The organism is Occultella kanbiaonis, from assembly GCF_009708215.1.
In the GTDB taxonomy this organism is placed as follows: Bacteria; Actinomycetota; Actinomycetes; order Actinomycetales; family Beutenbergiaceae; genus Occultella; species Occultella kanbiaonis.
Window position 1 is genome coordinate 170,718 of the sequence record NZ_CP046175.1, and the last position, 57,671, is coordinate 228,388.

46 protein-coding genes (2 of these 46 cut by a window edge) are annotated in these 57,671 nt (G+C 70.5%); 30 read left to right on the forward strand and 16 right to left on the reverse strand.

Going from position 1 to position 57,671, the window contains the following annotated elements:
- Nucleotides 1-1,634, forward strand: partial view of an ABC transporter ATP-binding protein gene (locus GKS42_RS00795; protein WP_154792110.1) — the 3' portion only. It extends 286 nt beyond the left edge of the window; 1,634 of the gene's 1,920 nt are visible here — the last part of the coding sequence; its start codon lies off the left edge, out of view; it ends in the stop codon at nucleotides 1,632-1,634.
- Nucleotides 1,635-1,673: 39 nt separating this feature from the next.
- Here GKS42_RS00795 and GKS42_RS00800 read toward each other — a convergent pair whose 3' ends face one another.
- Nucleotides 1,674-3,839, reverse strand: coding sequence for an alpha/beta hydrolase family protein (locus GKS42_RS00800; protein WP_154792111.1), 2,166 nt, complete (start codon nucleotides 3,837-3,839; stop codon nucleotides 1,674-1,676).
- A 112-nt stretch (nucleotides 3,840-3,951) separates the two neighbouring features.
- Between GKS42_RS00800 and GKS42_RS00805 the strand changes: the two genes are divergently transcribed.
- The 7 genes from GKS42_RS00805 to GKS42_RS00835 all read left to right on the forward strand — a co-directional run bounded on the left by GKS42_RS00805 (nucleotide 3,952) and on the right by GKS42_RS00835 (nucleotide 13,207).
- Complete coding sequence (locus tag GKS42_RS00805; RefSeq protein ID WP_168217686.1) at nucleotides 3,952-5,430, forward strand: Gfo/Idh/MocA family protein; 1,479 nt, start codon at nucleotides 3,952-3,954, stop codon at nucleotides 5,428-5,430.
- Nucleotides 5,431-5,568: 138 nt separating this feature from the next.
- Complete coding sequence (gene lysS / locus GKS42_RS00810; protein ID WP_154792113.1) at nucleotides 5,569-7,323, forward strand: lysine--tRNA ligase; 1,755 nt, start codon at nucleotides 5,569-5,571, stop codon at nucleotides 7,321-7,323.
- A gap of 31 nt (nucleotides 7,324-7,354) precedes the next feature.
- On the forward strand, nucleotides 7,355-8,551 hold the full coding sequence (locus tag GKS42_RS00815; RefSeq protein ID WP_168217687.1) for an ROK family transcriptional regulator: 1,197 nt from the start codon (nucleotides 7,355-7,357) through the stop codon (nucleotides 8,549-8,551).
- Nucleotides 8,552-8,643: 92 nt separating this feature from the next.
- Nucleotides 8,644-9,885 carry a Gfo/Idh/MocA family protein gene (locus GKS42_RS00820; protein ID WP_154792115.1) on the forward strand — a complete coding sequence of 414 codons (1,242 nt, stop codon included), beginning with the start codon at nucleotides 8,644-8,646 and terminating at the stop codon, nucleotides 9,883-9,885.
- Nucleotides 9,886-9,940: 55 nt separating this feature from the next.
- Nucleotides 9,941-10,855 carry a carbohydrate ABC transporter permease gene (locus tag GKS42_RS00825; RefSeq protein ID WP_154792116.1) on the forward strand — a complete coding sequence of 305 codons (915 nt, stop codon included), beginning with the start codon at nucleotides 9,941-9,943 and terminating at the stop codon, nucleotides 10,853-10,855.
- Nucleotides 10,856-10,865: 10 nt separating this feature from the next.
- Nucleotides 10,866-11,819 (forward strand): carbohydrate ABC transporter permease, encoded by a 954-nt coding sequence (locus GKS42_RS00830; protein ID WP_154792117.1) that lies wholly within the window; start codon nucleotides 10,866-10,868, stop codon nucleotides 11,817-11,819.
- Between the two features lie 11 nt (nucleotides 11,820-11,830).
- On the forward strand, nucleotides 11,831-13,207 hold the full coding sequence (locus GKS42_RS00835) for an ABC transporter substrate-binding protein (RefSeq protein WP_154792118.1): 1,377 nt from the start codon (nucleotides 11,831-11,833) through the stop codon (nucleotides 13,205-13,207).
- A gap of 30 nt (nucleotides 13,208-13,237) precedes the next feature.
- Here GKS42_RS00835 and GKS42_RS00840 read toward each other — a convergent pair whose 3' ends face one another.
- Nucleotides 13,238-15,295 (reverse strand): elongation factor G, encoded by a 2,058-nt coding sequence (locus tag GKS42_RS00840; RefSeq protein WP_154792119.1) that lies wholly within the window; start codon nucleotides 15,293-15,295, stop codon nucleotides 13,238-13,240.
- Nucleotides 15,296-15,470: 175 nt separating this feature from the next.
- Here GKS42_RS00840 and GKS42_RS00845 point away from each other — a divergent pair, with 175 nt between their 5' ends.
- From GKS42_RS00845 to GKS42_RS00860, 4 genes are all read left to right on the forward strand, one after another.
- Nucleotides 15,471-16,352, forward strand: coding sequence for an Fpg/Nei family DNA glycosylase (locus GKS42_RS00845; RefSeq protein WP_154792120.1), 882 nt, complete (start codon nucleotides 15,471-15,473; stop codon nucleotides 16,350-16,352).
- Between the two features lie 151 nt (nucleotides 16,353-16,503).
- Entirely contained in the window at nucleotides 16,504-18,507 is a 2,004-nt protein-coding gene (locus GKS42_RS00850; protein WP_168217688.1) for a heparinase II/III domain-containing protein, read from the forward strand.
- Nucleotides 18,508-18,520: 13 nt separating this feature from the next.
- Nucleotides 18,521-19,066: a hypothetical protein gene (locus tag GKS42_RS00855; protein WP_154792122.1), complete on the forward strand. Its 546-nt coding sequence runs from the start codon at nucleotides 18,521-18,523 to the stop codon at nucleotides 19,064-19,066.
- The gene (locus GKS42_RS00860; RefSeq protein WP_154792123.1) at nucleotides 19,066-19,512 is read left to right on the forward strand and encodes a hypothetical protein; all 447 of its coding nucleotides are present in this window, start codon (nucleotides 19,066-19,068) and stop codon (nucleotides 19,510-19,512) included. The genes GKS42_RS00855 and GKS42_RS00860 overlap by 1 nt, the downstream gene beginning before the upstream one ends.
- Here the strand turns inward: GKS42_RS00860 and GKS42_RS00865 are convergent.
- Both GKS42_RS00865 and GKS42_RS00870 read right to left on the reverse strand, forming a co-directional pair.
- The gene (locus tag GKS42_RS00865) at nucleotides 19,505-20,287 is read right to left on the reverse strand and encodes a phosphotransferase (RefSeq protein ID WP_154792124.1); all 783 of its coding nucleotides are present in this window, start codon (nucleotides 20,285-20,287) and stop codon (nucleotides 19,505-19,507) included. The two genes, GKS42_RS00860 and GKS42_RS00865, sit on opposite strands and share 8 nt — an antisense overlap.
- A 64-nt stretch (nucleotides 20,288-20,351) precedes the next feature.
- On the reverse strand, nucleotides 20,352-22,301 hold the full coding sequence (locus tag GKS42_RS00870; protein WP_154792125.1) for a hypothetical protein: 1,950 nt from the start codon (nucleotides 22,299-22,301) through the stop codon (nucleotides 20,352-20,354).
- Between the two features lie 230 nt (nucleotides 22,302-22,531).
- Between GKS42_RS00870 and GKS42_RS00875 the strand changes: the two genes are divergently transcribed.
- On the forward strand, nucleotides 22,532-23,626 hold the full coding sequence (locus tag GKS42_RS00875; RefSeq protein ID WP_154792126.1) for a hypothetical protein: 1,095 nt from the start codon (nucleotides 22,532-22,534) through the stop codon (nucleotides 23,624-23,626).
- Here the strand turns inward: GKS42_RS00875 and GKS42_RS00880 are convergent.
- The 4 genes from GKS42_RS00880 to GKS42_RS00895 all read right to left on the reverse strand — a co-directional run bounded on the left by GKS42_RS00880 (nucleotide 23,608) and on the right by GKS42_RS00895 (nucleotide 26,697).
- Complete coding sequence (locus tag GKS42_RS00880; RefSeq protein ID WP_154792127.1) at nucleotides 23,608-24,405, reverse strand: YidC/Oxa1 family membrane protein insertase; 798 nt, start codon at nucleotides 24,403-24,405, stop codon at nucleotides 23,608-23,610. The two genes, GKS42_RS00875 and GKS42_RS00880, sit on opposite strands and share 19 nt — an antisense overlap.
- Nucleotides 24,406-24,528: 123 nt before the next feature.
- Complete coding sequence (locus GKS42_RS00885) at nucleotides 24,529-24,837, reverse strand: DUF6412 domain-containing protein (protein WP_154792128.1); 309 nt, start codon at nucleotides 24,835-24,837, stop codon at nucleotides 24,529-24,531.
- Nucleotides 24,838-24,905: 68 nt separating this feature from the next.
- Nucleotides 24,906-25,514: a histidine phosphatase family protein gene (locus tag GKS42_RS00890; RefSeq protein WP_154792129.1), complete on the reverse strand. Its 609-nt coding sequence runs from the start codon at nucleotides 25,512-25,514 to the stop codon at nucleotides 24,906-24,908.
- Nucleotides 25,477-26,697: a PEP/pyruvate-binding domain-containing protein gene (locus tag GKS42_RS00895; RefSeq protein WP_154792130.1), complete on the reverse strand. Its 1,221-nt coding sequence runs from the start codon at nucleotides 26,695-26,697 to the stop codon at nucleotides 25,477-25,479. The genes GKS42_RS00890 and GKS42_RS00895 overlap by 38 nt, the downstream gene beginning before the upstream one ends.
- Nucleotides 26,698-26,767: 70 nt before the next feature.
- Between GKS42_RS00895 and GKS42_RS00900 the strand changes: the two genes are divergently transcribed.
- Nucleotides 26,768-27,154 (forward strand): DNA-binding protein, encoded by a 387-nt coding sequence (locus GKS42_RS00900; RefSeq protein ID WP_154792131.1) that lies wholly within the window; start codon nucleotides 26,768-26,770, stop codon nucleotides 27,152-27,154.
- A 2-nt stretch (nucleotides 27,155-27,156) separates the two neighbouring features.
- Nucleotides 27,157-27,792 (forward strand): transcriptional regulator, encoded by a 636-nt coding sequence (locus GKS42_RS00905; RefSeq protein ID WP_154792132.1) that lies wholly within the window; start codon nucleotides 27,157-27,159, stop codon nucleotides 27,790-27,792.
- Here the strand turns inward: GKS42_RS00905 and GKS42_RS00910 are convergent.
- Both GKS42_RS00910 and GKS42_RS00915 read right to left on the reverse strand, forming a co-directional pair.
- Nucleotides 27,752-28,210 carry a ribonuclease FAU-1 family protein gene (locus tag GKS42_RS00910; RefSeq protein WP_154792133.1) on the reverse strand — a complete coding sequence of 153 codons (459 nt, stop codon included), beginning with the start codon at nucleotides 28,208-28,210 and terminating at the stop codon, nucleotides 27,752-27,754. The genes GKS42_RS00905 and GKS42_RS00910 overlap by 41 nt on opposite strands.
- A gap of 112 nt (nucleotides 28,211-28,322) precedes the next feature.
- Entirely contained in the window at nucleotides 28,323-28,961 is a 639-nt protein-coding gene (locus GKS42_RS00915) for a DUF402 domain-containing protein (RefSeq protein WP_154792134.1), read from the reverse strand.
- A 131-nt stretch (nucleotides 28,962-29,092) separates the two neighbouring features.
- Between GKS42_RS00915 and GKS42_RS00920 the strand changes: the two genes are divergently transcribed.
- The 4 genes from GKS42_RS00920 to GKS42_RS00935 all read left to right on the forward strand — a co-directional run bounded on the left by GKS42_RS00920 (nucleotide 29,093) and on the right by GKS42_RS00935 (nucleotide 32,796).
- Nucleotides 29,093-29,536, forward strand: coding sequence for a methylglyoxal synthase (locus GKS42_RS00920; protein ID WP_154792135.1), 444 nt, complete (start codon nucleotides 29,093-29,095; stop codon nucleotides 29,534-29,536).
- A 92-nt stretch (nucleotides 29,537-29,628) separates the two neighbouring features.
- Nucleotides 29,629-30,048, forward strand: a complete 420-nt coding sequence (locus GKS42_RS00925; protein WP_154792136.1) for a hypothetical protein — start codon at nucleotides 29,629-29,631, stop codon at nucleotides 30,046-30,048.
- Nucleotides 30,049-30,094: 46 nt separating this feature from the next.
- Nucleotides 30,095-30,886, forward strand: a complete 792-nt coding sequence (locus tag GKS42_RS00930; RefSeq protein WP_154792137.1) for a deoxyribonuclease IV — start codon at nucleotides 30,095-30,097, stop codon at nucleotides 30,884-30,886.
- 188 nt (nucleotides 30,887-31,074) lie between these two features.
- A complete protein-coding gene (locus GKS42_RS00935; RefSeq protein WP_154792138.1) occupies nucleotides 31,075-32,796 on the forward strand; it encodes a collagen-binding domain-containing protein in 1,722 nt (573 codons plus the stop codon).
- Between the two features lie 75 nt (nucleotides 32,797-32,871).
- On the opposite strand, the gene GKS42_RS00940 is transcribed toward GKS42_RS00935, so the two are convergent.
- Nucleotides 32,872-34,212, reverse strand: a complete 1,341-nt coding sequence (locus tag GKS42_RS00940; protein WP_154792139.1) for an ABC transporter substrate-binding protein — start codon at nucleotides 34,210-34,212, stop codon at nucleotides 32,872-32,874.
- Nucleotides 34,213-34,340: 128 nt separating this feature from the next.
- Between GKS42_RS00940 and GKS42_RS00945 the strand changes: the two genes are divergently transcribed.
- A complete protein-coding gene (locus tag GKS42_RS00945; RefSeq protein WP_154792140.1) occupies nucleotides 34,341-36,143 on the forward strand; it encodes a gamma-glutamyltransferase family protein in 1,803 nt (600 codons plus the stop codon).
- Nucleotides 36,144-36,221: 78 nt separating this feature from the next.
- Here the strand turns inward: GKS42_RS00945 and GKS42_RS00950 are convergent, their stop codons facing one another.
- On the reverse strand, nucleotides 36,222-37,169 hold the full coding sequence (locus GKS42_RS00950; RefSeq protein ID WP_154792141.1) for a helix-turn-helix transcriptional regulator: 948 nt from the start codon (nucleotides 37,167-37,169) through the stop codon (nucleotides 36,222-36,224).
- Between the two features lie 145 nt (nucleotides 37,170-37,314).
- Between GKS42_RS00950 and GKS42_RS00955 the strand changes: the two genes are divergently transcribed.
- Complete coding sequence (locus GKS42_RS00955) at nucleotides 37,315-37,758, forward strand: hypothetical protein (protein ID WP_154792142.1); 444 nt, start codon at nucleotides 37,315-37,317, stop codon at nucleotides 37,756-37,758.
- A gap of 25 nt (nucleotides 37,759-37,783) precedes the next feature.
- On the opposite strand, the gene GKS42_RS00960 is transcribed toward GKS42_RS00955, so the two are convergent.
- On the reverse strand, nucleotides 37,784-38,452 hold the full coding sequence (locus GKS42_RS00960) for a hemerythrin domain-containing protein (RefSeq protein WP_154792143.1): 669 nt from the start codon (nucleotides 38,450-38,452) through the stop codon (nucleotides 37,784-37,786).
- Nucleotides 38,453-38,702: 250 nt separating this feature from the next.
- On the opposite strand from GKS42_RS00960, the gene GKS42_RS00965 reads away from it, so the two are divergent.
- The 3 genes from GKS42_RS00965 (at nucleotide 38,703) to GKS42_RS00975 (ending at nucleotide 41,845) form a co-directional block, all read left to right on the forward strand.
- A complete protein-coding gene (locus tag GKS42_RS00965; protein WP_154792144.1) occupies nucleotides 38,703-39,683 on the forward strand; it encodes an ATP-binding cassette domain-containing protein in 981 nt (326 codons plus the stop codon).
- A complete protein-coding gene (locus GKS42_RS00970) occupies nucleotides 39,680-40,501 on the forward strand; it encodes an ABC transporter permease (RefSeq protein ID WP_154792145.1) in 822 nt (273 codons plus the stop codon). The genes GKS42_RS00965 and GKS42_RS00970 overlap by 4 nt, the downstream gene beginning before the upstream one ends.
- A gap of 126 nt (nucleotides 40,502-40,627) precedes the next feature.
- Nucleotides 40,628-41,845: a Gfo/Idh/MocA family protein gene (locus GKS42_RS00975; RefSeq protein ID WP_154792146.1), complete on the forward strand. Its 1,218-nt coding sequence runs from the start codon at nucleotides 40,628-40,630 to the stop codon at nucleotides 41,843-41,845.
- Between the two features lie 112 nt (nucleotides 41,846-41,957).
- Here GKS42_RS00975 and GKS42_RS00980 read toward each other — a convergent pair whose 3' ends face one another.
- The gene (locus GKS42_RS00980) at nucleotides 41,958-43,247 is read right to left on the reverse strand and encodes a hypothetical protein (protein WP_210769279.1); all 1,290 of its coding nucleotides are present in this window, start codon (nucleotides 43,245-43,247) and stop codon (nucleotides 41,958-41,960) included.
- Nucleotides 43,248-43,574: 327 nt separating this feature from the next.
- Between GKS42_RS00980 and GKS42_RS00985 the strand changes: the two genes are divergently transcribed.
- From GKS42_RS00985 to GKS42_RS01000, 4 genes are read left to right on the forward strand one after another with little or no spacing between them, the layout of a single operon-like run.
- Entirely contained in the window at nucleotides 43,575-47,582 is a 4,008-nt protein-coding gene (locus GKS42_RS00985; RefSeq protein WP_154792148.1) for a golvesin C-terminal-like domain-containing protein, read from the forward strand.
- On the forward strand, nucleotides 47,579-49,882 hold the full coding sequence (locus GKS42_RS00990) for an FAD-dependent oxidoreductase (RefSeq protein WP_232847866.1): 2,304 nt from the start codon (nucleotides 47,579-47,581) through the stop codon (nucleotides 49,880-49,882). The genes GKS42_RS00985 and GKS42_RS00990 overlap by 4 nt, the downstream gene beginning before the upstream one ends.
- A complete protein-coding gene (locus GKS42_RS00995) occupies nucleotides 49,879-51,945 on the forward strand; it encodes a beta-galactosidase (RefSeq protein WP_154792149.1) in 2,067 nt (688 codons plus the stop codon). Before GKS42_RS00990 ends, GKS42_RS00995 begins: the two co-directional genes overlap by 4 nt.
- 39 nt (nucleotides 51,946-51,984) lie before the next feature.
- Entirely contained in the window at nucleotides 51,985-52,695 is a 711-nt protein-coding gene (locus GKS42_RS01000; RefSeq protein WP_154792150.1) for an IclR family transcriptional regulator, read from the forward strand.
- Between the two features lie 15 nt (nucleotides 52,696-52,710).
- Here the strand turns inward: GKS42_RS01000 and GKS42_RS01005 are convergent, their stop codons facing one another.
- Both GKS42_RS01005 and GKS42_RS01010 read right to left on the reverse strand, forming a co-directional pair.
- Entirely contained in the window at nucleotides 52,711-54,597 is a 1,887-nt protein-coding gene (locus GKS42_RS01005) for a beta-N-acetylhexosaminidase (protein WP_154792151.1), read from the reverse strand.
- A 73-nt stretch (nucleotides 54,598-54,670) separates the two neighbouring features.
- Nucleotides 54,671-55,867 carry an ROK family protein gene (locus tag GKS42_RS01010; protein WP_154792152.1) on the reverse strand — a complete coding sequence of 399 codons (1,197 nt, stop codon included), beginning with the start codon at nucleotides 55,865-55,867 and terminating at the stop codon, nucleotides 54,671-54,673.
- A 170-nt stretch (nucleotides 55,868-56,037) separates the two neighbouring features.
- Between GKS42_RS01010 and GKS42_RS25895 the strand changes: the two genes are divergently transcribed.
- Both GKS42_RS25895 and GKS42_RS01015 read left to right on the forward strand, forming a co-directional pair.
- Nucleotides 56,038-57,186, forward strand: a complete 1,149-nt coding sequence (locus GKS42_RS25895) for a hypothetical protein (RefSeq protein WP_168217689.1) — start codon at nucleotides 56,038-56,040, stop codon at nucleotides 57,184-57,186.
- Nucleotides 57,187-57,218: 32 nt separating this feature from the next.
- Nucleotides 57,219-57,671: the 5' portion of an ABC transporter substrate-binding protein gene (locus GKS42_RS01015; RefSeq protein WP_168217690.1), read on the forward strand. The gene runs 1,011 nt beyond the window's last position; only the first 453 of its 1,464 coding nucleotides appear in the window; it begins with the start codon at nucleotides 57,219-57,221; the stop codon falls past the right edge of the window.

Genomic DNA, 57,671 nt, shown 5'->3' on the forward strand with positions numbered 1-57,671 from the left:
GCCTGATCGAGGGCGGACGGATCCTGTTCCGGGCGGAGCCGGACGGCCCCGTGCGGGACCTGGCCGCGCTGAAGTCGAAGGGGGACGCGATCCGCTCCATCCGGGGTCGTGAGATCGGCATCATCTTCCAGGAGCCGATGTCGGCGCTGAGCCCCGTGCACACGATCGGCAACCAGATCAGCGAGGTCCTCGAGCTGCACAGCGACCTCAGCCCGGCGCAGATCCGCGAACGGGTCATCGACGAGCTGAACAACGTGGGCATCCCGCGCGCGGACGAGCGCGTCGACGCCTTCACCTTCCAGCTCTCGGGAGGCATGCGCCAGCGCGCCATGATCGCGATGGCGCTGATCGCCCGGCCAGCGCTGCTGATCGCCGACGAGCCGACCACGGCCCTCGACGTCACCACGCAGGCACAGATCCTCGACCTGCTCGGCGAGCTCAAGTCCGAGCTGTCGATGACGATGATCTTCATCACCCACGACCTCGGCGTCGTCGCCGAGATCGCCGACGACGTGGTCGTGATGCGGCACGGCAAGGTGGTCGAGACCGGCCCGGTCGACCAGATCTTCCACGACCCGCAGCACGACTACACCAAGGAGCTCCTGGCCAGCCTCCCGCAGCGGTCCGCGCCGCTCGGTGAGCCCGAGGACGATGGCGAGGACCGCCCCCTGGCGACGCCGCCGCCCGAGCCGGCCACCGCCGTCGAGGTGGTCTCGGACCCGGCCCGGACGCTCCGTCACGAGGAGGCGTCGGCGCGCTCGCTGCTGCGGATCCGGGACCTGCGGATGGAGTTCGACGCGGTCTCGGGGACCATGTTCGGGCGCCGTCGCAAGGAGAAGATCATCGCCGTCAACGGCGTGGACCTGGATATCACCGAGGGGGCCACCCTCGGCCTGGTCGGCGAGTCCGGGTGCGGCAAGACCACCCTCGGCCGGTGCGTGATGCGTGCCTACGACCCCACCGGGGGTGAGCTGCTCTACGACGACGGGTCGGGCGCCGTCGACCTCGCGGGCCTGTCCCAGAAGCAACTGCTGCCGTATCGGCGGCAGGTGCGCATGGTGTTCCAGGACCCGTACGGATCGCTGAACCCGCGGATGACGGTGCGCCAGGTGATCGGCGAGCCGTTGCGGGTGGCCGGACTGGCGAAGGGCTCCGAGCTCGACGACCGGGTCGAGGCGATGCTGGAACGGGTCGGGCTGAAGCGCTCGATGGCCAGCCGGTACCCGCATGCGTTCTCCGGCGGTGAGCGCCAGCGCATCGGCATCGCCCGAGCGCTGATCACGTCCCCGAAGCTGGTCATCGCGGATGAGGCCGTCTCCGCCCTGGACGTCTCGGTCCGTACTCAGATCCTGGAGCTCCTCGCCGACCTCCAGGACGAGCTCGGCCTGACCTACCTGTTCATCTCCCACGACCTGTCCGTGGTGGAACGGATCTGCGACCGGGTCGCGGTGATGTACTACGGCAATCTCGTCGAGGAGGGGCCGGCGGACAGCCTGTTCGCGAACCCCCAGCACGGCTACACCCGAGCGCTGCTCTCCGCAGTTCCGGTCGCCGACCCCCGGCTGCGCGGTACCCGCGAGCGCATCGTCTACCGGCCGGAAGAGGACGAGTCCGAGGAGGAGTCGGCCGCCTGAACCGGCGCGTCCGGCCCCGGCGGCCGTCACCGCGCGCGGTCAGGCGGGGGCGGCGACGAGCCGGTCGCCGAGCGCCGCACGCAGGACCCGCAGCGGCGCGCGGCGCATCATTGCGGGCAGCACCCACTGCCAGCCGCCGCGGCCCTCGTCGTAGCGGCGGGTCCGCATGATCCGGTCCGGCTCGACGACCTCGTCGCGCACGTGCACGGTCCGGACCCGTTCGTCGACGGCGGCCGCGAGCACCGCGAGGAAGGCGCCGGCTCCCTCCCCGTGCAGGTGAACCGGGCTGTCGGTGGCAAGGCCCGGGTAGGTGCGAGCCAGGTGGGTGTCGGTCAGGAGCATGTCGACGGCGCGGGTGACGTCATGGACGCGGGCGGCGGTGAGGGAGTCGCCGAGCCAGAGCAGGTCGCAGAGGAGCTTGTAGGTCGAGCTCGCCTGGTCGGTGGCCGGCAGGCCGTCCTTGTCGCGTGGCGTCAGGGCGCCGTGCCCGCGCACGTCGAGCGCGAGGACGAGGTCGCGCGGGTCGGCGCGTCGAGCGAGCGGGTGGTCGTCGGTGAATGCCCTGGTGCCCTCCTCGAGCAGGAGCACGTGCACGGCCCGCGTGCCGCCGGTCGGGGTCTGGTCGGCGGGTAGCAGGACGCCGGCACCCCAGAGGTCGGTCTCCGCGCGCCAGAGCGCGTGGGCGGTCCCCGACGGTCCCGGCAGCCACCGCGCGTTGGGTGGGCCGGCCGGTCGGCGTCCGTCGGCGACCCGGTCCCGTAGCCAGGCCACCGCGGCCGCCGGGGTCGGTTCGGGTAGCGCGTCGTAGGTGGCCAGATTCAGGTCGTACAGGAACCGGGCGTCCGGGTGGTCGAGGGCGACCTGGCCCGATGGCGTGCAGGCCAACCGAGCAGGATCGAGCAGTTCTGGTTCGGCGGCGCCGTCGGACACGGCGGCCCGGTCGGGCGCGTCGGCGCGGTCGGACGTCGCGGCAGGGTCGGTCGTGGCGGCCGAGGTGGCACCGCCCGGCGTCGCAAGGGCGGCCCGGGCCGGCGGCGCCACCGGCGCCGTCGACCCCGGGGGCGCCGCTTCCGATCCCGGGTGTGCCGCCGATCCTGGCGGCGCCGCTCCGGCGAGCGCCCAGCCGAAGAACTCGACGGCGGCGCTCGCCAGCTCCGGCGCGTACCGGTGGGTGCTGTGCGCGCGTGCGAGCCGCAGTGCGTCAGGTGCGCCGAACGCGTCGTAGGCCCGCTGGGCGAGGGCGACCGAGTCCAACGTGCCCTCGATCGGGAAGAAGTCGAACTCGGCGGCGAGCACCGCCACGGGCCGTGGCGCCATGACTGCGAGGAGGTCCGCGTGGTCGACGCCGTTGCCGGTGCCGCCGAGCAGGACCTGCTCGGCGTCCTGGCGCTGTCCGGTCCACAGGTAGGACGACCGGCTGGTCAGGTAGGTGCCGACCGCGGCGGCGGCCAACCGTGGCTCGAGGGCCATCATGAGGGTGGACAGCATTCCGCCGCCGCTGTTGCCGGTGATACCGATCCGGGCAGGATCCACCTCGGGCAGGTGCGTGAGCAGGTCGATCGCCCGGCGCGCGTCGTGCACGAAGTAGCGAGCCGGGGACTCGCCGAGCCACCAGGACTGGATCCCGGCGTAGGTGTGTTCCGTGGTCCCGCCGGCGACGAGCGGGTGAGCGTCGGCGTCGAGGTAACCGAGCCGCTCCCCCTGTCCCCATGGGTCGATCGCGAGAACCACGAACCCGGCGTCGGCCAGCCGCCCGCATACGGCCTGGTACTCGGGATCGGCCTTGGCGAGGCCCGCGTGCCCGCAGACGAACAGCACCGCAGGACCCGTGCCGCCCGGCACCGACGAGCCACGGGCGGACCCGGTGACGACCGGCCGGTACAGGTTCGCCGTCACGGGCACGCCCGGAAGGGACTCAAGGATCAGCGTGTCGACGGTGTGCTGGGCGGTCTCGATGCGTTCTCCCCAGCTCACCGGCGGGCAGGTGCCGTAGCCGTCGGTGGCCACCTCCCCGCCGATCCCTGCCGCCACCGCGGCTCGGGTGGCCGCCTGGTGCGCGCGGACCAGCTCGGGGGAGTCCGCCGCGAGGAGGTCGGCCCGACCCCGGGCCAGTTCCGTCTCGGTGCGCGCGGCCACGTGCCGGAGCAGATCCATCGAGACGTCCACGTAGCCGTCGAGGTTGTCTCGGAAGCCGAGCGAGGGCAATGGCACTCCTTCGTGAGTGTCGCGGGCAGGGCCTCGCGACGGTATCGTGCTCTGGATGCATGCGGTTGCTGCAATTGCATCACGCAGCCTACGACGATGTCAGGGAGATGTCATGAGCACGCTCCGGGAGTACCCGAGCGATTCCGGTTCGAGCGGTCGGAACCCGAACGCCCGGCCCGCCGAACGAACCAGCACCGCGGACCCTGCGGGGCCCGACGCACCCAGGCGACGCTACGCCGTCGTCGGCCTGTCGAACCGTGGCGTGGCCAGCTTCGTGCGACCACTCCTGGGGGTCTCCGATGCCGGGGCCCCGGACGACGCCGCCGACAGCTCCGACAGGTCCACGCTCGGCTACGGCGCCAGCGCCGACGACTTCTCCGGTCACGGCGAACTCGTCGCGGTGCTGGACGTCGACCGGGCTCGTGCGGACGCGTTCGCGGCGACGATCCTGCCGCCCGGGCACCCCGAGGTGCCGATCTATGCGCCGGAGGAGTTCGAGGATCTCGTGCGCGAGGCGCGGCCGGACGTGGTCATCGTGACCTCTCCGGACCACAGCCACGCCCGGTACATCGAGGCCGCGCTGGCCGCGGGCGTCGACGTGGTCTCGGAGAAGCCCATGGTCGCCACCGCCGCCGACGCGGCCCGGGTGCTCCGGGCCGAGCAGGCGTCGGCGGCGGGCGTGCGCGTCACCCACAACCTGCGGTACACCTCGCGGCACCGGCAGATCAAGCGGATGGTCCTGGCCGGTGCGATCGGGCGGCCGCTGCACGTGAACATGGACTACCACGTGGACATCCGGCACGGCGCGAGCTACTTCCTGCGCTGGAACCGGGAACGGGCGAACTCCGGCGGCCTGACCATCCACAAGTCCACGCACCACCTGGACCTGATCTCCTGGTGGCTCGCGGACGCCCCGAGCACCGTGTACGCCGTCGGCGGCCGGGACTACTACGGCCCCGGCAGCCCGCACCGCCCGGCCGGTGCGAACACCGCACAGGTGCGCGAACGCGACCCGTACTACCAGGCCCAACGGGGCAGCGGCGCGTTCCACGACGGTGCCGACCAGGCCAGGCGTGGGCTGTTCGACCTGCCCTACGAGGTGCAGTACCCGGCCGGTTCGGACCTCTACCTCTACGACGAGGAGATCGACGTCGAGGACCACGTCGCCGCGCTCCTGACGTTCGCCTCCGGTGCCACCGCGGCCTACGCCGTCGACTTCTCCTCACCGTGGGAGGGCTATCGGGCCACCCTCACCGGCACCCACGGGACCATCGAGGTGTTCACCGGACGTACGCCCGACGGCGAGTCGTTGCCCGGGTCCGGGCAGGTCACCCACCGGCCGCTCTTCGGCCCGCCCGAGGTGATCGACATCGAGAGCGTGTCCGGGGGACACGACGGCGCGGACCCGCTGATGCGACGGGACCTGTTCGTCGGCCCGGACGAGGAGTCCGTGGCCCTCGGCCTCGGTGCGTCCGCGCACGAAGGTGCGCTCGCCGTTGCTGCGGGGGAGGCGATCTGGCGGTCGATCGAGGAGGGTCGGATCGTGTCGGTCGCCGAGCTGCTGGAGACCCGGAGTTCGGCACAGGGCTAGCTCCCGGCGACCGCTCGTCGGCGGCGCCCGCACCCGCTTCGGCTCGGGAGGCTCGGGAGCGGTAACGTTTGCCGCTCGGCGCCCCGGGGCGCCTCCCCATGATTCTCCAGCCACCTCGAGGCAGGCACGGTTCAGGAAATGGCACGACGAGGCAACAACTCCGCGCCTACGGACTGGGTGACCCGCGCGGCTGACGACGCGATCCGTCACGCCGGCGGCGACCCTCGCGATCCCGCCGTCAGCGCGACCCTCACGGCCGAGGGCAGGGTCGTCACGTGCGCGTCGGGCATCAGTCCGTCGGGACCGATCCACTTGGGTAACCTGCGCGAGGCCCTCACCGTGCACTTCGTGGTGGAGGAGCTCAAGCGCCGCGGTGTGCCCGCCCGACACGTGCACAGCTGGGACGACTTCGACCGGCTGCGCAAGGTGCCCGCCGGCGTCGACCCGAGCTGGGCGACCCACGTGGGCAGGCCGCTCTCGGCGGTGCCCGACCCGTGGGAGTGCCACGCGTCGTGGGCCGAGCACTTCAAGGCACCGCTGCGCGAGGCGCTCGCCGAGATGGGCGCCACGATGGAGGAGGTCGATCAGACCGAGCGATACCGAGCGGGTGACTACACCGAGCAGGTGTTGCACGCGCTCTCGCAGCGTGCGGCGATCGAGTCGGTGCTGGCGCGGCATCGCACCAAGAAGCTCGAGGCGCAGGACCTCCCCGACGAGGATGCCGCAGCCCTGGCCGACTCGGTCGCGGGCGACGATGAGGCCACCCAGGCCGGCGCCCTGGCGCGCTTCCCCTACAAGCCGTTCTGCCGCACCTGCGGTCGGGACACGGTGACCCTGACGTCCTATGACGAGATCACGACCGACCTCGCCTACACCTGCGACGTGTGCGGCTCCACGCACATCACCAACGTACGCACGCAGCACGAGGGCAAGCTCGTCTGGAAGGTCGACTGGCCGATGCGCTGGTCGGTCCAGGGCGTCAACTTCGAGCCCGGTGGAATGGACCACGCCTCCCCCGGCTCCTCCTACACCGTCGGCAAGGAGATCGTGAAGCTGTTCGGCGCACGCGCGCCCTCGTTCGTCGGCTACAGCTTCGTGGGCGTGGCCGGCATGGCGAAGATGTCATCGTCGAAGGGCGGCGTGCCGACCCCGTCCGACGCGCTGCGCGTGCTGGAGGCGCCGGTGCTGCGTTGGCTCTACGCCCGCCGCCAGCCCAAGCAGGCCTTCACCGTCGACCTCGGACCTGAGGTCGTGCGGCTCTATGACGAGTGGGACGCCCTCGGCCGCAGGGCCGGCGACCCCGACAAGCTGGACGCCCAAGTGTTGGCGTTCCAACGCGCCTCGGCCACCTCGAGCGCCGGTACCTTGCCAACACCACCCGTGGCCGTGCCGTTCCGTACCCTGTCATCGATCGCCGACGTCACCGCCGGCAGTGCCGCCCAGATCAGCCGCCTCGTCGGCGATCTCGGGCACGAGCATGCGTCGGTCAACGATCTCGAACCCCGGTTGACCCGGGCCATGACGTGGACGCAGGAGTTCGTGCCTCACGAAGACCGCACCACGGTGCGCGCCGCCCCGGACCGCGAGCTGCTGGCGTCGCTCGGTGAGCGTGAGCGCGAGTGGCTCCGGCTGTTCCTCCAGCACCTGCCGAGTGCCTGGAGCCACGGCGTGCCCGACCTCGGGCGCGTCACCACGGTGGTCTACGGCGTGCCGAAGCTCGCTCACCGGCTCGCGCTGGACGAGGCACCGACCGACGAGGTGAAGACCGACCAGAAGGAGTTCTTCCGGCTGCTCTATCGCCTCCTCGTCGACGCCGAGCGTGGACCCCGGCTGCCCACGCTCATCCTCGCGCTTGGCTTGGACACTGTGACGGGATTACTCGTAGTTCCTTGACAAGGTGAACGAACGGGGCCACGCTAGCCTCGTGCACCGCAGCACCGACGCCACCTTCCTCTCGAGCCTTCGGCCCACCACCCGGGCCGTGGTTCGTGAACTCCTGCGTGCCGGGCCGTTGTCCCGCGCGGACCTGGCCCGGCGCCTGGATCTCTCCCCGGCGAGCCTGACGAAGCTCACCAGACCACTGGTGAACTCCGGCCTGGTTCGTGAAGAATCCGCGCAATCCGCGCGCCCGGGACGTCCCGGGGCGCCACTCGCGATGGATGTCGGGCGGCACCGCTTCCTCGGCATGAAGATCACCGGCGACGAGTTGTTCGGGGTCTCGACGGACGCCGGTGGGGCCGTGCAGGAGGTCGCGCACCGTGACCTGCTCAGCACGGACATCACCACGGCGGCTGGGCAGATAGTTGAAATGATGAATGAACTCGATCCCGAGGGCATCGCTCAGGCGCTCGGTATCGGGCTCGCCGGTCGGATGCTGCACTTCGACGACACGGTCCGTGACAACGGCTATCTCGGCTGGGACGACGTCCCGCTCGCCCGCCTGATCAACGACGCCACCGGGGTCCCGACGGTGCTCAGCGGGGATGCCCGCGCGCTCACCGCGGGCGTCCAGTGGTCGGGCCCCGGTCGTGGCTACGACGACTTCGCCGTCGTGACCATCGGCGTCGGGATCGGCGTCGGCCTGGTCCTGGGTGGGCAGGTCCGCGCGGGCGGGCACGGCACCGCCGGACACGTGGGCCACACCCCGGTCACGGACTCCGGGCCGCTGTGCGAACTCGGCCATCGCGGCTGCGCCGCGAGCCTGCTGAACTCCGCGGCCATCAGCCACGCCATCGGCGTGCCACACGGACGTGCGGACCTGGACCTGGCCGGCGCGGTCGCGCTCGCGGAGGCCGGAGATCTCGCCGCCCTGCGCGCCCTGACCGACGCCGGGCGTGCGCTCGGCACCCTGATCGCCACGATCGTGAACCTCCTCGACCTGCCGGCCGTCATCCTCGCCGGGGACGGCCTCGGCATCATGCCCGTGGCACGCGCGGCGATGGCGGACGCGCTCTCGGAACACCTGGATCCCGGCACCCGCGCACCCCACATCGAGGAGTTCGACTCGACGTTCGACGAGTGGGCCCGCGGCGCCGCCGTCGTGGCCTGCCAGTGGGTGCTCGCCGCACCCGAGACCGTCGGCACCCACCGACCGACCCAGCGGACGCCGTCCGGTACCTGACCGACGCAAGCCCGACGATCCGAACCAAGGCCCACCGACCAGTCCATCGACGAACCCGACCACAGCACCGACCACCCCAACCAGGAGCACCAGTGACCGCTTTCGCCCCCGAACCGCACGCCCCCCTCGACCCCGCCGCCGGCACGTTCAGCATCGGCATCGTCGGCGCGGGACAGTTCTCCAAGAGTTTCGCCACACTCTGGGACCTGCACCCGAACGTCAGCCGGCTCGTCGTGACCGACCTCGTGCCCGAGCGCGCGGAGCAGCTCGCGGCGCGCTACGAGGGGGCCACCACGGTGGCCAGCTACGAGGAGATGCTGGCCAGCGACGTGGACGCCGTCGCCATCTTCACCCAGCGCTGGACCCACGCGCCGCTCGTGCTGGCGGCGCTCGCCGCGGGCAAGCACGTGTACTCAGCGGTGCCGATGGCCACCGAGATCACCGACATCGACGCGATCATCGCCGAGACCGACCGCACCGGACTCACCTACATGATGGGCGAGACGAGCTACTACAACCCGGCCACCGTGCACCTGCGCAATAAGATCGCCGAGGGGGCGCTCGGCCAGGTGTTCTATGCCGAGGGCGACTACGTGCACGACATGGACCTCGGGTTCTACGCGGCCTACCAGTACAGCGGCGGCGAGGACTGGAAGGCGACGGCGAGCTACCCGCCGATGCTGTACCCGACGCACGCCATCGGCGGTGTCCTCGGCGCCCTGCCCACGCAGGCCGTGAGCGTCAGCTGCCTCGGGGTGGAGGACCGCCGCGGCGACGGGGTCTTCGACCGCGAGGTCAGCCAGTTCGGCAACAGCTTCTCCAACGCCACGGCCCTCTTCGAACTCTCCGACGGCGGCACCATGCGCACGAACGAGATGCGCCGGGTCGGCTACCCCTCGCACATCCGGGAGTCCCGGTTCCGGTTCTTCGGCACCGAGGCGAGCTTCGAGCAGCTCGCCCACCAGAGCGTGTGGAACGACAAGTCCGACTCCACCGACATCTCCGAGAAGTTCGTGCCGTTGCGCTCGGACACCGACGTCGAGGAGCTGGCGGACGTCGACCCGGCCCTGCGGGAGGCGTTCACCTCCGGCTCCGCGCCGGTGCACGACCGGAGCCGGCTCCCGGCCGTCTACGCGGACGCCCCGAACGGCCACGAGGGCTCCCACCACTTCCTCGCCGACGACTTCGTCCGCGCCGTCGTCACCGGCGTCGCGCCCCCCGTGGACGCCCGCCGGGCGGCCATGTTCACCGCCCCCGGCATCGTCGCGCACGCCTCCGCGCTCGCCGGCGGCGAGCGCCTGCCGATCCCCGACTACGCCCACCCGAGCGCCTGACCCGAGTACCACCCGCCACAACCTGAAACGCCTGCAACGACGCAAGGAGCAGAACATGGCCCTGGCAACCACCCCCCGCGCCGGACGGGAGGGACGCCGTCGGCGCCGGGATGACACCCGGCTCGCGCTCGCGTTCATCCTGCCGGCCTCGATCGGCCTGGCCATGTTCTACTTCTGGCCGCTGCTGCGCGGCATCTACCTGAGCTTCACGTCGTGGGACCTGCTCAGCCCGGTCGAGTTCATCGGGCTGGAGAACTACCGCGAGATGATCGCCGACCCGGTGTTCTGGAACGCCGTGCGGGTGACCGTGCTGTACGTGATCATCAACATCGGCGTGCAGACCGTGGTGGCGCTGGTGCTGGCGGTCCTGATGCAGCGGCTCAGCCAGTCCACGCTGCTTCGAGGGCTGGTGCTGACCCCGTACCTCGTCTCGAACGTGGTCGCGGCACTGGTGTTCCTGTGGATCCTCGACTTCCAGCTCGGCATCGGCAACCAGGTCCTGGCGTGGATCGGGCTGGACCGGATCGGGTTCTTCACCAGCGAGGCCTGGGCGATCCCGACCATCGCGCTGGTGAACGTCTGGCGGCACATGGGCTATACGGCGCTGCTGATCTTCGCCGGGCTGCAGACGATCCCGCCGACGATGTACGAGGCCGGCCGGATCGACGGCGCGTCCGAGACCCGGATGTTCTTCGGGATCACGGTCCCGCTGCTGCGCCCGATCCTCGGCCTGGTCCTGATCGTCTCCGTGATCGGCTCGTTCCAGGTGTTCGACACCGTGGCCGTGACCACCGGCGGTGGTCCGGTGGACGCCAGCCGGGTCCTGCAGGTCTACATCTACGACAAGGCGTTCGGGCAGTTCGACTTCGGCTATGCGTCGGCGCTCAGCGTGGCGCTGCTGATCATCCTGATGGTCGTCACGTTCCTCCAGTACCGCATCACGCGTGCGGGCCAGACGGACCTGAACTGAGGAGGCGGCCATGACCGACATCGCAACGACCGAACTCGAGTCCGTCTCCCCACGTACCGCCGAGCGGACCCCCGCGCCGCGCCGCAGGCGCCGGCCGACGGTCGGCAAGGTGGTGGCCTGGGCGGTGATGATCGTCCTGCTGCTCATCACCCTGTTCCCCTTCTACTGGATGCTGCGCACCGCGCTGTCCAGCAACGGCGCCCTCTACTCGAACGCCACCTCGCTCCTGCCGGTGGACTTCAGCTGGGGCGGGTTCGAGCGGGTCTTCGGCCTGCAGACCACCGAGGAGGCCATCGCGCAGGGCGGCTCCGGGGCCTCCATCGACTTCTGGCTCTACCTGCGCAACTCGGTGATCGTCGCGACCGGGGTGACCGCCTGCCAGGTGTTCTTCTCGGCGATGGCCGCCTACGCGTTCTCGCGGCTGCGCTGGAAGGGCCGCAACGCCGTGTTCAGCGTGTTCCTGCTCTCCCTGATGGTCCCGGCCATCTTCACGCTGCTGCCGAACTTCGTGATGATCCGGGACCTGGGCCTGATCGACACCCTGCTGGGCATCATGCTGCCGGGCCTGTTCATGACCCCGTTCGCGATCTTCTTCCTGCGGCAGTTCTTCATGAACGTGCCCCTCGAGGTCGAGGAGGCGGCCCTGATCGACGGCGCCAGCAAGGTCCGGGTGTTCTTCGCGCTGATCATCCCGATGTCGGTCGGGCCGATCGCGACGATCTCGATCCTGACCTACATCGGCTCCTGGAACGACTACTTCTGGCCGTTGATGGTCTCCTACACCGACGAGTCCCGGGTGCTGACGGTGGCCCTGGGCAACTTCAAGTCACAGACGCCGCAGACCGGACCGGACTGGGCCGGCCTGATGGCCGCGACCCTGGTGGCGGCGCTACCGATGATCGCGCTGTTCCTCGCGTTCGCGAAACGGATCGTCAACTCCATCGGCTTCAGCGGGATCAAGTGAGGCGGTCAATGATGAACAGGACACATTCCCGACGGCGTGGGCTCGCATCGCGGGTCGCGCGGACCTCGGCGGCACTCGCCGCCGTGACGCTGGTGGCGGCCGGGTGCTCCGGTACCGCCGAGGGCGACGGCGGCACGGCCATCGACTACTGGCTCTGGGACGCCAACCAGCTGCCGGCCTATCAACGCTGCGCTGACGCGTTCGAGGAGCAGAACCCGGACCTGCAGATCCGGATCAGCCAGTACGGCTGGGACGACTACTGGAGCAAGCTCACCGCCGGCTTCGTGGCGGGGGCCGGTCCGGACGTGTTCACCGACCACCTGACCCGGTACCCGGAGTACGCCCAGCGCGGCCTGCTGGTGGACCTGTCCACCCTGGACGCGACGGCCGACATCGATCCGGGCGGGTTCCAGGAGGGCCTCGCCGACCTCTGGGTGGGTCAGGACGGCGGTCAGTACGGCGTGCCGAAGGACTTCGACACGGTCGCGCTGTTCTACGACCGCAACGTGATCGAGGAGGCCGGCCTGAGCCCGGCGGACCTCGAGTCGCTGGACTGGAACCCGGAGGACGGTGGCTCGTTCGAGGAGCTCCTCGCGCACCTGAGCGTGGACGAGAACGGGATCCGCGGCGACGAGGAGGGTTTCGATCCGGACAACGTCGCCGTCTACGGCTACGCCTCGAACGGCTCGGGCGGAACGGACGGGCAGACCGCGTGGTCCTGGCTCGCTGCCTCGACCGGGTGGGAGTTCACGAACGCCGACGTGTGGGGCACCGAGTACTACTACGACGACCCACGGTTCCAGGCCTCCGTGGCCTGGCTCTTCGGCCTGGTGGACAAGGGCTACATGGCGCCGTTCGAGGAGGTCGGCACCGCGCCGAACCCGCAGCAGGCACTCGGCTCCGGCCGGGCGGCGCTCTCGGTGAACGGATCCTGGATGCTCGGCACCTACGCCAACCTCGAGGGCGTCGACCTCGGCATCGCCTCCCTCCCGAGCGGTCCGATCGGGCACCCGGTCTCGATGTACAACGGCCTCGCCGATTCGATCAGCGCCCAGAGCCCGGACCCGGAGGAGGCAGCCCGCTGGGTCGCGTTCCTCGGATCGGACGACTGCCAGAACCTGGTCGGTGAGGCAGGCGTGGTCCTCCCGGCGCGGCCCGCCGGCACCGAGGCGGCGATCGAGGCGTTCGCCGACCGCGGCCTGGACGTGTCGCCGTTCACGGACCTCGTGGACAACGGGTACACGGTGTACTTCCCGGTCACCGACGCCTACGGGTCGATCTCGGCCCTCGGCGCCCCGATCATGGACGAGATCTACATCGGCAACCGCGACGTGGGCACCCTGACCGAGATGAACGACGAGGTGAACGCGATCCTCTCCGGGGGATGACGCCGGTCGTGACGACGGGTTGGCCCGCTGTCACCGGTCCGTGCCGCGGGCCGCGAGGCGGGCCGGCTGCACGTCGTAGTGGTCGTGGGTGCTCCGCACCGAGCCCCAGCCGCCGGTGAGGGAGCGGAGGTCGAGCACGTACCGGCCGAGCTCCGCGGCCGGGACCAGCGCCTCGATCACCTGGGTGCCGCCGTCCAGGGTGCGGGTGCCGCGGACCTGCGCACGGCGGGCGCCCAGATCGGCCAGCACGTCCCCGGTGCTCGAGTCCGGGACGCTCACCTGTACGGCGCTGATCGGTTCGAGGACGACCGTGCCCGCCTGGGCGACGGCCTCGCGGAGCGCGTGCCCGGCCGCGGCGCGGAACGCCATCTCCGAGGAGTCCACCGAGTGGTACCTGCCGTCCACGCACTCGGCCACCAGGTCCACCACCGGGTACCCGTGCGCGCCGCCGGCGGCCATGGCCTCGGTCAGGCCGCGCTGCACCGCCGGCACGTACTGGCGCGGCACCGCACCGCCGACCACCTTGCTCTCGAACGTCAGGCCGGTGCCGCGCGGCGCGGGGGTGAACCGCACCCGCACCACGGCGAACTGCCCGTGCCCACCCGACTGCTTCTTCACCCGACCCTCGACCTCGACCGGTGCCGCGAGGGTCTCGCGGAAGGCGACCCGGACCGGCTCGGTCACGGCGTGCACCGCGAACTTGCGCTCCAGCCGCTCGAGAGCGACGTCCAGGTGCATGTCCCCGGTGCCGCGCAGCAGCACCTGCCCGGTGTCGGCCACGTGCTCGGTGACCAGTGCCGGATCCTCCGTGCACAGCCGGCGCAGCGCCTCCGGCAGCCGGTCCTCCTCCGCCGGCGAGGCGGCGTGCACCGCGACGGCGAACCCCGGCTCCGGCCAGGCCGGTTCACCGAGCGTGACCGGCCGGCCCGGGCGGGCCAGCAGGGTACGGGTGGGGGAGTCGGACAGCTTCGCGACCGCGGCGATGTCACCGGCCGGCACCCGGATCGCCATCAGGTGGTCCACGCCGCGGATCCGGAACAGGCCGTGCAGCCGTTCGGCGGCGCCGGTATCGGTGTTGGTCAGGTGGTCCTCGGCCTGCACCGTGCCACTGAGCACCTTGATCAGCGAGACCTGCCCCACGAAAGGATCGGACAGGGTCCGGAACACATGCACGAGCGGCTCCCCGTCGGGATCGGCCGGCACGTCGGTCTCGCGGCCACCGACCAGTACCCGGGTCGGTCGTGGCGCCGGGCCGAGCAGGCAGACGTGATCGAGCAGTTCGGTGATGCCCACCCCGGTGATCGCTGAGCCGACGAGCACCGGGACCACGCTCCCGGCCGCGATCTCGGCGGCCAGGGTGGCACCGATCTCGGCCGGGGTGAGCGGGTCCCCGGCCAGGTAACGCTCCAACTGGTCGTCGTCACCGGTGACCACCTCCTCCACCAGGTCCTCGTGCAGCCGGTGCTGCTCGGCGGCCAGCTCCGACGGCGCAGCGACCGGGTGGCTGTGACCCTCGCCGTCGTAGTCGGCGTCGGTGTCGGTCAGCAGGTCCGCGATGCCGTGGAAGTCGGCCCGCTCGCCGAGCGGCAGTTCCAGCGGTCGGACGGTCGGCCCGAACCGGTCCTGGAGGTCGGTGAGCACCCGATGGAAGTCCGCGCCGGACTTGTCCTCCTTCGTCACGAAGACCAGTGCCGGCAGGTGCAGCGCCGTGCACCTGGCCCAGGCTCGCTGGGTGCCCGGCTCGACGCCGTTGGTGGCGGCGACCACCAGCACGGCGAGGTCGGCCACGGACAGTGCCACGTCCACCGCGTACCCGAAATCATCGTGACCGGGGGTGTCGATGACGTTCACCCGATGGCCGCGACCCGCCGTCGTCCAGTCCAGCGGGGCGAACGCGAGCGAGGTGGAGATGCCCCGGCTGGTGGCCTCGGGTTCGGTGTCGCACACGGTGGAACCGTCCTCGGTGCGGCCCATCCGGCCGATCACGCCGGCGCGCTGCAGCAGCGCCTCGACCAGGGTGGTCTTGCCGCTGCCGCTGTGGCCGATCACGGCAATGGTGCGGATGTCCTGCGTGCGCGGATCGTCCATGTCTGTCCGTTCGGCTCGGGACGCCGGGGCCTTCCGATGCTAGACCCGCACGGCGCCCGCCGGGAGGCGTGCGGGCCGTTCGCATCACCGGCGGGCGTCCACCGTCGTCGTCGCAGGTGCTGCGACCGGTGGCATACGGTTGAGCCCGGCGACGTCCGAGACCCCTGGGAGCATCGTGCCCGAAGGCCACACCATCCACGCGCTCGCGGGCCGGCTCAACCGTGCGTTCGCCGGTGGGTCCGTGCGGGTCACGAGCCCGCAGCGCCGGTTCGCGGGCGGCGCACAGATCCTCGACCGGCGGGTCCTGGTGGAAGCCGGCGCGTGGGGCAAGAACCTGTTCGTGGAGTTCGACGGCGACGCCTGGCTGCACGTGCACCTCGGCCTGATCGGGTTGTTCCCCGTGGTGCCGTTGCCGGAGGACCTCCGCCGCGCCGACCCCGAGGACATCCCGACCACCGGCGCCGTGCGGCTGCGGATCGTCGGCGACGGCCACGTCGCGGACCTGCGCGGGCCGATGACCTGCGCCCTGGTCACCGGCGACGAGATCGCCGCCTTCACCCGCCGACTCGGCCCGGACCCGCTGCGGCCGGACGCGGACCCGGACCTCGGGTGGGCGAAGCTGAGCCGCAGCACCCGGCCCATCGCCGAGCTCCTGATGGACCAGGCCGTGCTGGCCGGTGTCGGCAACGTGTACCGGTGCGAGGTGCTGTTCCGGCACCGGGTGGACCCGATGCGCCCGGGCAAGGAGATCCGCCGGTCCACCTGGCAGGCGATCTGGGACGACCTGGTGCTGATGCTGCCGCTCGGCGTGGTCTACCACCAGATCCTCACGATGGACGATCAGATCGAGGCCGCGCAGGCCGAGATCGCCGCCGGACAGGCGCCCCGACACACCGCGGACCTCACCGGCGAGCGCCTGGGCGACCACTTCGAGCGGCGGTTCTTCCTGTACAAGCGCACCGGCGAGCCCTGCCTGGTGTGCGGCTCCAAGGTCCGTTCGAAGCCGCTCGCCGGGCGCACCCTGTACTGGTGCGGCCGCTGCCAACGCCGCCGCTGACGAGGTCCGGGCAGAGATGCCTTGACGACCGCGACCACCCCCTCCCGCGACCGGCCGATGTGGCGGAACGTGCAAACGAGCGTCCACACGTGCATGGAGGCACGGGTCCGCAGGTCCGACAATGGCTGGGATCGGACCGAAGGGATCACAGATGTCGCAGGTGAGCGAGGACCGCGTGGCTCAGGCACGTCGCGAGGGTGTCCGAGCAGCGGTCCGTGACGACCCGTGGGCGCGCCGGGCCGCCGAGGAGATCCGCAGGCACGCGGAGGCCGCCGCAGCCCACCCGACACTGGCGGACCGGCCGGACCGGGAACGCTGGTGGCACGTGGCGTGGGATCGTCTCGCCGACGTCGCCTTCAGCCACCTGCTCGAACCAGAGGAGGCGCTCGCGCAGTGGCTGCGCGACCAGGTCGGCTGGATCGTGGCCGCCGACGCGGACGCCTGGATCGGTCCGGGCTTCCGCGAACGCGTGAGCCCGTCCCTCGGCCAGCTCGAGACGGCCCACGTGGCCCTCGCCCTGGCGACCGTCCTCGAGATCGCCCCGGACGCCGTCGGGAGTCTGCACGGGAGCGTCCTGGAAGCGCTCCGGACGAAGGCGCTGGGGCCGTCCGAGCGATGGCTGCGCCGGCGTGAGGAGGCCGCCGCAGGCGGCGGCCAACTGAACAACTGGTACGTGGTCCTGCTCGACGGGCAGGTCGCGGCCGCCCTGCACGCGGGAGAGGAGGCGCACCTCGAGGCACTTCCGGAGCGTCTGCGACGCGTGCACGATCTCTTCGAGACCGACAGCTACGGCGAGTCGCTGCAGTACTGGGGCTACGCCGCCCGCCACGCCGCGGAACTGCACGCCCGGCTGACGGGCCGGCTCGACTCGAACGGGGTGGACGCCATCGCCGGCGTTGGCCGTGCCGACCTGGACGCCCTGCTGCTCGTGCCGCTCGACCGGTGCCTGCCCTGGGTCGCCGCCTCGCTGACGGCGCACCCGGACCCGGCCGCGGGCCTGAGGCCCGGGGCGGTGAACCTCGGTGACTCCGCCCGTACCTGGCGCCCGCCCGCCGAGGTCCTGGCCGCGATCGCGAGACGGCAGCTGCCACACGCCGAGGTTGCGAGCTGGCTGTTGGAGGCCTGCTACCCGGCGCAGCCGGTCCCGATCGCCTCGGAGCTGAGCACCTTCGGCTTCTTCAACCGGGCCGGCTGGCGGGCGGTGGTCGACGCGCCCGAGCGCCGGCCGGCGAGACCTCCGGCCGAGGGTGCCCTGGCCGTCGCCTACCGGGCAGGGACCACGATCGTGCGCACCGACTGGAACCCGGTGCCCGAGACGCTGGTGGCCCTGCAGACCGGACACGACGCCCTGGGGGCTTCGTCCCACCGGCACGCCGACGTCGGCTCGTTCGTCCTGGTCCGCCGAGGCGTCAGCCTGTTGGCCGACCCCGGCCACTGCACCTACCGCCTGGACGCCCATCGAGCCGCGACGGCCGCAACCAGTCACTCGACGTGGACCTTCAGCGATCCCTCGGGGCCGATCGAACAGCACCTGGTCACGGCGGTGCCCGGCCGGCAGGAACCGGGACCCGTCGGACCGGACCGGCAGACCCCGCTCGGGCCGCTGCGCAGCGTCGGCGTCGACCTCGCGTCCACCTATGGCGCACCAGTGTCGACAGCGCGACGGACCTGGCACGTCCTGATGCCGCACGTCGTCGTCGTGGTCGACGAGATCGCCGCGGACCGCCCGCTCCAGGTGCGAACCCGGTTCGTCACCGACAACTCCGGTGACGACCTGGCCACGCATGTGGCGACCGGATCACGCGTCGTCATCCGTCGCGGCGGCCAGGCAGCGAAGATCCTCCGGGTCGACGCCCGTACCGACGGGGTCGAGGATGCGGCACCGGTGGTGCTGTCGACGAGCACCCTGCACGACGTGTACGACCCGCTGCCACTCGCCCCCGGCCAAGGACGCGAGGGCACCGGCGTGGTGCAGACGTTCAGTACCGCGCGAGCCGGACGGACCCATCGCGCGGTCTACGTGATCATCGCCGATGACGAACCCCGGATCCGGGGGTGGCACGCAGACCTGGAGGACGGCCGCGTGACCGTCAGCAGCCCCGAGCGCACGGTCGTGCAGATCCCGTTCGTGCCGGCCCGTCCCGCCGAGGGGTAGGTCCGGCGCCCAGATGCTCGACTTCACGGACTACGTGGCCGACCTGCGGGCCCTGGTGGACGAGCACCACCTCGGTGAGGGGCGGTACGCCCGATGGTCGACTCGCTGCGGTGGGGCGGAGCCGGCAGTGAACCCCTATGGCTGCGCCGACGCGGTCAACATCCTCTACACGCTCGGTGAACTGCCGTCCTCGGAGGCCGCCCGGCGTGAACACATGGCCGCGTTGCGCGACCTCCAGGACCCGGACAGCGGCTCCTTCGACGAGCCGACCCACCGGCGCGAGCACACCACGGCCCATGTCGTCGCGGCTCTTGAGCTCTTCGACGCCCGGCCCGCCCACCGCCTGCACTTCCTCGAGCCTCTCCTCGACCGGGATGCGCTCGAGCGCTATCTCGATGCCCTCGACTGGTCCCGCCCCTGGCCGGCGTCCCACGGCGGCGCGGGCGTGGCCGCCGCGCTCTTCCTCACCGGGCGGGTCTCGCACACGTGGCTGTCCTGGTACTTCGACTGGCTCGACGCGCACGTCGATCCCGGCACCGGACTCTGGCGACGGGCCTGATGCTCGAACTCGACGAGGACCCGGGCAGGTTCGCGAACCTCGGTGCGTCCTTCCACTATCACTTCAACTACCTCTCCTTCCGGCGCGCCATCCCGCACCCGGAACGAGTGGTCGACAGCTGCCTGCAGATCCTGCGCGAGGGCGCGGTGCGGATCGGACTCGACGACGTGACCTTCAAGGAGGTCGACTGGGCCTACTGCGCGCATCGGTCCCTGCGGCAGAGCGGCCACCGCCGCACGGAGGTGACGGCGGGCCTGCGTGAGCTCGCCGGCAGGCTGTACACGCGGCTCAACTCACCGGAGTACCGCGCCTCGCGAACCTACGACGACCTCCACCTGGCCTTCGGAGCGCTCTGCGCGGTCGCCGAGCTCCAACTCGCGCTTCCGGGCGAGATCCGCACGCCCCGACCGTTGCGGCTCGTGCTCGACCGGAGGCCGTTCATCTGAGACTCGGGCGACGACTCGATCCGGGTGAGGTCGGGCTGAGTGCCGCCGCCCAGACCTCCCGGTGCCGCGACACGTACCGGTTCACCTCGCGCCAATGGTCGCCGTGGCCCGAGCTGAACATGGAGCCCCAGGGCTGCAGGCCCGATCGATGGGACGTCTCGAGGAGGTCATACATCGCGGCGGTCCGGCGGGCCATGACGACGGGCAGGTGCCGGCGCAGGGCCTCATCGGCGGCGTAGCCGTCGATGAGTGCGCCGAGGCGCCGAGCCGCCTCGGCGGGTGCCTGGGTGGTGTCGGACAGGGTGAACGCCTGAGCGGTGTAGGCGAGGTCCCACAGCCGGGTGCTCGGTCCGGCGCCGTCCCAGTCGATGAACGTCCAGCGCTCGCCGATGAGCAGGTTCCACGGGGCCAGGTCGTTGTGGCAGATCAGGTCGTCGCCGGGGGCGGGTATCGCGACGTCCCAGCGGGCCTCGGGGCGGGGCCGGAACGTCGCGGCAGCGTCGTGGACGGCACGCACGAGGCGACCCACCCGTGCCAGCCCGGCGGGGGTGAGCGGGTCGCAGTCGAGGGCCAGGCGGCCGGGGACGAACTCGAGGATCTGCCGCCCGCGGTCGTCGCGGCCCAGGACCTCGGGCACGTCCACGCCGGCGCCACGCACGGCGTCCATGAAGGCATGCACGTGCGCGGTCGCGTCCGTCCAGGGCTTGCGCACGGTCGCGCCGACCCGCACCACCTCACTGACGTTGCCGCCCGCCAGGGTCTCCTCGTCAGCCATGGACCGAGGCTAGCTCGGCGCGGAGTCCGCCATCGGATCCACGGCCGACGTGGCTGACGACCTCCTACGGGCGGATCTGGAGCTTGTAGGTGAGGGACGCAGCCCCGCTCGAGATGTCGAGATCGGTGATGACCCTCCGTTGATCCCCGCCGAAGAGCGTGACGGCCGTCGGGGTGAGGCTCAGGTCGACGGCGCCGCCGTCGCCGATCATCAGGTCGAACGTGCTGTCGCCGCGCCGGATCCGCACGCCTCGGGCCACGGCCGAGCCTGCGCCGTCGACGAGCACCTCCGCGTCGCCCACGAGGAAGCTGACCGTGTCACTCGGCCCGACGACGAGCGGGACCCGCTCGGTGAAGGAGGTCTCGGCGGGTGCGTCGACGACGATCCGGACGCACTCGGGCAGACACCGGAACGTCCGGTGGATCCGGTCACCGGCGTCGGCGTAGGTGTAGGTGAACGGGAGGCTCTGGTGATAGCGCCCACCGGTCTGGACGGTGCTTGCCGACGCATCGGTGTAGCCGTCCGCGAGGATCGTGGTCCACGCGCTCCCGGTCCCCATCTGGGTGGCCACGAAGGCACCGGTGGCGTGGTGGTAGAAGAACGACGGGCCGCGGACCACCCGTGGCGAGAGGGCCCGACCATGATGCGTCGCGAAGTAGTACCCGACGCGCTTGGTGAACACGTAGTGCGCGTCGAACCGTTCGTCGGTCCGGGCCTCGACGAAGGAGTCGGAGCCCATGTACGGGAACGACGCGATCGCCGCCTCCCGCTCGGCCACGGTCGGGTAGACCGGCTCGTCCACGGTGAGGCGGAGGTTCTGCGGGGCCGTGCCACCGGCGCTGAGCCTGGTCACGTCGACCTCCCCGTCCGCCCAGGCCTGCTGCAGCTCGGCGAGGTGCTCGGCCGGCCAGTTGAGGGCACGGACCACGTGCGACTCGTTGAAGACGTTCAGGTGGTCGGGGTAGTTGCTCGTGTCGGCCTCACGCAGGGCGGCCAGGGACCGCATGGACGTGCGGCTGGAGATGCCGTTCACGGTCCAGCCGGCGCCGTCGGGCTCCCACAGGTAGTTGTACTGGCACCAGTCGAGGTGCTTCAGGGCGATCTGTCGGTACCGATCGTCGCCGGTGCGTTCGTAGGCGACGGCGAGGTCGCGAAGCGCGGTGTAGAGGGAGTAGTGGGCATCGAATGCGGCGTACTCGTACATGTAGCCGGCACCCTGGCTCTGACCGTTCGCCATCAGGAAGTCGAGCCGCTCGTGGTACGACGCCTCGATGTGCGCGGGCATCAGATGCAGGAACGCCGAGATCCCGGTCATCCCCCCGATGATCTGGTTCACGTACCGCATGCCCGCGTCCCAGACGTCCGCGACGGTCGGGTCGAGCAGGTACTCGGCGCCGAGCTGAAGCGAGGCCAGCACCTCCGCACGGACCTGTGGATCCCAGCCGACCTCCTCCATCTTGACCGCCGCCTCACCGAGGTAGATCAGGCCGAACCCGGTCGCCGCCCGGTTCTTGTCGGTGTAGCTGTAGGCGGGCCACCATCCCTCGGGTCCCTGGAGCTGGAGGTAGTAGCGCATCGCCGCGTACACGTGATCGCGCAGAACCGGGTCGAGGTAGTACGGGTTCCAGTCCGCCTCGTGTGTGTAGAAGAACGCAAGGGTGTAGACGGACTCCTGGTTCCGCGCGTTCCACGGGTCGGGGGCGTAGGCGGAGTAACCGCCGTTGAACCACCCCACCGTCTCGGGGTCGGTGTCCTCCATGTTGTTCGCGATGTCGGCGAGGCTGACGAAGTACTGGGTGATGCGCTGCTCCTGGGGCGTGAACAGCGAACGGTCGAGCGTGGCGATGTCGTACGGGTCCATGTCCGGGATGGGCAGCGTGAGCACGTCCCCGATGTCGGCTGCCGCGGGCCGGGCCTGAGCGGCGAGGGCGATGCCCGCGACGCCGGCTGCGCTCATGCGCAACAGGGTGCGGCGGGAGAACGGGAGGGTGACGGTGGATTCCTGGGGGTGCACGGTATCTCCTTCGATGACGTCACGGACGCCCTGCGGGCGCATCTCACCGGCGCACGGGGCGATGATCCGTGCGCTGCCGACGAGAGGACGCGATCTCTGATGTCGCGTTGCATCAACGTAGCGAGCGGCTGGGAACCCGCGCAAGGGCCCGAGTGGAAGAGACTGCCGGAGCACGAGGCAGGACGGGCGGCGGTACTCGAGCTGCACCGACTCGATGGCAGAGTTGGGGGATGGTCGAATCCGACGTCACCGCGACACTGCGCCTCGCCTCCGCCGCCCTCGGGTACCCACTGACCGACCCGTTGCCGCTCGGCGGGTCGACCCGGTCCCTGGTGCTGCGGGCGCAGACACCCGCGGGGACGAGCGTGGTCATCAAGCACTTCGAGCCCGACGGCGGCGGCGCGAACGGCGAGGACGGCGACGACGCGTGCCGACGGGAGGCGGCCGGGCTGACGCACCTTGACCACACCCCGGACCTGCTCGCCGCCGACCTGGACGCGCGACTGGTCGTGATGACGGACGCGGGCTCGGCGCCGACGCTCGCGGACCTGTTGCGCGGCTCCGACCCGGCGGCGGCCCGCGCGGCGGCGGCCCGCTGGGCCCACGCCCTCGGTGACCTGTGCGGCGGGTCGAGCTCCGCCGTCGAGGCCGTCATGTCGGCCATCGGCGAGGTCGCCGACCCAGGGATCGAGACGAGGATCCGGGCCGGGGTGGACGCGATCGCCCGGGTGAGCGGCGCCGTCGTCCCGGACGGCCTCGAGTCGGAACTCGCCGCGGTCCTCGGGCTGCTGAACGACCGCAGCGCGCTGGTGGCCTCCCCGGGTGACACGTGCCCGGACAACGCGTTGCTCGAGCCGGACGGGAGGGTGGTGTTCCTGGACCTCGAGGGCACGGACGTCCACCACCCGGCCCTCGACGCCGCCTACGCCCTGCTCCCGTTCGCGACCTGCTGGTGCGTCTACGAGCCGCCGCCCGGGTTCGTGGAGGACCTGCTCACCGAGTTCACGGCCGGGCTCGCGGGGCACCTGCCCGCAGTCGCCGCGGACCCGCGCTGGCCGGTTCAGGTCCGCACCGCGTGCCTGGGCTGGCTCCTGATGATGACGGGCATCCTGCTCAAGTACACCGCGGACCCCGAGCGCCGGATGGGCCCCAAGGACTCCCCGGCCCTGACCTTCCGGGAGCACGTGCTGGTCCGGTGGCGCTGGGGCGCGCGTCAGCTGGCCGCCGACTTCCCGGCCGCGACCACGTTCCTCACCGACGCGGTCGCGGGCGTCGAGCGGGACTGGGGCGCCCTGCGCCCGGCCGGCTACCCGGCGTTCGGCTGAACCTCCCCAGCCGCCGCGGCCGGGGCGGGTGGGTTCAGGAGGCGACGCAGGACCAGGCGCTCCACGAGCGTCCAGGTCGTGGTGACCATCAGGTACAGGGCGGCCGCGAGCGGCACGAACGCGGCGAACACCGCGGTCAGGAACGGCAGGAACCCGAGGATCCTGGTCAGCCCGGACAGGTCCGGAACCCCCGGCGCTCGCTCAGTCGCGGTCGGCATCGGCGGCGGCATCAGCAGTCTGCGTGAGGTCTGCGCGGCGGCGACGATGACCACGACGATCACGGCGTACAGCACCCAGGTCAGCGGGGTCGTCGTGCCCGCACCGATGGCGGTGATCAGGCTGGTGCCGAGCGGGTTGCCGAGCAGCTCGTTCTCGAGCAGGTGGTTCGGGGCGCCGCCGATCGTCGGGGTGATGAACAGCCCGTAGACGGCGAGCAGCACCGGCATCTGCAGCAGGACCGGGCCGAAGCCGGCGAACGGGCTGGAGTTCTCCGCCCGGTAGAGCTCCATCATCTTGCGCTGCAGGACCTCCGGCTGCTTCTTGTACCGCTTCTGCAGTTCGGCGAGCTTCGGCGCGATCCGGCGCCGGGTCCGCTCCGCGCGGGCCTGGGACACCCCGACGGGGATGAGAACGGCGCGCACTCCCAGGGTGAAGACCACGATCGCGAGAGCAGCGGCACTCCCGGCGGCGATCGGTTCGAGCAGGTCCGTCAGCGTGGTGACGACGGAGTTGGCAACGGAGATGAGCGCCCTGATCGGCGCGAATTCGTACAGGTTCATGGGTTGGTCCTTGCGTCATACGGGCGGGTGGGGGCCGTATGGTCGCGCGGGCATGACGCCGCCATGCCAATGCCCGACGGCGTTGGCCGGGCTTGCCGCCGGTCGTGGCGGTGGGGCTGGGCGTCAGTGCGTGGCGACCGCGAGGACGCGGCCCGGTGCCCGGGGGCGCGGCTTGCCGGGGGTGTCCGGCGCGCTCTGCGGGCGCGGTTCGGGTGCGCGAGCGTGCTCGAGGCGCATCCGTGGACCGGTCAGGCCGCCGAAGGTGGCGGCCGCCGCGACGTGGTTGAGCGTCGCGGCGAGCAGTGCCACCGCGGCCAGGCCGACGGCCCCGGCGACGGCGAGGGTGCCGATACCCTGCGCGGACACGTCGAAGCCGAGCACCACGATCAGGAATCGGGCGAGGTGCTCGAGATGCTCGAAGATCTGCGGCATTGTGCTCTCGGTGGTCGGCGGTTCTGGTCGAGGCTAACACCGCCGGACGGCGGCACGGCTCCTCGGAGTCACGGGCGGATCGTCCGCGGGAACCCCGTCCAGCGGAGCTCGGCGGGCAGATGGCTCATGTCGTTGAACATCGTGAGGGTGGGCGGGAGGCCGGTTCGGTACTCGAGCACGGTCAGCGCCGTGTTGGCGCTGTCCAGGCCGAGCCAGCGCGCCGGTGGGGCCTCGAGTGCGTCACGAACGAGCCAGGCGATCGGATAGCTGTGCGTGATGAGCACCTCGTGGAGATCGGCAGCGCCGGCACTGTCGGCCGCGGCGGCGAACCGCGCGGTCAGGCTCCGAGCGACCCGGTGGCCGGCGGCTGCCTCGTCGGTGTCGTAGCCGTCGAAGAACGGCACCCAGGCGGGCGGCGTCTCCTCGGGGCCCGGAACGTAGGGCACGTGGTCGATGAGCTCGGCGGCCGCGTGGACGGGTGTTCCCTCCGGTAGGTGCCCGGCCAGTTCGTGCGCGCTCGCCTCGGCGCGCGGGAGCGGAGAGTGCCAGACGGCGTCGATCGGCAGGGGAGCGAGGCGGCGGCCGAGGAGCCGCGCCTGTTCCCGGCCCGTGTCGGTGAGTTCGCCGAAGGGGTCGGCGTCACCGTGGCGTGCGAGGTACAGGAACCTGGTGGCCATGATCGGCCTCCGATGCGGGTCGTGGTGGGGTGACGGTTCCCTCGGTGCCGTTGATGCTGACGAGGTCGCCGTCACGGATGGCGGTGGTGGCGTCGGGCACACCGAGGACGGCGGGGATGCCCTGCTCGCGGGCGACGATCGCCGCGTGGGACAGGACGCCCCCGGTCTCGGTGACGACGCCGGCGGCCACGCGCAGCAGCGCCGTCCAGGCCGGGTCGGTGCAGGGGCAGATCACGATGTCCCCGGGCCGGACCCGCCCGAAGTCGGACGGTCCCTGCAGGACGCGCGCGAGCCCGGTCGCGGTGCCGTGGGAGCCGGGCGCGCCGAACAGTGTGGTGGTGCCGCCCGCGGCGGGACCCGTCGGCAGCGCGGGAGCCTGCGCCGTGATCGGCCGGGCCTGCAGGATCCAGAGCCCACCGTCGACGAGGGCCCACTCGACGTCCTGGGGTCGGTCGAGCTCTGCGGCGATCCGGTGACCGAGAGCGGTGAGGGCGCGGGCGGTCGCGTCGTCGAGCGCCGGCCGGGTCCGCTGGGACTCCGGCACCTCGCTGGCCGTGGGACCGGTGCCATCGCGACCCCGATCCAGACGCGTGGCCTTGCGCCCGATGGTGCGCCGGATGCTTCCGTCCACGGCGATCTCGTAGGTGTCGGGGGTGACCGTGCCGCCGACCACGCTCGGACCGAGGCCCCAGGATGCCTCGACGCGGGTGCTCGCGCCGGGGTGGGCCGGCGTGAACATCACGCCCGAGGCGTCCGCATCGACCATGCGCTGGACGAGCACGGCCATCGACTCACTTGCCGGCGACGCCGCGCGGCTGCTCCGGTACTCCAGGGCGCGATCGGAGTGCAGCGACGCCCAGCAGGTTCGCACGGCCGCCACCACCGCGGGCGTGCCCCGTGCGCCCAGCACGCTCTCGTACATGCCGGCCGCTGAGGCGTCCGGCCGGTCCTCGGCATCGGCCGAGGAGCGCACCGCCACCGCCGGGTCGCCGAGCCGGGCCAGGTGCCGGGCGACCGCGTCCCGGAGCGCGTCGGAGCCGGCCGACCCGGTCCCGGCGCCGTGCACGGCGAACGGCACGACGAAGCCGTCGGGCACCGGCAGCCCGGCCCGCAGCAACGTGCCCAGCGCCGCCGCCTTGCCACCACAGGCCGCTGCGGTCGCGTCCCAGAGATCCGTGAGCATCCGCTACCCATCAATGAATAGTTGACAACACTCTGTTGACAACAATGTGTTGATTGTGCAGGATCGGAAGATGGCACGCAACCACGAGCTCCAAGCGCAGGGCACCGACCAGACCCGGGCCCGACGAGAACACGAGGCACAGGACCGGCTCCTGGCGCTCGGCGCCGAAGCACTGGAGCCACGGCCATGGCGACCCGCCCCGGTGCCGCCCACCGCCGTCGACCTCACGCAGTTCGCGCTCTGGCGCTCTGCCGACCTCACCCCGGAGGACCTGCTCGGCGCGCTCACCCTGCTGCCCGCGGCGCGGGCGGAGGTCGACGGCATGGAGGCCGGGCTGCTCTTCACGGCCCGCACCGCGGGGCTGACCTGGGCGCAGATCGCCGAGGCGACGGGGTTCCGCTCCCCCCAGGCCTGTCAACAGCACTTCGCGCGACTCACCGACCGGCAGGGAGACTAGCCATGGCCAGGACCTCGGAGCCGCAGCTGCTCGTGCTCCACGCAGTGCGACTCCTCGGGTTCGGCGACACTCCCGCGGTGGCCGACCGTGCCGGCACCGACCCGGGCGAGACGGCCACGCTCCTGAGCGAGGCGGCCGGCCGGGGATGGCTGCAGCGGTCGTCGTTCGCCGACGTCGGCGGCTGGTGGCTGACCGAGGACGGGAAGGGTGAGAACGAACGCGCGCTCGCCCGGGAGCGGGAGTCGGCCGACCCGGATGGCATCATCGCGGCCACCCACCGCGAGTTCCTCCCGCTCAACGCCTCGCTCCAACGTGCGTGCACCGACTGGCAGCTGAAACCGACAGCCGCCGGCCGGCTCGCCCCCAACGACCACACCGACACCGACTGGGATGCCCGGATCCTCGATGAGCTCACCACCATCGGGGCCGCACTGGCACCGCTCGACGAGCGCCTGGCCGGCGTCCTGGTGCGGTTCGGCGGATACCACGCCCGCTTCGACGCGGCCCTTGACCGAGCCCGTGCCGGTCAGGGCGAGTGGGTCGACGGGACCGACGTCGACTCCTGCCATCGCGTGTGGTTCCAGCTCCACGAGGACCTCATCGCGACCCTCGGTCTGGACCGCGGTGCCGAGGCCTGAGCGGGTCGGGCAACTCGAGCAGGGGAACAGCGGAAGCCGGCGGGAACGGTGGCCAGACGGCCGGTGAGTCACTCCTGGTGCCGCCCAGTCGCCGTTCCACGAAGCGTTGGGCGTTGCGCAGCACCGAGACCGCGCTCGCACCATCGATGGACCCGGACGCCAGCGCGTCACCCAGCTCGTCGAGGTCCAGAACCTCGTACCGACGCTCATCCGGGAACACCAAGAGGTCGACGAAGCAGTCGTGGATCTCGCACTCGGCACCGCGATCGACGACGGTGACCAGGTCGACGTACCAGGCTCCCTCCAGCGCACCCGTGAAGGTGACCGGCTGGGTGAGTTGGACACCCTCCTCGACGATCACGACGGACCGATCCCGCGTCGGTCGGCCCGGGACCTGCCACTCGGGAAGGATGTCCATGTCGTAGACGATGACGTTCTCACGTGTGCGAAGCCCTCGACACCGCTGACCGGTTCGGTGAAGGACCGTGACGGGCTCGAGCGTTCCGGGGTTGAGCGACACCCGGAGAACGCTACCCAGACCCGCCACCCAGGCCGGGGAGATCCGGTGTCAGACGTCGAACGGGTGGGGGGACGTCGACCAGTGCCGGTAGCGCGGCCTCCCCGCACGCCGCCAACCGGAGGTCCCCACGGTCGTCGAACGGTGCGGTCCGCAGCTTCATCCCGCGTTCGGTCGACGCGGCCGCTGCCAGTGCGAGTTCCGTCTGATCCCGACCCAGCAGGCCGTGCGCTCGGACGTCGGCGAAGTCATCAAGATCCTCGACCGCGACGAGTCCGGACCGAAGCCGGAACGGGTCGAGCTCCCAATCCATGAAGACGATGACGTCCCGGTCCCGGCGCACCCAGTCACAGACCTCGACACTGACGTGCAGCGGTCGCTCCGGCACCCGCCAGGTGGCCAGCCACCTCTCCGACGGACCGGGCACGAGGGAGAGCGAGTCGAGTCCTGGGCCGGCTCCTCCTTCGACCTCGCAGGAGTCCTCGCTGGTTCCGTCGCTCGACCTGTAGCGGGAGCCGGCCGGCGTGAACAACCAGATGCCGTCGTGGTCGTGCTCGACAAGGTATGCCTGCCAACATCCACGACCGCCACGCAACTTCTGCTTGCAGATGGTGACGACGGATGGTCGGCCGGCGCTCCCCGGGGACGTCATCACGCCAGTAGAGCACGTGGGCCGCGCCGATGGGGTGCCGCCCGAACCTGCGCCGATGCGGTCATGACGCCCGCTCGCAACAACGGTCTCCTACGCTGAAGCCCCACGACGTCAACCCGACGGAGACCCTCATGTCCCGGCACATCGCACTCGTCGCTCACGACAACATGAAGGTCGAGCTCCTGCGCTGGGCTGAGTTCAACAGGGACACCCTCGCCGAGCATGTCCTGTATGCGACCGGCACCACCGGCACCATGCTCGAGTTCGAGCTCGGGCTGCCCGTGCATCGGTTCCTCTCCGGCCCGGTCGGCGGGGACCAGCAGATCGGCGCCAAGATCGCCGAGGGCCAGATCACGATGCTGATCTTCTTCTGGGACCCGCTCGAGCCGCAGCCGCACGACCCGGACGTCAAGGCCCTGCTGCGGATCGGCACCGTGTGGAACGTGCCGATGGCGTGCAACGTGGCCTCGGCAGACCTGATGATCTCCTCCCCGTTGCTCGGCAGCGACTACGAGAACCGGCGCCCGGATCTGACCCCGCGTGCCTGGGAGGACGGCCGTCCCGCAGGCGGGTAGTGCTCCCCATCGGCAGTTGACCTTTCAGTCATCTGGAGCCGCTAATCTCAGGTCTCATGGTCATCTGGAGAGGATGGGGAATCCTCGCAATCTTGTTCATCCCCCTCGGCGCGGTCGCGTTCGGCGGACTGTTCACGCTCATCCTCGGCGAGGAGAACTCCTCGCTCGCCCTCGGGCTCGGCCTGATCGTCGGCGGAGTCGCGTTGTTCTTCGCCGGCCGCTGGTTCCAGGACTGGGACGCGGAGCGCCGCACGAAGAACTACATGACCGCCCGCAAGGCCGAGGTCGAGGCGACCGTCGCCTCCGGCCGGTTCCAGCCGGTGCCCGGCTACCAGCCCCGCGACCACGCCGAGGCCCAGCACCTCGCCACGCAGATGCTCGAGCAGGAGCAGGGGACCGTCAAGAAGCAGTTGCGCAACCGGCACACGATCTTCTTCATCCCGATGCAGTACTTCGGGATCGTGCTCGCTGCCATCGGTCTCATCCCGATCTTCCTCAACTTCACGAGCTGAGCGCCCGCCCGGCGCGGTGTCGGGGGAGGCGATTAGGCTCGACGGCATGACCGTCATCGGAGCCCATGTCGACCAGACCGACCCCATTGCGCAGGCCCGCGCCCGCGGCGCGGACGCGGTGCAGATCTTCCTCGGCGATCCGCAGGGGTGGAAGGGGCCGGAGGTCCGGTTCGACGGCGGAGCGCCAGCTCTCAAGGCGGCCGCCGCCGAGGCGGGGGTGACGTTGTACGTCCACTCGCCGTACGTCATCAACGTCGCGACCACCAACAACCGGATCCGGATCCCGAGCCGCAAGCTGCTCCAGCAGCACGTGAACCTCGCGGCAGAGATCGGGGCCGCGGGCATCGTGGTGCACGGTGGTCACGTGCTCGCCGCCGACGACCCGGCCAAGGGTTACGACAACTGGCGCAAGTGCATCGACGGCATGGAGATGCCGATCCCGGTGCTCATCGAGAACACCGCCGGCGGCACCAACTCGATGGCCCGTGGTGTCGAGAAGCTGGAGCGGCTGTGGGCGTCGGTGCTCGAGGCCGACGGCGGCGCCGACGTCGGCTTCTGCCTGGACACCTGCCATGCCTACGCCGGCGGCGAGGAGCTCGCCGGACTGGTGGAGCGGGTGAAGGCCGTCACCGGGCGGATCGACCTGGTGCACGCCAACGACAGCCGGGACGCCTTCGACTCCGGCGCCGACCGGCACGCCAATCTCGGCCAGGGCTCGCTGCCCGAGGCGGACCTGATCGACCTGATCCGCGAGGCCGGCACCCCGGTGATCGTGGAGACCCCGGGCGAGGCCCCGGAGCACGCCGCCGACATCGCCTGGCTGCGCGAGCGGATCTGACCCGGCGGGCGAGGACCGGGCACCCGAGGACGGGTCGCCCGCCCCCGCCGAGCCGCCGTGAGCGCTCGGGTGAGAGCGTGACCAAGGACACCCCCGGACCGGGACCAACGGCCGGATCCCCTCACTTCTTCGGTGATCTGATGGATGTGGCGCACGGACGGACCGGGCGCCCATAAGTCAGGGGTGACATGAGCAAGAGGAAGACTGTCGGCGCGCTCGGTGCCGCGCTCGTCGCGGCACTCGCCGTGGTTGGTGCCGCGGTACCTGCCGGGGCCGCCGTCGGTGACGAGTTCAACCCGTTCGACGCCGCCGGCGGGTACAGCGTCTACGCGCGCGAGGACGCCACGCTCGGCAACGCCGAGACCGAGGGTGCGATCGCCGTCGGTGGCACGATGAGGGTCCGCACGGACGGCGGCGCATACGCCGTCCTGCACGTCTCGGCGGGGACCGGTGACTACCCGCTCCCGGTCGTCGACGGCGAGCCGACCCGGCTCCTGCTCGGCGGCTTCGCGACTGCGGACAACGGGCGGGTGGAGGTCACCGGCGCGGGCTCTGTCGAGGCCGGGGCCGTGAAGATCACGCCCCAGGGCGAGGATTCCCCGTTCGGGTTCTACGAGCGTGGCGGTTGGGTCCGCTACCGGCTCACCGACGCCGCCGACGCCGACCAGCCGCCGCTGATCGACGCCCAAGGGCAGGCCTGGCCCGGCGACGCTGCCGCTGCCTCCGCCGCGCTGACCACCGAGCAGCCCAGCGTTGCCAGTTACGTCGAGTCGGAGATGACCTGGACCTACGACGAGGCAGCCCAGTGCCTTGCCGCCGTCACGAACCCTGCGACCGGTCTCGCGAACCAGATCGGCATCGCCGAGAACGCCGGCGACCGGATGGTCCTGACCGAGCTCGCCGCGGACCGGCCGAACGTGGTGGACTACACCGCCATCGCCGGCGCCGGGCTGATCCAGTTCAGCGGGACCGTGACTCCCGGAGCCGAGAACCCCCTGATCATCCGGGTCGAGCCAGGCACGGCCCTGGTGAACGCACCGCGGACCGACTCCTCCGCGTACGCGCCGTACCTCATGTGGGACCTCTCCGCCGTCAGCGGAGCCGTCGAGGTCCGCGCCGTGAACTCGCGCATCGATGGCTCGGTGTACGCCCCGGACGCGGAGTTGACCGTGCATGCCCAGCCGATCGACGGCCAGATCATCGCCCGGAACCTTCACCTCAGCGACAGCGCAGGTGAAGCGCACGCCTACTTCTTCCGCGGCACCATCCCGTGCGGGCAGCAGCCGCAGCAGACCGGTACCTTCGCCGTGACCAAGCAGGTGACCGGCAGTGGCGCGACCCTGGTCCCGGCCGGCACCGAGTTCACCGTCGAGTACCGCCTCGACGGCGCGGCACCGGTTGCCCTGACGCTCACCGCCGGTGAGACGTCCGCCGCGATCGACGGCCTGCCGATCGGTACCGAGGTATCGGTGCGTGAGGTTGCGCCGGTGGCTACCGAGACGGTGACCTGGGGCGTGCCCGGCTGGAGCATCGGCGGCACCCCGACCGTGCCGGACGCGCAGGGCTGGGTGACGTTCACCGTGGCCGGCTCCACCGCGGTCGCGATCACCGTCACGAACACCGCGGTGCCGGCACCCGTCGAACCGATCGACCCGGTGGACCCGACCGACCCGGTGGACCCGACCGACCCGGTGGACCCGGTGGACCCGACCGACCCGGAGCCGGGCGTCGAGGTTCCGACCGGGCCCGGCCCTGATGAGCCGGGCACGCCGGCTCCGGACGCCGACGACTCGGTGACCGGGAGCATGCCCAGCACCGGCGCCGACCTCACCGCACCGATCGCGCTGGCCGCCGCGCTCGCGGCCGCCGGACTCGGTCTGCGCCGCATGGTCCGGTCCCGGAGGCACTGACCTCCAGCTGGGCCACCATGCGAGCGGCCCGTCACTCACGAGGGTGACGGGCCGCCGTCGGGCTCTGGTCGTCCGTTACTCGGCCTGCGCCTCGTTGCCGGCGTCCTGGGCCTGCTGCAGCGCCGTCGGGACGTCGAGGCGACCGGCGAACATCTCCTCGAAGTACGGCCCGTACGCGGTCATGCCGGCCTGCACCCGGGGTCCGATCGGGGCCGCGGTGGTGTCGCCCTGGGCAGCGTCCAGGAACACCTGGGTGTCCACGCCCTGCTCGGTCCAGTAGTCGGTGAACGAGGACTGCGCGTCTGTCGCGGCCGGGAACGAGGCACCGTTCGCGCCAAGCGGGAGCTGACCCTCCGCCGAGCCGAGCCACGCCAGGACGGCGGTGGTCGCCTCGAGGTTCTCGGTCGCGGCGTTGCCGAGCGCGGCCACCCCGTGCACGACGCCGACGCGCCCCTCAGGGCCCTCGAGCATCGGGGCAAGGCCCCACTCGAACTCGGCGTCCGCCATGGCCGGCAGCGAGTACTGGCCGGACTGGAAGAGGGCCATCTTGCCCTGCACGAACAGGTCGCGGGCGAGGTCGCCGTTCTGGCTGGTGTCCGCCGCGGAGGGGGAGACGTGGTGGGTGTTGATCAGGTCGACCACGTACTGGAAGGCGGCCACGCCCTCGGGGGAGTTGAACGCGAACTGGTTGTCCTCGTCCTGGAACACGCCGCCGTTGGACGCGAGGAAGTCGATGTAGATCGCCTGCAGGTCGTTCTGCGCGTTGAAGCCGAACTGCGCGACGTCATCGGGGTTGAACGCGGGATCGGCGGCGGTCGCGCCGGCGGCGTCCACCGTGAGCTGCTGGGCCGCCGGCAGGAAGGTGTCATTCGTGCCGGTGGGGTCCCACCGCAGCGTGGTCGGGTCGATGCCCGCCGCGTCCACGAGGTCCTTGTTGTAGAACAGCGCGATCGAGTCCGAGAGCTGCGGCACACCCCACAGCGAGCCGTCCCGGGTGTACAGGTCCACGATCGACTGGGTCCACTCGTCGTGGTCGTCGCCGAGTGCCTCGGTGATGTCGATCAGGTTGCCGTTGTCGGCGTAGAGCGCGAAGTTGGACGTGTTCGCCCAGAAGACGTCAGCCATCGTGCCCGAGCCGATGTCCTGCGGCAGGCGCTCCCAGTAGTTCGCCCACGGGACCACCTCCACGTCCACGGTGATCTCCGGGTTCGCTTCCGTGAACGCCGCGAAGGACTCCTCGTACGCGGCCGCCGCGGCCTCGTCCCAGAGCCGGAACGTCACGGTGGTGGACTCGCCGTCGCCGGAACCGTCGTCACCGGAGTCGCCCGAGCTGCCGGGCGAGCAGGCCGCCAGCACCAGCGCCGTCGCCCCGAGCGCGCCAACGGCGCCGAGCAGTCGTCTCCTGCGGATGTCCATCGATCAGTCCTCTCGTGCCGGGCGGAGTGCCCGTCCCACCGGCACGCTAGCGCCGACTGGCCGCCAGGCCACACGGCGGTCCAGGTTGCGACCGAATCGTGATACGCCGTCGCTGCGATACTGGCCCGATGTCGGCAACCGTGTTCACCACCCGCCCGGAACTGCTCGGAACATTCGGGATGGTGGCCTCGACCCACTGGCTCGCCTCGTCGGCCGGGATGGCCGTGCTGGAGGCGGGCGGCAACGCCTACGACGCGGCCGTCGCGGCCGGCTTCGTGCTGCACGTGGTCGAGCCGCACCTCAACGGCGTCGGCGGGGACATGCCCGCGATCTGCCACGACGCGAGGACGGATCGTACCTTCGTCGTGTGCGGGCAGGGCACCGCACCCGCGGCCGCCAGCCCGGAGGCCTACACCGCCCAGGGCGTCGACGCGATCCCCGGTACGGGGCTGCTCGCCGCAACCGTCCCCGGCGCATTCGGGGCGTGGCTGCTCATGCTCGAGCGGTACGGCACCTTTGGCCTGCGGGACGTGCTCGGCTACGCCATCGGCTACGCCCGCGACGGCTACCCGCTCGTGCGCCAGGCGGCGGACACGATCGCCGCGGTTGCTCCGGTGTTCACCGAGCACTGGCAGACCTCCGCGCAGATCTACACCCCCGGCGGGCAGGCGCCCGCGCCCCGCTCCCGGTTCGCGAACCCGATGCTGGCGGACACCCTCGAGCGACTTGTCGCTGAGGGCGAGGCGGCCGGGAGTACGCGCGAGGTGCAGATCGAGGGCGCCCGCCGGGCGTTCTACTCCGGGTTCGTCGCCGAGGCGATCGACGCCTTCGCCGCCACGGAGCAGTGGGACACGGCCGGCACCCACCGGGGCCTGCTCACCGGCGCGGACCTCGACGCGTGGCGGGCCGGCGAGGAGGACCCGGTGGTCGTCGACTTCGCCGGCGTCCAGGTCGCGAAGACGCAGGCCTGGGGGCAGGGCCCGGTTCTGCTGCAGCAACTGCAGATCCTCGCGCAGGCGGACCTCGCCTCGATGGGCTCGGGCTCGGTGGACCTCGTGCACACCGTGGTGGAGGCTGCAAAGCTCGCGTTCGCCGACCGGGAGGCCTTCTACGGCGACCCGGACCACGTGGACGTCCCCATCGACGAGCTCATCTCGCCCGCGTACGCCGCCGAGCGCGCCCGACTCATCGGTCCGACCGCGGACGGGACGCTGCGCCCGGGCTCACCGGCGGGGCGGACGCCGCGCCTTCCGCAGGCGGTACTGGCCGCGATGGCCGACGGCGGTGCGTGGCCGGATGGTCTGGCGACTCCGCCGGCGCCGGGTCAGGGCGAGCCGACCGTCGCCCGCGGCGACACCTGCCACCTGGACGTGGTCGACCGGTGGGGCAACGTCGTGTCGGCGACGCCGTCGGGTGGGTGGCTGCAGTCCTCGCCGGTCGTCCCCGGCCTCGGGTTCGCGCTCGGCACCCGTGCCCAGATGTTCTGGCTGGAGCCGGGCCTGGCGTCCTCACTGGCGCCGGGCACCCGCCCCCGGACCACCCTGAGCCCGAGCCTGCTGCTCGCCGGCGGGCGCCCGTACCTGTCCTTCGGCACCCCCGGTGGGGACCAGCAGGACCAGTGGACGGTGCCGTTCCTGATCAACCACCTGGTCTTCGGGATGGACCTGCAGGCCGCCATCGACGCCCCGACCTGGCACTCCACGCACGGCCCGTCCTCGTTCGCGCCGCGGGTCGCCGAGCCGCGCGGGGTGCGCGCCGAGACCCGGCTCGGCGCCGACGTGCTCGCCGAGCTGCGCCGCCGTGGGCACGACGTGAGCGACGCCGGTCCGTGGTCGCTCGGCCGGATCAGCGCGGCCGGGATCCGCGCCGACGGGATGCTGATGGCGGCGGCGAACCCGCGCGGGATGCAGGGCTACGCCGTCGGGCGTTGATGCGACGGTGCGCCGTCGGACCCGCGCGGCCGACCCGGCCGGCACAACGGGAGGTCCTGCGACGTGACCGGTCCGGCCTCACGTGGAGCGGGCCAGACGGGCCGTCATGGCGGCGACCGCGTCCCGGAGCTCGTCGGGGCCCTCGACCGTGAAGTCCGCGTCGAACATGCAGAACCACGCGGCCAGCGCGTTGTACGTCCAGGAACCAGCCTCGACCCAGCAGGACTCCTCGTCGCGGGCGATCACGGTGCCCTGCCGCTGGATCCACGGCGCCACCGTGGTGGCCGGCGCGTGCAGGAGCACCCGGCCCCGCGCCGGCCACTGGGCGGCGCCCCGCACCTGGCTGCGCAGGTAGTCGGCGAGATCCGCCTCGGGCAGCTCGCGCGGGGTGAACCGGGCGCCGTGCGGGGTCCGCAGCGTCATCCGGTCCGCCCGGAACGTCCGCCACGCCTCCCGGTCCAGGCACCACGCGACGAGGTACCAGCGGGTGCCCCAGCTCACCAGTCGGTGCGGTTCCACGCGCCGCAACGACGGCGTCCCGTCCTTGGCCACGTAGTCGAACCTGAGCACGTGGTGGTCCCGGCACACCGCGCCAAGCTCTAGGAGCAGGCCGGCGTCGACCTGGGGCGCCTCGGTCGCGGTCGGTACCGACGTGAACTGGAGCGCGTCCACGCGATGCCGCAGCCGGGACGGCATCACCTGCCGCACCGTGGTCAGCGCCCGCAGTGCCGCCTCCTCGATCCCGGCCACCCCACTGCTCGCGGTCTGCAGGGCGACGGCGACAGCCACCGCCTGCTCGTCGTCGAGCAGCAACGGTGGCAGCTCGGTGCCGGCGCCGAGGCGATATCCGCCGTCGGGCCCCTTCGTGGCCTGGACCGGGTAACCGAGTTCGCGCAGGCGGTCGACGTCCCGGCGGACCGTGCGCGGGCTGACATCGAGCCGGTCGGCGAGGTCGGCGCCGGGCCAGTCCCGGCGCGCCTGGAGCAACGAGAGCAGCTTGAGCAGTCGTCCGGACGTCTCCCACATGTCGCCAGTCTGGCACCGGAAGCGGCCAGTACTTGTCCGCTTCCGGTGCGATCTCGTCCGGCCGGATCGTTGCCGAACCGTCATAGCGGTGGGCCGCCCCCGCCCCTAGACTCAGGATCCAATCGTCCGCGGAGGGGTGGTCAGGGTGGCGCGATCCAGAGCGGTGTTGGCTGGGGTGTTCCTGTTCGGTGCGTTGCTCGGCCTGTCCGGGTGCGGCGGTGCGGAGGAGCCCGGCGACGGTGACTCCCCGAGCGGCTCCACGGAGCCGACGCAGGAGCCCACTGAGGAGACGACCGGCTCGGGCGACACCGACGATCCCGCGGTGAGCGCCGCCGTCGACGATCTGGCGGACCGTCTCGGGCTGGACCCCGGCGACATCGAGGTCGACACTCTGGAATCCGTCACCTGGCGAGACGGCGCGATCGGTTGCCCCGTACCGGATCAGGTGTACACCCAGGCGCTCGTCGAGGGCCGACGGCTGATCCTCACCGCGGAGGGCGAGGAGTACGCCTACCACGGTGCCGGCGAGGACGACCTGACGTACTGCGAGACCCCCGAGGACCCGCTCGAGACGGACGCCACCTCCTGATCCACGGGGTCGCCCGGTGAACTCCTCAACCGGCGAGGCCGTACACCTTCGCCCGGTGTGCCTCGAACTGACGCCTTCCGACAAGGCTGAACAACACCCGGACCGGCACCGGCAGGTTCGCGCGCATCCAGGCCTGCCGCTCCGCCGGGTCGTCGAAGGCGTCCAGCATCATCCCGAGCTGGATGAACTGACGGTCCCGCGGCACCGAGGCGCGGCCGTGCTCGCCGAGGACGTCCCACTCGGCCTGCGACATCGTGACCTGCGCGATCGGAAGGATCTGGTCCTCCTCCTGGCCGAGGTGGCGCAGCAGGGTGGCGAGCAGTTCGTCGAGCACCGCGGCGACCTGTTCACGGTCCACGCCGGAGGCGCCGGCCCGCCAGGCAGGCAGGGTCTCGCGCAGTTCCGTGATCAGCGCGGCGGCCTCCGCGTGCTGCGCGCGCATCTGTCCCACGTGCAGCGCGCAGCCGGGCGAGCGTGACTCGAGCTTGTCCCAGAGGAGCTCGTCCTCGGTGTGGTGATGGGCGTGCAGACCCGCGGCGATCTCCTCGACGTGGTCGGCGACGATCGCGGCACGGGTCACCTCGCCCTCGGCGACGCCGCGGACGAGAACGGGCGCATCGGTGAACACGCGGCGCAGGAGGCGGTGGATGACGAACATGTCATCGGTGTTGCAGGTCAACGCGGACGTGTCCATGAGGGGACCTCTCGAACGTGGGGGCCGACTCGGCGAGGAGGGGGAGTGAGCCGAGCGTAAGTTCGGGCGGCTGCGCGGGACAGGGTGAAAGCGCCGGCAGAACGGGTGAAAGTCCGGGCCCGGAGAGGGCCGTAAGGGGGGCGAACTCAGGCCGTCGGACCTCCACCTGAACTCCCTGAGGTAGCGGACCGACCCTGACCTCTACTGCTCGTAGCGTCGTTCCCACAACGACCGAGGAGGCACCTGCGCCATGATCCACACCGAAGGCCTGACGAAGGATTTCGTCGTCAGCCGCAAGGAGACCGTGCACGCCGTGCGCGGCATCGATCTCGACGTCGCACCGGGGGAGCTCGTCGCGATCCTTGGCCCGAACGGGGCCGGCAAGACCACCACGATGCGGATGCTCACCACCCTGCTCGCCCCGACGTCCGGAACGGCGCGGGTGGCCGGGTTCGACGTCGTCAGCCAGCCCGGGCAGGTACGCCGCCGGATCGGCTACGTGGGCCAGGGGAACGGCGCCGGACACAACCAACGCGCCGCGGACGAGCTGTACTCGCAGGGCGTCACCTACGGGCTGTCCCGCGCCGACTCGCGCCGCCGGGCCGGCGAACTGCTCGAGTCCCTCGACCTCGCCGGAAAGGCACAGCGCAAGGTGACCGACCTCTCCGGCGGTCAGCGCCGCCGTCTGGATGTGGCGATGGGACTGATGCACGCCCCGCCGCTCCTCGTCCTCGACGAGCCCTCCACCGGCCTGGACCCGCAGAACCGGGCGAACCTGTGGGAGCACATCACCGCGATGCGGACGGCGTATGACATCACCGTCCTGCTCACCACGCACTACCTCGACGAGGCCGACTCGATGGCCGAGCGGGTGGTCGTGGTCGACCACGGCGAAGTGATCGCCGACGACACCCCGGACGCGCTCAAGACCCAGCTCGCCGGTGACCTGCTCGTGGTCACCACCGACTCTCCCGACGGCGCGGCGCAGCTCGCGCGGGTCGTCGAACGGTGGCAGGGGGCGACCGAGGTGACCAGGTCCGGCACCCGGATCAGCGCGCGGATCGCGAACGGCACCACCCGCGTGGCCGAGCTCGTCCACACGGCCGACGCGGCCGCCGTCGGGCTCTCCGACGTGCAGGTGCGCCGCCCCACCCTGGACGACGTGTTCCTGAATCTGACCGGACGGAGCCTGCGCGAGAGCGGGACCGAGAACGAAGAGGTGGCGGCATGACTGCGACGGCCCTGACCCAGACCGGGGCGGTGACGACCGAGCCGGCTGTGGAGCGGAGCTCCTTCGCCCGCGACACCGGCATCGTCCTGATGCGCGAGCTGCGACCGATGCTCCGGGACCCGTTCTCGGTGGTCTTCGGGCTGGTGCAGCCGATCGTGTTCCTGGCCCTGTTCGGGCCGCTGCTCGGCGGCAGCCTGGCCGGATCGGTGCCGGGCGGGAGCGTCTGGCAGTGGTTCGTGCCGGCGATCCTGGTGATGACGGCGCTGTTCGGGTCCTCGACGGTGGGCTCGAACCTGCTCTACGAGATGCAGACCGGCGCGCACGAACGGATGCTCGTCACCCCGCTGTCCCGTTCGTCACTGCTGGTGGGCCGGGCCCTGAAGGAGATGGTCACCCTCGGCGCGCAGGCGGTACTGATCGTTGCCGTGATGGTGCCGTTCGGGTTCCGGCTCCACCCCGCGGGTGCCCTGCTCGGCCTCGCGCTGCTCGCCGTGTTCGGGATCGGCCTCGGCTCACTCAGCTACGCGCTCGCGATCGCCGTGCGCAAGCAGGACTGGATGTTCTGGGTGGTGCAGCAGACGTTCCTGTTCCCGCTGATGATCCTGTCCGGGATGCTGCTGCCCCTGGAGTCCGGGCCCGGCTGGATGCAGGTGCTCTCCCGGTTCAACCCGCTCAGCTACATCGTCAACGCCGAGCGGGCGCTGTTCTCCGGCGAGATCGCCACAGCGACCGTGGCGTGGGGCGTGGTCGCCGCGGTGGCGACCCTCGCCGTCGGGCTCGCGGTCGGGATCCGAGGGATGCGGCGCAGCGGCGACTGACGCGATCCGAGCGGAGGTGGCGCACCGGGACCGACCCGGTGCGCCACCTCCGTGTCCGTGCAGCGGGTTGATCCGCCCTCCGGACCCGTGGCGCGACGGCGCCGCGGATCGTGCCAGGATTGATCCATGAAGATCGGCGTCATCGGAACCGGCCAGTTCGCGCGCAGTTTCATCTCCTTGTGGCAGCTCCACCCGGACGTCGAGGCGGTCTACGTCTGCGACCTCGTCCCGGAGCGGGCCGCGGAGCACGTGGAGAAGTACGGCCTCGCCGGCTCGTTCGCGACCGCGGAGGAGCTGCTCGCGTCCGACGTGGACGCGGTCGCCGTGATGACCCAGCGGTGGAGCCACGGCGCGCTCGTGCTGCAGGCGCTGCGGGCGGGCAAGCACGTGTACTCCTCGGTGCCGATGGCGATGACGGCCGAGGAGATCACCGCGATCGTGGCCGAGGTCGAGGCCACCGGCCTGATCTACATGATGGGGGAGACGAGCTACTACAACCCCGCCGTGGTGTGGGCCCGGGAGAAGATCGGCGCGGGCGAACTCGGCCGCGTCTTCTACTCCGAGGGCGACTACGTCCATGACATGGACAACGGCTTCTACGCCGCGTACCGCTACAGCGGCGGCGAGGACTGGAAGTCGACGGCCAGCTACCCTCCGATGCTCTACCCGACACACGCGATCGGTGGCGTGCTCGGCGCACTGCCCACCTACGCGACCAGCGTGAGCTGCATTGGCATCGTCGACGACCGCGGCGACGGCGTCTTCGACGCCGACGTGTCCAAGTGGGGCAACACCTTCTCTAACATGACCGCCCTGTTCGAGCTCGCGGACGGTGGCGCGATGCGCACCAACGAGTTCCGGCGGGTCGGGTACTGGAAGGGCCACGAGTCGCGGTTCCGCTTCTACGGCACCGAGGCCGTGATGGAGCAGACCGGCGACGGTGCGAGCCTGAGCATCAAGACCGAGGGCGAGGACTACGCCAAGGGCGCCACCCTCGACATCAGCGACCAGTTCCACACCAAGGCCGCGCAGTTGCCCGAGGACTTCGGCGACATCGACCCGGCCCTGATGCAGAGCTTCAGCTCAGGCCTGGCCAAGGCCCACGACGGATCGCGGCTGCCGAAGGAGTTCGACGGCGCCCACAACGGCCACGAGGGTGCGCACCACTTCCTCGCGGACGACTTCGTCCGCGGCGTCACCACGAACACCCAGCCGCCGATCAACGCCTGGACGGCGGCCCGGTTCACTCTCCCCGGTGTGGTCGCCTACGAGTCCGCCAAGCAGGGCGGCGTGCGCCTGCCGATTCCCGACCTCGGAGCCGGTCCGGCGAACCCGAATTGGTGATCCGGCCGGCGGCGTGGCCGCCGGCCGGGCCGCCGAGCCGAGCTGCCCGGTAACGACGGGATCCACTGCCGATGCCAGCGGCTGCCCAGGGCCCGGTGTCACCCGAGGCGGCTCAGGTGTAGAACAACTGCGCGCTCGCGACGGTGTCGACGTCGCTGACGATCCGGACCCAGTGCGCCGAGAAACCGGTGGGGAAGGTGTGGGTCACGGCGGCCCCCGGTTCGACGGTGAGCGTCTCGTACGCACTGAACCGACCGTGCCCGTGGAAGTCGATCTCGATCGTGAACTGTGCGTCCTGCTCTCCCTGATTCTCCAGGTGCACGCACTTGTTCTCGAACCCAGTCATCAGGTATGGGTCGGACGGGACCGCTGCTCTGACCTCGGCCATCCACCACGGCCCGCCCCAGCCCGAGGCCTTGCCGAAGCCCCACAGATCATCGGTCTTTCCGAACCAGAGGCCGGACTGGGGCTCCGCCGTTGTCGGGCTGAGGCCCCGGCTCGGCGAGGCGTGATCGGCGCCGAGTACCAGCATGCCGCGCCAGGAGCAGAAGTCGCCGAGCACCCACAGATGCGTCGAGACCGGGCGAACACCCCAGATCCTTCCCCCGTAGGCCCAGGGCGACAGTTCGTAGAACATGCCGTGGTGATCCATCAGCAGCCGCTCGTGCTCGGTCTCCCGGATCCGTGGCCACTCGGTCTGCCACTTGTGGTCGAACGTATGTGAGGCCTTGGGCAGCCTGTACGTGGTCCAGGTGTCGTCGGACTCGGTGTAGACCTTCAGGATTGCCGAGGCCTGGTCCCATCCACTGGCGAAGATCGTGCCGCCGAACTCGTGTCGGCCACTGATCGCGGTGAAGGGCTTGCGCTCCAGGACCGTCCAACGTTCGCCGTCGAACTCGGCCAGGCGACCCTCGCTGCGGGTCCCGGCCCAGTCCTGCTCGTCGTACTCGTTGGAACACACGACCAAGCGTCCGAAGCCCGTGTAGCAGTCCTTGTAGTGGACGCGTGCACCGTTGCCGGTGCCGAGTTCGACGTTCAGGTCCGCGACCTGCTCGCATGCCAGGGTCCGCATGTTCAGCTCGAAGAGTTCACCCTCCATGCCCAGCACATAGACGAGATCATCTGGGTTCGTCAGGTGGCGCGTCGTGCCGCACACCCGGATCAGTTCGAGCTCCGGCACCGTGCGGATGTTGTGCTCGGCGTCGATCACATGCGGCCCGATGATCATCTGGTTCGACGGGTAGTGCACGAAGCGGTTCGTGTAGGTGCCATCGACGCCGATGGTGTCCGGGACGACCTCCATCGAGAGGTCGGAACTGATCCTGCGCAGGCTGACACCGCTACCGCTCTGCCGCTTGTGCGAGTTGTAGTTCTGCACGTACAACTCACCGGCCCAGGGCATCAGAGCACCGACTCCGATCTCACTGCGCGGGGGACCCAGGTCTCCGACCTGTGCCAGGTGAGGGAAGACCCCCGAGACGTTTGGCTGCGAGATTTGGCCGCTCACGCACTGCTCCTTCGGTGTGTCGTCGACGGCGGATTGTGCCGGGGTGAGGTAGCGGGCCGCTTGGCCCGGCCGCCCGGACCGTCGATCACGATGAATCTATAGTAGCACCGCACCCGTGCGCGCTCCCGTGTCTGCCTAACTCTGATGGTGCTATAGAAACATCGGTGCTGTTACAGTGTCGTTTGGATCGATGTCTAGCCGATGAGGGTCAGGAGTTAGATCGTGTCGAAGGTGCGCATGAACATTGCCTCGGGTCGCGGTGTCGTGGAGACCGGAGCGCCCGGGCTGAGCCGCCGTCAGGTGCTCGCTGGCCTGCTCGGTGTCGGGGCGCTCCCCGTCATCGCGCTAGTCGCTCCAGATTCAGCCAGGGCGGACCCGCCCTGCCCGGTCGCCGAACTCGACGAGCCGCTCGCGGACACCGCGATGAGCGACTTGAGCTACCAGAGCATCGTCCAGATCGCGGGCCCGAGCCACCGCGTGAACTTCCTCCGTGCGTCCTGGATCGGGTCGGGCGGCCAACCCGCTTCAGCGATCGTCCGCGACATCGAGGTCCACGATGGCTCGCAGTGGGTCACGGTCTCCGGCCCCGGGTCCCGCCTCGACGAGCAGTGGCGCGTGGTCAGCGGTGACAGCAGCACGATCAGCGCCGGCGACTACACGCAGGCTGCGAACCTCTGGCTGGCCCTGGGCTCGGTGACCAAGCTGTCCGCATCCGCTGCCGAACTGACCGCCGAGATCCCCGGCGTGCTCGATCTCACGGTCCGTTGGGATGTCTCCGGCACCCAGCCGGAGGTGCAATGGAGTCTGCACGTTCAGTCCGCCGGCACCTATGTGGTCGGCTATCACGCCACTCCTCGGCTCGAGTTCGAAGCTGTCGATGAGGTCCTGTGCGGTGCGCTCCAGCACGCCCGGTCGATCGGCTCTTCGACTGCCCTGTTCGCGTGGGAGCTTTTCGCGCCGATGGCACTCCTGCAGACCGAGGTCGACAACCGAACGCTCACCACCGGGGTCTACGTACCGGGCGACGTGATGGCTTTCGAGCACGAGCGCTTCCTCGGCTGGGATGACCAGCCGTTCGCGATGAGTCTGCGGAACGCGATGGGGCAGATTCAAGCATCGGTCTACGCGCCGCCCGGTGGACTGCGGTCGGAGCTGGCAGCGGACGAGAGCGTCGGATACGTGTTCGGGGTCGTCGCCAGCCTGTCATCCCTCTACGAGGCCCAGGTCAGTATCAGCCGGGACTCGTACGGGCTGACCCGGTACCGCCGCAACGTGTACGACACCTCGCTGACTGCGAGTGTGCACAACATGCTCGACCTGGTCGCGGTCGAGCCGGATGGCGACGACTCGGTCGACTTCGTCCCTTCGGTCTCCGGCTGGTGGAACCGCGCCAAGGGGTTCGCCAACATCGAGGCCGACCAGCAGACCAGGACCGCGACGTCCAGTGTGCTGGCGAGCGCCGCGTTGGTGGCATGCGGGCCGCAGGACGCAGCCTGGCTCTGGGAGCACCGCGCCCGCCCTCAGGCCGAATACAACTTCTCCCGGCGCAGCATGGCCCACTCGCCGAAGCACGGCTTCGGCGCCGACGCCCCGCTGGGAGGGTATGCGTTCGACGCCTGCTCGACGGTGCCGATGTGGCAGATGACCCGGGGCGAGTCGGCAGGCTTCGGGCACATCGCCCGGTTGGCCACGGCGAAACGACGTTGGCCGAACTTCGTCGCCCCGCTGTCCGCGCATCTGCTCACGCAGGACCCCGGCTGGCTCGCGGAGGCGAAGGCCGTCGCGGACATCTACATCGAGGACCGGATCTTCACGCCGAGCACCACCAACCACAGCGAGGTCGACTTCAGCGCCGAGACCGTCGAGCACTGGCTGGAGCTGGTCGTCCTTCACGACCTGACAGGCGAGCAGCGTTATCTCGACGCGGCGCACGCCGAGGCCAAGCGGTACATGGGTGCCTTCGACGTCCGTCCGGTGCCCGAGGGCACTGTGCTCTCCCCGGTCGGCGCTCCGATCGACGACGCCTACTACAAGTGGGTCACCAGCCCAGGCATCCCGAACTATCCGCGCGCCGTTCCGCCGACCGAGACGGTCGAGAAGTGGATGGTCTCGACGACCGGCCTGACCTACGAACAACTACGGACCTTCAAGACCGAGGGCGACGCCGGCGGCTTCACCCTGAACGCCGTCTGGGCTCCGTTCCTGCTCCGACTCGCGCACCTGGTCGGTGACGACTTCATCCGGGACATGACCCACAACATGGTGATTGGGAGGTTCAGCAACTACCCGGGCTACTACAACCGGCAGTTCGTCTCGTGGCCGATGCACCCGGACTATCCGCTCGAGGGTCCCTCCGGCACTTCGGCCATCTACTACCACCACATCCCAGCGCAGATCGGCCTCGCGATCGACTACCTGATCAGCGAGCACCAGACCAGGTCCGACGGCGAGATCGTCTTTCCCTATGCGTGGGAGTCCACCTTCGCGTACTTCACGTTCCACACCTACGGGCACCAGCCGGGAACGTTCTACGGCGATGACGGCGTCTGGCCGTACTTCCCCCAGGGGATCATCGCGGTGGACAACGCTCAGCTCAACTGGCTCACCGCCGTCGGCACTGGGCGGTTCTATCTCAGCCTGACAAACGCGACCGGGACCGTGCAGACCGCGCACGTCGACTTCGACGCGGCCCTCACAGGCATCGAACCCGACCAGACCTATTCCGCGTCGCTGATCGTGAACGGCGCCAGCACGGCCGTCACGATCGCACAGGCCGCCGTCGACGTCACGGTGCCGGGTCACGGGATCGCCGCGCTCGTCATCGACGTCCCGGACGTGCCGAGCATGCCGTGGCAGCGCGGCGGCGCCACCGACTGGACCTCGGTGAGCTATCACCTCGACGACATCGATGGTGGTGGCACCACCCTCGAGGACAAGGTCTACGGCGTCACGATCCCACGCCCGGACCGCAGGGGTTACGACATCTACATCCAGTCGAGTATCCCGGACGCGACTCCGATGTCGCTGCGCTACCGGGTCGACGACGGCGCCTGGGTCGATGCGCCCGCCAAGACCTACCCCCGTGAGTGGACGTTCGGCGTCGAGGACCTCCGCTCGAGTTTCAGCTATGTCGCGACGGTCGACGGTGTGGCTCGCGATGAGCGCACCCTCTACCTTCCAGGGTTCATCTCCGGCGGGCTGCCCCATGGGCAGACCGTCGGAGGCGAGCTGCGGACCGATCGCGGCTCCTCGACCCCCGGCGACGCCATCGACGTCACGGTGGTGCTTCGCAACGAGACCGATGTCGATCTCGACGGTGTCACGGCCTGGCTGGGGGTCCCGAGCGGGTGGACCAAGGTCGACCCGACGGTGCCGACGACGATTCCCGCGAACTCCTCGCTCGAGCTTCCCGCCGCGGTCACACCGGGCCCATACTCCGGGGCGACCGGAGTCGACCGGTCGATCACCGGCCGGATCCGCTGGAGCGGCGGTAGCAAGCCGTTGGCGTCGCTCGTCGTCCAGCACCTCACAGCGATGAAACTCCTCGATGTCTCGGCCTCGCCCGCTGCCGTCACATCCCTCACCGACGACGTCACAATCAGGACCTCGATCCTGAACCGCGGCGCCGCGGCCGCGACCGGGACGGCGACGCTGACGTTGCCGACCGGCTGGACGGCGAACGAGACGGCCGTGACGTGGAGCGCCGACCCGAGGTCGTGGGTCGCCGTGACCATGGTCGCAACTCCGACCGCCGCTCCCTTCGGTGACGCGACGCTCATGATCCAGCCGGGGGGCGGTCTTCCGAGCCGCTCGGTACAGGTCTCGGTCGGAACCAGATACATCGTCGCGAACGGAGACACCGCCTACAGCGAGACCGGGACCTGGCTCGCCAGCAGCCTTGAGGGATATGACGGCATCAGATCCCGCTACTCCCCGGAGAGCCAGTACGGCGGCACCGCCACGTTCACGCCGACGATCGCTGACGCCGCCGACTACGAGGTCTCGGTCTGGTACCCGACCAACCCGGACACCACCACGGACGCCCTGTACACGGTCACGACGCCGGACGGCAGCACCGACTTCCACGTCGACCAGACACAGGGAGCCGACGGCTGGCGCGTGCTCGGGACGTTCGCACTGCCGAGCGGAACCGATTCCTCGGTCACGCTCACTGCGATCACCGGGCTGGTCACACGCGTCAGTGCCGTGCGGTTCCAGCAAGCCTCATGAGACAGCCACCTAGCCCGGTGGCGGACAAGGACGAGATGCACGCCAAGACAAGGATCCCGACGGAACGGGTGACCGCAGAGGTCGTGGTGGTCGGAGGCGGGCTGGCCGGTGTCTGCGCCGCGATCGCCGCCGCCCGGCTGGGGCGCTCGGTCGCGCTCGTCACCAACCGTCCGGTGCTGGGCGGCAACGCCTCCAGCGAGGTCCGGGTATGGGTGGTCGGCGGCACGTCGCACGGCCGCCAGCGCTATGCGCGTGAGACCGGGATCATGGGCGAGCTGTTCGTCGAGAATCAGTTCACGAACCCCGAGGGCAATCCCTATTACTGGGACCTGGTCGTGCTTGGGGCGGTGCGAGCGGAGCCGAACATCTCCCTCTTCCTCAACACCGAGATCCATGACGTCGAGGCCAGCGGGCCAGTCGATGAGCGTCGCATCGAGGCGGTCACCGGCTGGATGACCGGCTCCGAGCGTCGGCTCCGGTTCCAGGCGGCGATGTTCCTGGACTGCAGTGGCGACGGCCTGGTCGGCCACCTCGCCGGTGCCAGGTACCGCATCGGTCGCGAAGCGCGAGCCGAGTATGACGAGCCGTGGGCGCCCGAGGCCGCAGACGACCTGACGCTCGGCAGCACGATGTTGTTCTACTCGAAGGACGCCGGCCACCCGGTCCCGTTCGTGCCGCCGACCTTCAGTCGGGACATCTCGACGACGTCGATACCAGAGCATCGCGTGATCAGCGTCGAGAAGGACGGCTGCTGGAACTGGTGGATCGAGTGGGGCGGTGAGGTCGACGCGGTCCGCGACAACGAGCGGATCCGCGACGAGCTCTGGGCGGTGATCTATGGCGTCTGGGACTACATCAAGAACTCGGGTGAGTTCCCCGAGGCGGAGCCGCTGACCCTGGAGTGGGTGGGTTCGGTCCCCGGCAAACGGGAGTACCGCAGGTTCGTCGGCGACTACACGCTCACCCAGAAGGACATCCTCGGCCAGACGGAGTTCCTCGACCGGATCGGCCACGGCGGCTGGTCGATCGACCTGCATCCTCCCGGCGGGGTCTACGCCGCGGAGCGTGGGAGCAAGAGCTGGCACCCCGACGGGAACTACCACATCCCTTTGCGCTCGCTGTACTCGGTGAACGTCGAGAACCTCCTGTTCGCCGGCCGCAACATCAGTGCCAGCCATGTCGCGTTCGGCTCCACCCGGGTGATGGCGACCTGCGCCGTCATCGGCGAAGCGGCCGGCAGCGCCGCAGCACTCGCCATCGCCAAGAACGCGACACCGCGGGACGTGGCGCACGAACACATCGACGAGCTCCAACAGGTGATGTTGCGTCAGGATGCCTCGCTGCTCGGGGTCGCCAACACCGACCGGTCCGACCTGGCTCGAACAGCGCGGGTCACCTCCTCGAGCAGCCTCGGCCGGGTCGCCTCAACGGCGGATGGCGTCCCCTTCGTCCTCGAGGTGCCGGCGGGCCTCGTGGTCCCAGTCGATCCGGAGATCGCGGGAATCGGGCTGTTCCTGGAGGTCTCCCGGCCGACGTCGGTCACGGTCGACATCCACGAGACCGACCTCCCTCAGAACTATGTCCCCGGCCGCCTCGTGGCGACGGTCGACGTACCCCTCGAGGCGGGGCGGCCGCGGTGGGTGCACCTGGACGTCAGCTGGCGGCCCCGCGCGCCCTGCAACGCGTTCGTCGTCGTGCGGGAGAACCCGAACGTCGCGCTGGCGACGACGACCGAGCAGTCCCCCGGGGTGCTCAGTTTTGCTCGTCGCGACATCCCCTACCGGGTGGATGGTGACCAGCCGCTGATCGAGTGGATGAAGCTGAGCGATCGGCGAGCATTCGCGGTTCAACTCGGCAGTGCCACCAGAGCCTTCGCGCCGGAGCGGGCCGTGGGCGGCTACAGCCGACCCTACGGGGGCCCGCAGATGTGGGTGTCGGAGCCGATGCGCCCCGGGACGCCGGAGTGGTTGCAGCTCGCCTGGCCCGCAGCCGTGACGGTCGGTCGGATCGAGTTGGTGCTCGACGATGACGTGAACGAGGACCTGGTCAATCTGCACCACCACCGCACCCCGTTCCGGATCATGCCGACCCTGATCCGCGACTACCAGCTGGAGGCATACGTGGACGGTGAGTGGCGAGTGCTGGAGCGCGTGCGCCAGAACCGACGTCGGCGGCACCTGCACGTGCTCGAGCAGCCCGTCACGACGGACCGCATCCGTCTCGTGGTCGGCTCGACCAACGGTGCGGCGAACGCGCACGTGGTCTCGCTGCGCGCGTACGGCCCGGAGGCGGCGTCATGACAGGACAGCCGAAGGGCTTCCACCTCGGCGCGTCCTACTACCCCGAGCACTGGCCGCAGGAGCGGTGGGAGCGGGACCTGGGCGCGATGAGCGACCTCGGTTTCACGACCGTGCGCATGCTGGAGTTCGCGTGGTCCCGGCTCGAGCCGGGACCGGGCGAGTACCGCTTCGCCTGGGTCGACCGTGCGGCGGACCTCTGCGAGTCGTTCGGCCTCTCGATGATGCTCGGAACTCCGACAGCGGCGCCGCCGGTGTGGCTGATCAGCGCGTACCCGGACATCCTGCCCGTCGGCCCGGACGGCCTCCGGCGACAACCGGGTGGACGGCGTCACTACTGTCTGCACCACGAGCACTACCGCGCCGCTGCACGTGGCGTCGTCGAGCAGCTGGCGAACCACCTGGCCGGGCGCACCGACATCGTGGCGTGGCAGGTCGACAACGAGGTCGGGGCGTACCGGTCGACGTTCTGCTACTGCGATCAGTGCGAGGCCGCGTTCCGGCGCTGGCTGGAGGCCCGCTACCACGATGTCGCCGCGCTCAACGAGCGGTGGGGGACCGTGTTCTGGTCGCAGGAGGTGCGGGGCTGGGACGAGGTGCAGATCCCACGGCCGGCCATGAACGGCTGGACCGGATCCAACAAGTCGGCACTGCTGGACTTCTGGCGGTTCAGTTCCGACGCGCTCGCCGACTTCGTGGGCGATCAGGCCGACGCTCTGCGCGAGTGGTTCCCGCAGGTGCCAGTCACGACCAACTGGACCAGCCTGACCACGGCTGCGTTCGACCGTGCGGCGATGGCGAAGCGCATCGATTTCACCAGTTGGGACAACTACGAACTCGACCTGTACGGAGCGTCCTTCAACCACGATGTGGTCCGCGGTGCCAAGCTTGGGCCGCAGCCGACGTGGACCCCGGAGCAGCGGTGCGCGCCACCCGACAACCGGCAGCACGTGCCACTGCTGCGCGACGGCGACGTCACCACGATGACCCTGCACAACATCGCGTGTGGCTCCGACGCGACGATCTACTTCCGGCTCGAGCAGGCGCTGTTCGGGGCCGAGAACGCCCACGGCGGCATCCTCGACCGCACTGGCGGCACCGACACCCGCATCTACCGCGAGTTGATGTCTTCGGTGCCGCGGCTGCGGCAGATCGGTGATGCGGTCGCCGGGTCGCAGGTGCGAGCCCGCGCGGCGATCGTGTACGACACCACCGCCGGCGTGGCGATCACCAGCCCGCTGCCACACCTGGTCAAGAAGCGCTCGCAGCTCCTCGGCCACATCGAACATCTCGTGCGCCCGTACCACCGTGCCCTGCAGAGTCTCGGAGTCGATGTCGACGTCATCCCGTGCGACCGGGACCTTGCGCACTACGACGTGGTCATCCTTGCCGGCCAAGTGATCGCGAGCGGCGACCTGGCGACCTCGGTCAGGGAGTATGTGGCCGGCGGGGGGTGCCTCGTCGCGACTCCGTTCACCGCGCAGGTAGACGACAACGACAACCTCGTCGCGGCCGCGGTCCCGGCCGGTCTGACCGACGTCTTCGGGCTCTCGGTCACCGATCAGGACTTCCTCGCTGACGGCGAGACCGTGGTGCTCGCACGACCCGTCGGCGCCGGGGAGGCACCGGTCCCCGATCTGCAGGGCGTGCTCTGCTGCGAGCTTCTGCGCCTCGCCGGCGCCGAGGTCACGTTCGAGTACCGGAACCGGTGGTACGCCGGCACGCCTGCGATCGCCTCGCACACTTACGGGCGCGGTACCGCGGTGTATGTGGGCACGGCGCTGGACCACGTCGCCGCGAGAAGCCTGCTGACCGAGGTTCTCGCCGAACGGGACGTCGAGTGGCACGACCTGCCCCCGGACGTGCACCTCAGGAGGCGGTTCGGGCCAGGGTCCGGACCGTCGGAGGGCACAGAGTACGTGTTCGTCGTCAACGGCGGCGAGGTGGAGCAGACCGTGACGCTCGCGGGGCGATATCGCGATCTGGTGTCGGGCGAGGAACGGGACGGTGTGATCGGGGTGAAGGCGCGGGATGCCGTCGTGCTCTGCCGTGCCAGGCCGAGGTGACGGACTCCAGGTCCGACGCCCGGCCGTAGACTTGAGGCCATGCTTCCGGCCCAACCGAACCAGTCGCTGATCGACGGGCTCGCCTGCCTTCACGCGCTGGCCGTCAGTCCGACCGCGGTGGGTTCGCGGGAGCTCGCGCGGATGCTCGATCTCGAGCCCACGCGGACAAACCGGCTCCTGAAGACCCTCGCGCACCTCGGGCTGGCGGAACAGGACGAGAAGCGCAAGTACCGCGTCGGTCCCGCCATCCACGTGCTGGGAGTCGAGAGCCTGCACACGTCGGGCTTCATCGATCGTGCCGTCGAGGTCCTGAAGGGCCTCGACGACAAGCGCCTCACGGTCGCGATGGGCGTGCTCTGGCAGGACCTCATCTGCTACCTGTATCACCAGTACCCCTCGAACACCGATGGCGGGACGATCCGGCACCGGCCCGTTCCGGCGTCGACCTCCGGACTCGGGCTCGTGCTGATGGCGCAGAAGAGCGATGACGAGCTACGAGCGCAGTACGCCGCCACCCGCAGCGGTGTGCACCTCGAGGGCCGCGACGGTCTGCTTGAGCGGGTTGCCAGGGTCCGTCGCCAGGGATACGCACTCTTCGACGCCGGTGATGGCAAGCGCACGGTCGCGATCGCTCTCGAGGGCGGTCATCGGGTGGCCGTCGGCGTCTCGGGTTCATTCCCGGACGACGACGTGCCCGGGTTGGTCGGCGAACTCAGGTCCGCAGCAGCCCAGCTCGCGCAGGCGAGCTGAACCGCTCCAGCGGCGTCAGTTCACCGGGCTCGGGCTGGCAACCATGTCGTGGCGCATGATCTGACCGCCCGCGCCCGGCCGGAACATGGGAAGTTGGTCGACATCGAGCTGCTCGATGCGTCGAGTCGGGTCAGCCAGCCACACGGTCAATGTCTCGTGCAGAGTATCGAGCCGTGCGAGCAGACCCCCGTAGCGCAGGTCGAGAACCTCCCAGCCGAAGACCTTGTTGTGGGCGACCCATCGGGCGTGCGCTGAGCGCCGCAAGGACCGGACGCCGTCGGCGACGGCGGGGATCACATGGTCGAGGAGGTCGCGCACCGTCTCCACGTCGCCCGCGCGGTACGCCGGGCGCAGACGCTGGTGCAGCTCCACCTTGTGCTCGAGCACGCGAGCGGCATCGATCACGGCCGAGACGATCTGGTCGGCGGCAGTCCCGCTCGCCGCGGCGGCGGTCAGGTCGTCTGCGAGCTGGCGGAACCTGGGCGCCAACGGCTCGGCGGGCAGGGGCATCAGGTCGAGCAGTGGGTCGGACCACAGCAACCAGGCGCCGGGGTTCCCGAACAACTCGGGGTGATCGGGGCCGGCGTCGGCATCCGACAAGGCCCGGTCGAGCTCGTCCGCGCGCAGCCAGGTCAGTAGCGTGCCGTCGCAGGACCCTCGGAAGTTCGTCGCTGAGAAGGCTGCGTTCTCGGCGCCGGCGTAGGCCTCATCGCAGAAGTGCTGGATGGCGGGCAGGGTCGAGTAGAGGTCGGCCTGTGAACTGTCGTTCCCCCATGTCGTCACCATCACCTCGGCGAGCCCGACCCTGCGGGCTGCTCGCACGCCCGGCGTGAGCGCCGCGATCGAGGAGGTGTTCTGCGACCAGAGCCGCGACCAGCACGAGACACCTGCCGCGAACACGGGCTCGTGGCCGGCCGCCTGGTGCCGTTCGAGCTGCCGGACGTAATGATCCTCGTCCAGGCTCAGATAGTCCCAGTGGACGAGTGTGACATTGCTCGGGATCGGCGCGACGTCCTTGCCCGGGAACGCGACGCCGAGGTCGTGCATGTCGTGACGGACGGAGGCGAACTTCAGATACATGTCGCTCCAGATCATCGGCCGCAGGCCGAGCTCGTCGCACAGGTCCGCCACCCGCCGGAGGTGCCGATTGACCAGCTCGATCGGCTCCTCGGAGCCGTACCGGGACCTGTGCGCTCCGCTGCCGATCCCGTAGGTCTCGTCCATGCCGACGTGGATCCGGCGGGACCGCACCGGCGCACTGGCGGCCTCGAGCATCGCCCGGACGAGTTCGTAGCTCTTCGGCTCGTCGACGAGCAGCACCTGTGCGTTGTCCCGGACCGGACCGTACACGGGCCATTGGAGCACGTTCGCGAGATGGCCGAGGGTCTGGATGCACGGGATGAGCTCGATGCCGACGCGGGCGGCCGCGTCGTCGATCGCGGTGAGCTCGCTGGCCGCATACCGCCCGCGCGCGTGCCCGAAGTACGGCTCACCCGGGATCTCGTAAATGTCCTCGGTGTAGAGCATTACGCTCGTTGCGCCCATCAGGGCGACCCGGCGGATGAGGCCGATCACGGCGTCGACGGTCAGCACCGCGTTGCGCGAGACGTCGAGCATCACGGTGATCGTCTCGAAGGGGGTCCGCTCGGATCGCTCGCTCACCGAGCCGGCCACGAGCAGTTCACCCATGACGGCGCCGAGGCCTCGCAAGCCTTGCGTGATGGTGCCGTACTCCACGTCGGCACCGCGGTCGCGCGCAGTGATCCGCAAGCCGCTGTCAGTACCCCGACTTAGCGAGATCTCGAACCCGTCATCGCCGAGTCGGTCGGGGAACTCGCCGAGCACATCAGCAACCGCTTGGTGCATCGGGTCTACGTCGTCGGTATGAACGGTGATCTGCATGGCGCATCCCAGTGTCTCGTGGCGTTGACTGCAGCGGAAGCGGCACTATATCAGCACCACTGGTCGAACGGACTCAGCCCTTAGCGATGACGCGGCGCAGCGGCTTGGGGAACTCGTCGAGCCGATCGGCGGCGGCATCGATCAGCGTGTCGACGTGGTTGAGCGCGATCCGCACCGCGCCGAGGGTCACGGCGTCCGGGCCCAGCGGGGACACCTCCAGGCGTGGCATCCGCGCGGTGAGTGGCTCGAGATGGCGGCGCAGTGGCTCGAGCAGGGTGTCGCCGCTTGCGGAGAGTCCGCCGCCGATGACGACCAGCTCGGGGTCGATGGTCGCGACCAGGACAGCCACCCCCTCGGCCAGCGCCCGGGTGTAGTCCTCCACGCGCTTCCGGGCGGTCTCCGAGCCGTCGCGGGCGTCGTCGAACACCGACTTGATGTCGACCTCCTCGCCCGGGTCCGCCTTCAGCCGCGCGGCCGCGCCACGCCACCGTAGGAACGGTAGGTGGTGGAGCTCGCCGGCGAAGCCGCCGAAGCCGGTGAGGAGCCGGCCGTCGATCATGATGCCGGCGCCGATCGACTGTCCCACGGCGACGTTGACGAGGCTGGCCGCGTCCTGCCCGGCGCCGCGCCAGTGCTCACCGACGGTTGCGATGTTGCAGTCGTTGCCGACCACCACGTGCCGCTCGAGGCGGTCGCGCAGCTCGGTCTCGAGATCGATGCCGGTCCAGCCGGGCATGCCGCCGGCGGCCACGACCGTGCCGGCATGGATCACCCCGCGGGCGCCGGCGGCGACCACCCAGACCTGGCTGTAGCGGATCCGCGCCTGCCGGCAGCAGTCCTCCAGCACGGTCCGGGCCGCCTGTAGCCGCTCCACCGAGTCCGCGTCGGGAGCGATCTCGACCGTCGACGTCGACAGCGGCTCGCCGCCGAGGTCGGCCACGACGGCGCGGACCCGGTGGCGCCCCAGGTCGACGCCGGCGACGTATCCGGCCTCGGCGCGGAACCGGTGCCGGCGCGGGGCCGGGCCGATCTGCGGGGTCGCCGACGCGGCCGGCTTCTCCGGTGCGATCCAGCGCAGTTCGAGGAGCTGGTTGACGATCTGCTGGGCCGAGGTGCGGGACACCCCGACGGTGTCGCCGATCTGCGCGACCGTCGCAGGCCCGGCCCGGAACCGGGCCAGTGCCGCGCCCAGGTTGATCCGGCGCAGCAACGACTGGTCGCCGCCGGTGGATCGGCCGGCGGCGCTGCTCGGAGATGTTCGAGTGACCACAGGGAGAGCCTACAGCCACGTGGAAGAATCTCACATGAAACAAACTTGTTAAAGAAACTGCAGGTCAGAAGCCTTGACACCTCAGCAGTGTCCCGTGCAGGATCGAACACGCAACGCGCCGACCGGCGCTCTGACCGCCACGGTGACGTGGCCGACACGAGGAGATCAGCGTGGTCTCACCGCGGTATCTGACCAGCTTCGAGCAGTACCGGTACTTCACCTACCCGCACCTGAACGGGTTCGTCGCGGACGCCGACGGTGTCACGACTGGGGTCGTGGTCGGTCAGATCGAGCTCGAACCGGCCGCGATGAGCCTGCACCTGATCGACGTCGCCACCGGCACCGACCGTGAGCTCTGCCGCTTCACCGACCCGATCGACACGACGAACCCGTACAGCTGGTACGACGTCGCCACCGACGGCAGCCGCATCGTCACGATGTTCAGCAACGAGGTCATCTGCATTGACATCACCGCCGACGGCGCCGTCACCACCCGGCCCGTCTTCGCGCCGCCGGGCGACCACGAGCTCTCGGTGATCGTGACCCTGCACCCGGCGTTCGACCGGTGCCTGGCGTCGTACTACCCGAAGGGCAAGAAGACCGGCCCGAGCGTGCTCGTGGAGATCGATCTGACCACCGGCGAGGCGACCCAGCTTCTCGACTCCGCGAGTGAGCTGGCGCATTTCCAGTACTGCGAGGCCGACCCGGACTGGATCGGATTCTCGAACCAGAGTCGCTTCACGCACAACTACGGCCCGTACAACCGGCTCTGGGTCATGCACCCCGTGCATGCCCCGCGTGGCATGAAGATCTGGGACCAGATCGCCGGCGACGGCATCGTGCCGACAGGTCACGAGGCGTGGGCGTTCCATGAGGTCTGCTGCATCACGGTCGCAGCCGACACCACTCAGCCCTCGAACACCCCGTGTGAGGGCACGCCTGGCCTCTGGCAGATCTGGCCGGACGGGCGTGAGCCCCGACTGATCGTCGAGGCGGCGGACTACAACCACGCCTCGATCAGCCGGCAGGGCGACCTCGCCGTGGTCGACGCCGGTCCGACGCGTCCGCCATGGCTGTTCCCCACCGCGCCCGAGGACCCGATCGACCCGGATGCCTCGGCCGGGCGGATCGAACTCGTCAGCATGACTGGGGAGTTCGCTCCCGTCACACTCGCCGAGATGCACTTCGGCGACGTGCACCCACGACACGGACACCCCGGTTTCTCCCCGGACGGCGCCTTTGTCGCGTTCACCGACACCGACCCCTTCACCCAGCGATCCCGGGTCGGCCTCGCCGACGTGCGGTCGGCTCGACGCTGAGCCACCGCCACTCACCCAGAAGGAAGACTCACATGTCCCACGTTCGTCATGCCCAGATGTCCCGCCGCAGCGTGCTGACCGCGGGGCTCGGCGCCGCGGCCGGCCTCGGCCTCGCCGCCTGTGGATCGTCCGAGGACCCGAGCGGCGGTGGCAGTAGCAGCGGTGGTGGCGCCACCGTCGAACTGACCCTCGCCCTCATCCCGGACCCGCCGGGCGCCAGCGAGTTCTATCGGGCGCAGATGGACGCCTTCGAGGCCGCGAATCCCGGTATCAGGATCAACATCATCGAGAACCCGGGCGATCAGCAGCTCAGCGCCGTCGAGCTGATGTTCCAGCAGGGGAACGCCCCGGACATCTATCGCGCGCAGGCCGCCGGGTTCGACCGCATGTACTCACGCGGATGGGCGCGCTCGCTCGAGGAGTTCGTCACCGACGACTTCCGGTCGCGGTTCCCGGAGGGCTCCCTGGAGCCCGCGAGCTCGGGC

Excerpts from the sequence above, each read along its gene's own strand:
- GKS42_RS00805 (WP_168217686.1), top strand. The coding sequence starts at position 3,952 with ATGAGCACGCTCCGGGAGTACCCGAGCGATTCCGGTTCGAGCGGTCGG.
- lysS (WP_154792113.1), top strand. The coding sequence starts at position 5,569 with ATGGCACGACGAGGCAACAACTCCGCGCCTACGGACTGGGTGACCCGC.
- GKS42_RS00825 (WP_154792116.1), top strand. The coding sequence starts at position 9,941 with ATGGCCCTGGCAACCACCCCCCGCGCCGGACGGGAGGGACGCCGTCGG.
- GKS42_RS00830 (WP_154792117.1), top strand. The coding sequence starts at position 10,866 with ATGACCGACATCGCAACGACCGAACTCGAGTCCGTCTCCCCACGTACC.
- GKS42_RS00835 (WP_154792118.1), top strand. The coding sequence starts at position 11,831 with ATGAACAGGACACATTCCCGACGGCGTGGGCTCGCATCGCGGGTCGCG.
- GKS42_RS00840 (WP_154792119.1), bottom strand. The coding sequence starts at position 15,295 with ATGGACGATCCGCGCACGCAGGACATCCGCACCATTGCCGTGATCGGC.
- GKS42_RS00850 (WP_168217688.1), top strand. The coding sequence starts at position 16,504 with ATGTCGCAGGTGAGCGAGGACCGCGTGGCTCAGGCACGTCGCGAGGGT.
- GKS42_RS00855 (WP_154792122.1), top strand. The coding sequence starts at position 18,521 with ATGCTCGACTTCACGGACTACGTGGCCGACCTGCGGGCCCTGGTGGAC.
- GKS42_RS00860 (WP_154792123.1), top strand. The coding sequence starts at position 19,066 with ATGCTCGAACTCGACGAGGACCCGGGCAGGTTCGCGAACCTCGGTGCG.
- GKS42_RS00865 (WP_154792124.1), bottom strand. The coding sequence starts at position 20,287 with ATGGCTGACGAGGAGACCCTGGCGGGCGGCAACGTCAGTGAGGTGGTG.
- GKS42_RS00875 (WP_154792126.1), top strand. The coding sequence starts at position 22,532 with ATGGTCGAATCCGACGTCACCGCGACACTGCGCCTCGCCTCCGCCGCC.
- GKS42_RS00880 (WP_154792127.1), bottom strand. The coding sequence starts at position 24,405 with ATGAACCTGTACGAATTCGCGCCGATCAGGGCGCTCATCTCCGTTGCC.
- GKS42_RS00885 (WP_154792128.1), bottom strand. The coding sequence starts at position 24,837 with ATGCCGCAGATCTTCGAGCATCTCGAGCACCTCGCCCGATTCCTGATC.
- GKS42_RS00890 (WP_154792129.1), bottom strand. The coding sequence starts at position 25,514 with ATGGCCACCAGGTTCCTGTACCTCGCACGCCACGGTGACGCCGACCCC.
- GKS42_RS00895 (WP_154792130.1), bottom strand. The coding sequence starts at position 26,697 with ATGCTCACGGATCTCTGGGACGCGACCGCAGCGGCCTGTGGTGGCAAG.
- GKS42_RS00900 (WP_154792131.1), top strand. The coding sequence starts at position 26,768 with ATGGCACGCAACCACGAGCTCCAAGCGCAGGGCACCGACCAGACCCGG.
- GKS42_RS00905 (WP_154792132.1), top strand. The coding sequence starts at position 27,157 with ATGGCCAGGACCTCGGAGCCGCAGCTGCTCGTGCTCCACGCAGTGCGA.
- GKS42_RS00910 (WP_154792133.1), bottom strand. The coding sequence starts at position 28,210 with ATGGACATCCTTCCCGAGTGGCAGGTCCCGGGCCGACCGACGCGGGAT.
- GKS42_RS00915 (WP_154792134.1), bottom strand. The coding sequence starts at position 28,961 with ATGACGTCCCCGGGGAGCGCCGGCCGACCATCCGTCGTCACCATCTGC.
- GKS42_RS00920 (WP_154792135.1), top strand. The coding sequence starts at position 29,093 with ATGTCCCGGCACATCGCACTCGTCGCTCACGACAACATGAAGGTCGAG.
- GKS42_RS00930 (WP_154792137.1), top strand. The coding sequence starts at position 30,095 with ATGACCGTCATCGGAGCCCATGTCGACCAGACCGACCCCATTGCGCAG.
- GKS42_RS00935 (WP_154792138.1), top strand. The coding sequence starts at position 31,075 with ATGAGCAAGAGGAAGACTGTCGGCGCGCTCGGTGCCGCGCTCGTCGCG.
- GKS42_RS00940 (WP_154792139.1), bottom strand. The coding sequence starts at position 34,212 with ATGGACATCCGCAGGAGACGACTGCTCGGCGCCGTTGGCGCGCTCGGG.
- GKS42_RS00945 (WP_154792140.1), top strand. The coding sequence starts at position 34,341 with ATGTCGGCAACCGTGTTCACCACCCGCCCGGAACTGCTCGGAACATTC.
- GKS42_RS00950 (WP_154792141.1), bottom strand. The coding sequence starts at position 37,169 with ATGTGGGAGACGTCCGGACGACTGCTCAAGCTGCTCTCGTTGCTCCAG.
- GKS42_RS00960 (WP_154792143.1), bottom strand. The coding sequence starts at position 38,452 with ATGGACACGTCCGCGTTGACCTGCAACACCGATGACATGTTCGTCATC.
- GKS42_RS00965 (WP_154792144.1), top strand. The coding sequence starts at position 38,703 with ATGATCCACACCGAAGGCCTGACGAAGGATTTCGTCGTCAGCCGCAAG.
- GKS42_RS00970 (WP_154792145.1), top strand. The coding sequence starts at position 39,680 with ATGACTGCGACGGCCCTGACCCAGACCGGGGCGGTGACGACCGAGCCG.
- GKS42_RS00975 (WP_154792146.1), top strand. The coding sequence starts at position 40,628 with ATGAAGATCGGCGTCATCGGAACCGGCCAGTTCGCGCGCAGTTTCATC.
- GKS42_RS00980 (WP_210769279.1), bottom strand. The coding sequence starts at position 43,247 with ATGCCCTGGGCCGGTGAGTTGTACGTGCAGAACTACAACTCGCACAAG.
- GKS42_RS00990 (WP_232847866.1), top strand. The coding sequence starts at position 47,579 with ATGAGACAGCCACCTAGCCCGGTGGCGGACAAGGACGAGATGCACGCC.
- GKS42_RS00995 (WP_154792149.1), top strand. The coding sequence starts at position 49,879 with ATGACAGGACAGCCGAAGGGCTTCCACCTCGGCGCGTCCTACTACCCC.
- GKS42_RS01000 (WP_154792150.1), top strand. The coding sequence starts at position 51,985 with ATGCTTCCGGCCCAACCGAACCAGTCGCTGATCGACGGGCTCGCCTGC.
- GKS42_RS01005 (WP_154792151.1), bottom strand. The coding sequence starts at position 54,597 with ATGCAGATCACCGTTCATACCGACGACGTAGACCCGATGCACCAAGCG.